Raw genomic sequence first — 57,671 nt, forward strand, 5'->3', positions numbered from 1 at the left:
ATGGCACAACTGGTCGATGGGCATATCACCTTAATGGATACAATGAAAAATGAGATCACCGATCGCGAGAAAGTCATTGCTAAATTTGGGGTTACACCTGAGCAAATTATTGATTACTTGGCATTGATGGGTGATACATCAGATAATATCCCCGGTGTACCAAAGGTGGGGCCAAAAACAGCAGTAAAGTGGCTAGCTGAATATCAAAGCTTACAAGGTGTTATGGCAAATGCCGATAAAATATCGGGTAAAGTTGGTGAGAATCTAAGAGAGAGTATTGACTTTCTGCCACTGTCTTATCAACTAGCTACCATTAAATGTGACCTAGATCTACCGTACACAGTTCAAGATATGCTCTGTGTTAAGCCGGATATTGATTATCTCAAGAAGGCTTTCACACAATATGAATTCAAAGGCTGGTTGCGTGAGCTTGAGCATGAAGCAAATATTGTATCTGATGCGCAAAGTGATTCAGAGGGGCCTGTTGATGTTCAATCAACTTTAAACTATCAGATTATTTTGACGGAAGAAGACTTCAATACCTTTTATGCTGAGCTAGTAAAAGCGAAAGTCTTTGCTTTTGATACTGAAACAGACTCATTAGATACTTTTAATGTGCGTCTTGTTGGCATGTCATTTGCCTTAAGGCCACATCACGCGGTCTATATTCCGCTGCAACATGATTATGACGATGCACCAACACAATTAGCACTAGATTGGGTTGTTAATAAAGTAAAACCAATTTTAGAAGATGATCAAGTGGCTAAAATTGCACAAAATGCCAAGTTTGATCTAAAAGTTCTAAGCACCGTTGGTATTAATGTCAAAGGTGTTAAGTATGATACGATGCTTGAGTCATATGTGTTAAATAGTTCAGCAACACGCCATGATATGGATTCACTGGCTAATCATTATTTAAATGTTAAAACAGTGAGCTTTGAGGAGCTCGCAGGTAAGGGTAAAAATCAACTTACGTTTAATCAGATTGATATAGCTAAGGCTGGGTTTTATGCTGCAGAGGATGCGGATATTACCTATCGTTTGCATGAGCGTATTTGGGATGAGTTAAAGGCTATAGACAGTTTACGTGAGTTATATATCAAAGAAGAATTGCCGGTGAGCTTTGTTATTGATCGCATGGAGCGTATCGGTGTTAAAGTTGATGCCGATTTATTAAAAGCGCAAAGTGCTTCACTCACGGCAAAAATAGCTCAGTTAGAAAAAGAGTGTATTCAATTGGCAGGGGAAGAGTTTAACCTGTCATCTCCCAAGCAATTGCGTGAGATCCTCTATGATAAGATGGGTTTGCCCATTTTGAAAAAAACACAAGGGGGACAAGCCTCAACGGCTGAAGATGCACTTCAGGAGTTGGCAGAGATTTATGACTTACCTAAGCTTATTATCGAGCATCGCCATCTAGTGAAATTAAAAACAACCTATACCGATAAGCTGCCATTGATGATCAATAGTAAAACATCACGAGTGCATACATCCTACCAGCAAGCTGTGACAAGCACAGGGCGATTGTCATCAACTGAGCCTAATCTGCAAAATATCCCGATTCGCTCAAGTGTGGGACGTGAGATCAGAAAAGCATTTATTGCTAAGAAGGGTTATAAGATTTTAGCGGCGGATTACTCGCAAGTGGAGTTAAGAATCATGGCGCATTTATCGCAAGATCCTAATTTACTTCACGCTTTTCAGCAAGGCTTAGATGTGCATCGGGCAACAGCTGCTGAGACATTAGGCATTAAAGCGGATGACGTAACACCCGAGCAACGTCGTCAAGCCAAGGCAGTTAACTTTGGCTTAATCTATGGTATGGGTGCATTCGGTTTGGCAAAGCAATTAGGCATTCCGCGTGGTGAAGCACAAGAGTATATTGATATCTATTTTGCGCGTTACCCTGGGGTTAAGCGCTATATGGAAGATGCCAAAGCCTATGCTATGCAGCATGGTTTTGTTGAGACCATTTTTGGCAGACGTTTACATTTGCCAGAGATTAATTCGCGTAATATGGCAAAAAAACGTGCAGCGGAACGTGTGGCAATTAATGCGCCGATGCAAGGATCAGCCGCTGATATTATTAAGCGTGCGATGATTCTAATTGATGAGTGGATTATCAAAGAAAATATTGATGCCAGAATGATTATGCAGGTGCATGATGAGCTGGTATTTGAAGTCAAAGATGATCAGGTCGAAAAAATCAGTAAAGAAATTAAACAATTTATGGAATCAGCCGCTTTATTACAAGTGCCACTAATTGTTGATGTTGGCGTTGGCGATAATTGGGATGAGGCGCATTAAGTAATGATGTATAAATAAGTTACATGAGCTAGCACCTCTCCCCTTGCGGGATTGCTCGTGCAGCTTAAGCTGCGCGGGTGAGGGGAGTAATTAAAACTCAACTATTCTTTTATCATTACTAATGGTATTAAGCTAAAAATTGCTCAAAAAGCTCACAGGTATACCACACCCCAACACCACTAACCTCAGTAGGTATTGGTGCTAGCCCATCCTTATGACGGCACGAAGCCAAATCCATATGTAACCAGCGAATGTCTTTACCAACAAATTGTTGTAAGAATTTAGCTGCTAAAATATGATCGGCATTACCGGTGACATAACATTGTTTTAAATCAGCAATATCAGAGTCCAGCGCTTTAAGATAATGCTTATCCATTGGAAATGGCCAAACTTTCTCAGCACACTTAGCACCATATTTGACTAAACTTGATTGCCAGTCATAATTATTACTGAAAATTGCAGAGTATTCAGTGCCCAATGCGCGCACCGCAGCACCTGTTAATGTCGCATAATCAATAATCATTTCAGGTTTATCTTGGCTTGCCAAGCACAATGTATCAGATAAAGCCATGCGCCCTTCAGCATCGGTATCAACGACTTCAATGGTTTTACCATTTAATGCGGTGACCACTTCATTGGGCAGAAAGGCACGCTCACCAATGTTATTGTTGGTAATTGCAAGGTAACAATGTACTTGATAAGGGACTTGCAAAAGGCTTAATGACAGTAAGCTACCAACAGCAACTGCACTACCCATCATGTCGTCATTCATGCCATACATATATTGTGGCTGTTTTAAGCTAACACCTCCGGTATCAAAACAAATCCCTTTGCCAACAAGTGCGATTGTTTTGCTATAGTCTTTAGGTGTATACGTTAACTTCACAATGCCTGCAACTTCAGAGGCACGTGCCACCGCATTAAATGCGCCAGCACCCATTTCAGTCAAGCTTTCTTTGTCATAAAGTGTATATTGCCAATCCTCGCGTTTGGCAATATCTTCCAGTAGATTGATATAGATCTGTGGGGTTAAGTAATTGGTTGGAAAAATAGTCAGGCGACGCGCCAGTGCATTACCTTTGTGTTTCGCAAGTACATCAAGAAAATCACTTTCGCTATAATCGCCAATGATCTTGATGCTAACCTCTTGCGCCTTATGTTCGCGCTTATAATTAGGCATCTCTTCAGTATGTGCTAATAGTGTGCGCATACAAGCATCAGCAGTTGATTCGCTAGCATTCTCAGCAAGGAAAACAATATTCTTAGCCTTGGTGATATTTGCATTCTTAACTAGCTCAGATAAATCTTTAAGCCATAAATAGAGCTCGCATTCACCAACATTCTCTTTGATGATAATGTGTGTGCCTTTAGCATTAGGTAGCTGTGTGTGGTAGCCTTTTTTATATTTTGGCGCTTGAGATTGCTTGCGGGAGTAAATGAGTTCTCCTGAAGGTAAGCTTTGCCATTGTGTTTTATTATCAGCAATTGCAATAATAAGATCTGCATTATGATGGTTTTCATCAAAGTGAGCAGAAAAATGTAAGCGTGCTGATGTTAATGTATGTAATGAATGCATTGATTTAACCTTGTTGAGAAATCGTGTTAGGAAACAGTATAAACACACTTTTAGGCAGTATGAACCAGAATTACTTATTTTTCGTCACAACAGCATGGGAAACAGCAGAATTATGCTTGCAAAACTAAGATGATGGGCTAAAATAGCCGGAAGTTTAAGGGCTCTTAGCTCAGTTGGTTAGAGCAGCGGACTCATAATCCGTTGGTCGCAGGTTCGAGTCCTGCAGGGCCCACCATCTTCAAATCCTTTTCCATAAGAAAAAATCTGTAACAATTCGTCTAGATAGCGATATTATTGATTATTTTAAATCAATGGGAAAAGGCTACCAAACAAAAATTAATTCTGTCCTTAGAGAATACAAGCGCTGCCATTAAGAAAATCATCCTCGATAGTTTCCCAGTCGTTACTGCAATATCCTTGATATCCTGCATTTTGATGTTATCATATAAGATAACATTGTAAGAGGATGATCATGATGTCTTGGGTTGTGGAATTTTATTCTGGAGTTGAAAGAAATGTTTTAGAACTTCCGGATAAGCTGCAAGCAAAAATGTTAAGATTATTTGATTTAGTGGAAGAACATGGGGCGCAGTTAGGTGAGCCTCATACTAAGGCGTTAAGCAATGGTTTGTTTGAGCTGAGAGCCAAAGCATTGGAAGGTATTGCTAGAAGCATATTTTGTTATGTTGATGGTAAAAAGATAATAGTTTTGCATGTTTTTGCAAAGAAAACCCAGAAAACGCCAAAGAAAGAACTTGAGTTAGCTATAAGCCGAATGAAGGAGGTTAAAAGTGAACCTTAAACAGCTAAAAGAGCAAGCTTTTAAAAATGATAATGTCAAGCACGAATACAATAAGCTTGGTGCAGAGTTTGAGTTGATTAATGAGTTAATACATCTGCGTAAAAAATCAGGTCTTACTCAAGAGCAAATAGCTTTGAAGATGGGCACCACAAGAAGTAATGTGTGTCGGCTAGAGAAGCTTGGAACTCACCCAAAAGTCAGTACTTTAGAAAGTTATGCCAGAGCCTGTGGATTTAAGCTTGGATTCAAATTTAGCCACTTATAATTTGGTGACCAAACAAATTATCCTCAACAGTTGCCTTATCGTAACTTTTAACCTTTGACATAGCTCAATGCGTTTTTAAAGGTATGAATACCTGCTTCAGGGCGAGTTGCATGCTCACTTAGAAATCGGCGATATAGGCGTGCGTTAGGGTAACCATTAAATAAATTAAGCGTATGACGCGTAATATGATTAAGCTTGCGATCAGGTGCTTTTAGCTCTTCTTCAATATAGGGAATTAAACGCTCAGCAACTTCAAAAGGGGTAAAATCATGACTTTTCTCATTATAAAAGAGATGGTCAACGTCTTTAAATAACATCGGGTTGTGGTAAGCTTCGCGCCCAATCATCACACTATCAACATATTGTAAATGCTGATTGATATTATCTAAGGTTGTTATACCACCGTTAATGCCAATTAACTGTTTGGGGAATAGTTTTTTAATTTGATAAACCGTGTCATATTGTAAGGGCGGGATTGTACGATTCTCTTTGGGGCTTAAGCCATTTAGCCAGCCTTTTCGTGCATGAATACAAATAAAATCGGCCTTAGCATCGACAATGCCTTGGATAAAGTACACAAGCTCTTCAAAGCTATCTTTATCGTCAACGCCAATGCGACATTTCACTGAAACAGGGATGTTAACCGCTTGTTTTAAGGCATTAACACATTCAGCAACGAGCTCAGGCTTATACATCAATGATAGTCCAAAATCGCCACGTGAGACGCGATCACTCGGACAGCCAACATTCAAATTGATCTCGTTATAACCTAAGTCTTCAGCAAGTTTAGCGCAAAAGATGAGATCATTTGGGCTGTTGCCACCCAATTGTAATGTCAATGGATTCTCCTCTGGTGAGTACTGCAATAAGCGCGTACGTGGCCCATGAATAATCGCATTGGCTGTAATCATCTCCGTGTAAAGCATGGTTCTTTTGGTGATTAGGCGCATTAAATAACGATAATGCCTATCTGTCCAATCGATCATTGGTGCGATACAAAGGGTGCGATTGAGTTGTTCTATCATTGGTGTTCTATTTATTCAAAACTTAAGGGGGCTATGGTAAAACATTCCCTGTAATTGTAAATGGAATAGGTGATTTATTTGCCATAAAGACTAGTTTTATCAAATTGTATTTTATATGCTCGATGCGTTTTGGGAAAAATGAGAAATGATAAAGGGGGGCGATATGCTACTACAAGTCAATAACTTATTAACCGTTGCCATTGCTATTTTAGTACTATTGGTTGGAATTTTTATTCAAAAGCGTGTGAGTATATTAAGTCGTTTTTTTATACCTGCCCCCGTTGTCGGTGGATTGCTTTTTTCTATATTGCTTGCTGTACTTAGTTATTTTGATTATATACATATTAATTTTGATGCATCAGCTCAGAAATATTTTATGTTGATATTCTTTTCAACGATTGGCTTTGCCGCGAGTTTGCGTTTTTTGTTTATTGGTGGCAAGGCCGTATTGATCCTATTTGCCTGTATGTGCGTGCTGGTTGTTTTACAAAATAGCTTAGGTGTATCATTGGCGATGTTGCTTGATATGCCGACAGCTTTTGGTTTGGCTAATAGCTCGATTACGATGATCGGAGGGCATGGCACGGGATTGGCATTTGCTGAGACATTGCAAAGTGACTTTGGATTGCAAAATGCAGCAACGATTACAGCAGCGGCAGCAACGGTAGGGTTGATTGCAGGAAGTCTTTCAGGAGGGCCAGTTGCAAAGTTTCTCATGCGTAAATATAAGCCAGAAGTCACTGGCGAAAAAATGGATGCGGAAAGTCTTAAGAAACTACAACTACATAAACCAAGTAAGATTTCTCAAGAGGGTGTCTTTAATGCAGTGATTATGATTGCGTTAGCAATTGGTTTTGGCAGTATTTTTTCGGCATGGTTTAAGTCACTTAATATTATTTTACCGGATTATATTGGTGCAATGTTGGCAGCGGCAATTTTGCGTAATTGCTCAGATATTACTGATTGGTATGAGGTCAAGCACACTGAGTTGCAAGTCTTAGGTGCTATTTCACTTTCTATTTTTTTATCGATGGCGCTGATGCAAATGAAGTTGTTGGCACTCGTGAACTTAGCGATTCCAATGCTAGTGATCTTATTTGCACAAGTGGTATTAATGGTGCTATTTGCCATTTTTGTGATTTATAAATTATTAGGTAAGAGCTATGACGCGGTTGTCATGACTTGCGGTACAGTAGGATTGGGTATGGGAGCAACACCAAATGCGATTGCCAATATGGATGCTTTTGTTGCTAAAAATCGTCCGGCACCACAGGCGTTTTTTGTGGTGCCGATCGTGGGTTCGGTATTGATTGACTTCTTTAATGCCGGAATGATTACGGCATTTTTAAATATCTTTTAAAGGTTATTGTAAAATACTTTGATAATACCATCTTCAAGCATGCGCGCTTTAATGCGTTGTGAACGTGTCAGATCATTTAGCATAATGGAAAAACTCAATAGATGATTGCGCTTTGTTAACAGATAACCTGAAAGTGTTGAGACACCGGCTAGTGTACCCGTTTTGGCGTGAACGCGGCCTTGTAATTTTCCACCCATGCGATAAGCCAATGTGCCATCTTCACCAGAGCTAGGCAATGCACTATATAGGCGTTTGCCAATGCTGCTTTTATAAACATTGGTTAATAAGCTTACCATAAACTGAGGGGTTACCGAATCAAGCTTGGAAAGGCCAGAACCATCTTCCATATGTAGCTCTCCAGTATGCACTTTATACGTTTTGCGGATAAGGGACTCAACGGCTTTGGTGCCAACTTCATTGCTACCTTGACCTGCTTGCGTATAACCTACAGTGCGCATAAAACTCTCGGCATATAGGTTGTCAGATTTCAACAACATATGTGTAAGCAAAGCATCAATAGAGTCAGATGAAGTGCTAGCGACTTCAATTAAGCTTGATTTTCTAGGTAAGTTGCCAAATAAAGTATTGCCACGGTGTTTGATACCAACCTGTGAGATAAAATCATCAATTGTTTGTTTGGTTTTTAAGGCGGGGTTAGCAATCGCAAGATTAAGGTAAGTCTCAGCTTTCGCCGGAATGCAGCCCGAAAGATTAAGGACATTATTTCGAGTCATCTCCATATCAAACTTGCATTTGCCACGATTTTTAGCTGTTGCTAATCGAGTTGTATTGTTAATCGTAATATTGCTAGTATTCGCAATTTTTTTGACTTTGGTATTTGTGCCACTTGTGTTAACAAGCTTAATCACAAAACAATTTTTATTCATATTTAAGCTGGAAGCTGGGGCTGCAAAGCAGTAAGGTGTGTCGTTTTTTGACCAGCCGTTAGGTGTGTAATCACCGGTGAAATGATTGGCTATTAATACAACATCGCCATTAATGCGCTTGATACCATGTTGTTTGGTTTGTGAAATTAAATTATACAATGTCGCACCAGTTAGGCTTGGGTCACCGGTAAACTCAATGTAGAGATTCCCGTTTAAGGTGCCGTTTTTATATTGTGCTTTTTTATAAAAAACAGAAGTGGTGAATTTGAAATTTCTTGGCAGTGCTGTGAAGGCAGCAATTGCCGTGAAAACTTTGTTGTTACTTGCAGGTGTGAAGGGTCGGTCTTTAGCATATTGATAGAGTGGTTTCCCTGAGTTAACACGCTCAACGGCAATGCCAATAGAGGCATCAGATAAGCGATACATCTTAACAAGTGATTGAATCTCACTGCGCACGGAAGCATGCGCAAACATAATGGTGCTTATTGAAGCTAAAATAAGTAAAATAAATTTTTTCACAGTGAACGCTATTTAAAACTATCGATTTTTAACGATGTCGTCGATAATACCAACTTTTGGAAGCGAATGTCATTACTGAATTGGCATATACCGCGTGTAAATTATTTTGAGGTGTTACGTGTCAAAGAAATTTTTAATGTTTTTTGGATGGTGTATATGTATAAGCTGAAACTCACTGAGGTCATCTTGGATGTTTATCTTGGTGTCTATGACTTTGAGCAAGCGCAATTGCAACAGGTTAAGCTGGATCTAATCATTAGCTATCACAAAGTGCCAAGAGGATGTATCAGTGATGATCTTAACGAGACGATTTGCTATGCAAGTATCAATGAATTATTGCTAAAAACCGCACGGCACAAGCGTTATCAATTAATCGAGCATCTAGCACAATCATTGCTTGATGCGCTAAAAGAGATGCTCGAAGCATGTAAAGTAGATATTTACCTTGAACTGCATAAAAAACCACCGCTAGATAATGTGGCATTGGCAAGCTTTTGTGTGGAACATGTATGTCCGAGATAGTCTTGGGGCTAGGCAGTAATGTTGGTCGTAAGTTATCAAACTTGCGTCAAGCAGTTGATTTGATTGCAAAGCGTATTGGTCAGGTGCAAAGAGTCTCACCCATCTATCAAACCAAAGCGCTTTTGCCAGTTAATGCGCCACCAAGTTGGGATATCGATTACTATAATTTAGCTGTTTTGGTACAGACGGATTTAGAACCTGATGTGCTATTAAGTGAAATAAAAAGGATTGAAACAACGCTAGGGCGCGATCCAGAGCATGCTTTTTGGTCGCCACGTGAAATCGATATCGATATTTTGTGCTATGAAGATTTAAGCTATCAAAGTGAGTATTTAACGATTCCGCATAAGGAATTGTTGAAGCGTAACTTTGCATTAAAATCTTTGTTGGATGTTTACCCTTGTTGGTGTCATCCTCAGTATTCGGGTGATCTGTATCAATATATAAAAAATATAAAAAAAATGCCAATGCTTGAGTTGGCACCCTTTACCTTAGCAGGTAGTCAAATTATGGCGATTGTCAATTTATCGAATGATTCTTTCTCGCAACAAAGTGAAGAGATAGTACCACTTGAGGAGTTTGAGCAGTATATTATTGAGCTTGTTAACGAAGGTGCCGAAGTGATTGATTTAGGCGCTGAGAGCACTAAGCCGGATGTAAAGCCAATAACTGCAGAGGTGTATTGGCAAAGATTAAAGCCTTATCTAGAGATTGTCGAGTCATTGGTGAATGCGCACGTGTTACCTGTAGATCTTAAGGTCAGTATTGATACTTATCATGCTGAAGTAGTGGAGAAAACGCTGAATTACAGTTGTGTCAACATCATTAATGATATTTATGGTATTGAAGCAAATCTCATTGCTGCCTTAATCAAAGACAAAAATATTGATTATGTTTTTATGCATCAATTAGGTGTTGCCGGTGGTAAATATTTGGCAGTTGATTGTGATCCAGTATCTGAGGTTATTGCTTTTGCGAAAGAAAAAATACAAATACTTTTAGATGCGGGTATGTGCAAAGAAAGGCTTATTTTCGATATCGGCATTGGTTTTGGTAAAACAGCCTATCAAGCACAATGCTTACTTGATGCCGTTACTGAGATAAAAGAAGCGCTTGGCATTAAAATACTCGTCGGGCATTCACGTAAATCATCTGTCATGCCATATGTTGCAACTAAAGACAATGCCAAAAAGGATCTCTCTACAGCAATGATTTCGCGTGATTTGATGAAAAAAGATGTTGATTATCTGCGCGTGCATAATGTTCGATTAACTGCGATAGCGAAGCATATTTAATGGCGGAAGGTCACTGCATTTAGCAAATAGTTATGTTACACTTTTGCCCGCAAACATTATTAACTTTTGGAAGGCAGATGAATTCAAACATAACTCTTGCAAATGCTATTCGTTTTCTCTCAATGGACGCTGTACAGAAAGCAAAATCAGGACACCCAGGTATGCCGATGGGCATGGCAGATATCGCGACAGTACTGTGGCGTAAATATCTAAAACATAATCCTAAAAACCCACATTGGCTTAATCGTGACCGCTTTGTGTTATCAAATGGTCATGGCTCAATGTTATTATATTCTTTATTGCATTTGACAGGTTATGATTTATCAGTTGATGACTTAAAGAATTTCAGACAACTGCATTCAAAAACACCAGGGCATCCTGAATATGGTTACGCGCCAGGTATTGAGACAACAACCGGCCCTTTGGGACAAGGTATTGCAAATGCCGTTGGTATGGCGCTGGCAGAAAAGCTATTAGCCGATAGCTATAATCAACCGGCACATGAGATTATTAATCACTTTACCTATGTATTTATGGGTGATGGTTGTTTAATGGAAGGCGTGTCACATGAAGTAAGTTCTTTAGCAGGCACGTTGAAGTTAGGCAAATTAATCGCTTTTTGGGATGATAATAGTATTTCGATCGATGGAGATGTAAAGGGTTGGTTTACCGAAGATGTTGCTAAGCGCTATGAAGCTTATGGTTGGCAGGTTATTACGCATGTCGATGGCCATGATTTTGACGCCATTGATGCAGCTATTGCTAAGGCGCAAGCGGAAAGCTCAAAACCAACATTGATTTGTTGCAAAACCAAGATTGGTCAAGGCTCACCAAATAAAGCAGGTAGCCATAGTGTGCACGGTGCACCTTTGGGTGATGAGGAGATTATCAATACTCGTAAGGCGCTTGATTGGCATCATGCGCCTTTTGAAATTCCAAGTGATATTTATGCAGATTGGTCAGATGTTGAAAAAGGTTCAACATCAGAGCAGAACTGGAATGAACAGTTTGCTGAATATCAAAAAGCGTATCCTAATGAGTTTAATGAATTAAATGCGCGTTTAAGCAAAAGTTTACCGCAAGACTTTGGTGGATTGATAAATGACTATATCAATAAGCTGCTGAATGACAAGCCAACGGTAGCAACGCGCAAAGCATCACAGATGGCATTAGAGGAAATCTGTAAAATATTACCGGATATGTTTGGTGGTTCAGCAGATTTAACAGGTTCTAACTTAACCAACTGGTCAGGCAGCAAGTGGCTTAATAATCATGAAAAACATGCGAATTACCTGTCTTATGGTGTGCGTGAGTTTGGCATGGCAGCGATGATGAATGGCATGTCGCTTTATGGTGGCTTTAGACCTTATGGTGGTACTTTCTTGGTGTTTAGTGATTATGCGCGAAACGCCATTCGTATGAGTGCGATTATGAAGCAACCAGTGGTTTATGTAATGACGCATGACTCAATTGGTTTAGGCGAAGATGGTCCAACACATCAGCCAATTGAACATGTACCAAGTCTGCGTGTGATGCCAAATTTAAATGTGTGGCGCCCAGCAGATGTTGTTGAAACAGCGGTTGCATGGCAGTGTGCTGTTGAAGAGCAAAGCACACCATCATTGTTGGCACTTTCTCGTCAGAATCTACCAACTTTAGTGACAAGCAATACGCAAGCACAGTTGGTTAAAAAGGGTGGTTACTTATTAAGAGAAACACAAAATGCTGAGATTACATTGATTGCTACAGGCTCTGAAGTGAGTATCATGTGTGATGCAGCGGAGACATTAACCAAAGAAGGTATAGCAGTTAATGTTGTGTCTATGCCTTGCGTTGAGAAATTCATGCAACAAGATGATGGTTATCAACAATCCGTGATAAAACAAAGTATTCCTGCAGTAGTCATGGAAGCGGCACAAGGTGATTTATGGTATCGTTTATTGCCAAAGACAGGTGGAGATGTGATTGGCTTAAATCACTTTGGTGAATCAGCGCCGGCTGAAAAATTATATGAAGCATTTGGCTTAACAGCGCAAAATGCTGTGACTAAAGCCAAAGCGCTTCTAGCTAAAACAACGGTTGAAAGTTTATAAGTCATATATGGTATGACTAGTTTAAAAAAGGAGAAATGAAAGATGGCAATTAAAATTGCAATTAATGGTTATGGTCGCATCGGTCGTTGTGTATTACGTGCGATTTATGAAGCAGGTTTAACAAACGAGTTTAAAATCGTTGCCATTAATGATTTGGGTAGCCCTGAAGTCAATGTTCATTTGACAAAATATGACACAACACACGGGCGTTTCAACGCAGATGTTTCTTTACAAAACAACGAAATGGTAATCAATAACGATCGCATTAAAATCTTAGCTGAGCGTAACCCAGCTGATTTGCCATGGAAAGATTTGGATATTGATGTGGTCTTTGAATGTACTGGTTTATTCACTTCAAAAGAGAAGTGTAGCGCGCATATTCAAGCGGGTGCTAAAAAGGTTGTTATCTCAGCTCCTGGTGGCAATGATGTTGATGCAACGATTGTTTATGGTGTGAATCATGATGTATTAACTTCTGATATGACGGTTATTTCTAATGCGTCATGCACAACAAACTGTTTGGCACCTGTAGCCAAAGTATTAAACGATAGCATTGGTATTCAAGAAGGTTTAATGACAACGATTCATGCTTATACCAATGATCAAAAAATTGTTGACAGTTATCATAAAGACTTACATCGCGCACGCGCTGCCGCACACAATATGATCCCAACTAAAACAGGAGCCGCTGCCGCAGTAGGTCTAGTCCTTCCTGACCTTAAAGGGCGTTTAGATGGTTTTGCAATGCGTGTACCAACGATTAACGTATCAGTAGTTGATTTGACATTCACTGCTAAAAAGCACACTTCTGTAGAAGAAGTTAATGGTTTGTTAAAAGCCGCTTCTGAAGCAGGTAATTTAAAAGGGGTATTGGGCTATAATGTTGAGCCATTGGTATCTATGGACTTTAACCATAACCCACATCCATCAATCTTTGATGCCACACAAACGCGTGTGATTGGTAATCTTGTTAAAGTGCTTTCTTGGTATGACAATGAATGGGGCTTCTCAAACCAGATGCTAAGAACGACAAAAGCGTGGTTTGCAGCTAAGTAAAAGAAGTAAAAAAGTATTTAAGGCGTGAAGACGCCTTTTTTGTTTTTAAGGATTAATAATGAACTTTTTATCAATAACGGATGTGCCATTAAAGGGCAAAAAAGTCCTGATGCGCGTTGATTTCAATGTGCCAGTCAAAGATGGCAAAGTGACCAGTTTCGTACGCATTGATGCTGCATTACCAACCATTAAATATGCATTAGACCAAGGTGCCAGTGTGATATTAATGTCACACTTAGGGCGTCCAGAGGAAGGTCAGTATAATGAGGCGTATTCACTTAAACCTGTGGCAGAATGCTTAACACAAAAGCTAGGTCAGTCGGTAAATCTTATCAAAGACTATCTTTCTGGTGTGAACGTCAATGCCGGTGATGTCGTAATCTGTGAAAATGTGCGCTTTAACAAAGGTGAGAAAAAATCAGATGATGCATTATCACAGAGGCTTGCGAGTTTATGTGATGTCTTTGTAATGGATGCCTTTGCAACAGCGCACAGAGCGCAAGCCTCGACTTATGGTGTTGCTAAATATGCACCAGTTGCTTGTGCGGGACTTCTACTAACTGAAGAGTTAAACGCACTTAAAGCGGTGTTGAAAAGTCCACAAAAGCCATTAGCAGCGATTGTTGGTGGTTCAAAAGTATCAACCAAATTAACCGTGCTTGAGAACTTAATCGATCAAGTCGACCAATTAATTGTTGGTGGTGGTATTGCTAATACGTTTTTAGTTGCGGCAGGCTTTAATGTCGGCAAATCATTGATAGAAGCAGACCTTGTTGACACGGCGCGTGCCTTGATCGATAAAGCGCGCGCAAAGGGTGCTGATATTCCATTACCTCTTGATGTCCGTGTTGCCAAAAGCTTTAGCGAAGAGGCTAAAGCTGAGATTAAAACCATCGAATCAATTGAACCGGATGATATGATTTTAGATATTGGTCCTTTGACAGAGGTAAAACTTGCAACAACAATTGCTAAAGCCAAAACCATTTTATGGAATGGTCCAGTAGGTGTATTTGAGTTTTCAGAGTTTGAGCTAGGGACCAAAGCGATTGCCAAGGCAATTGCTGATTCAGATGCTTTTTCAGTTGCAGGTGGTGGCGATACCATTGCTGCTATTGAGAAGTTTAATATCAAAGATAAAGTATCGTATATTTCAACGGCAGGGGGTGCCTTTTTAGAGTTTATTGAAGGCAAAACATTACCTGGTGTTGAAGTGTTATGTGAACGTGCGCAAGAGGTGAAAGCATGAGAAGAACGAAAATCTTAGCAACCATAGGACCTGCAAGCGAGTCCAAAGAAGTGCTAAGTAAAATGGTCGATGCCGGATTGAATGCGGTGCGTTGCAATTTCTCGCATGGTACGGCAGATGATCACCGTAAACGTGTACAACTGATTCGTGAAGTTGCCAAAGAAAAGGGTGTTTATATTGGTGTATTAGCTGATTTACAAGGTCCTAAAATCCGAGTGGCTAAATTCAAAGATGGCAAAGTGATCTTGAAAAATGGCGATACATTTATTCTAGATGCTGAAATGGATAAGGCAGCTGGCAATGAAAAGTCAGTAGGTATTGATTACAAAGAGTTACCAAATGATGTTAAAAAAGGTGATGTCTTACTGCTAGATGATGGCAAAGTTGTACTAACAGTTGCCAAAGTTGAAGGTGCTAAAGTGCATTGTAAAATCACTGTGGGTGGCAAGCTTTCTAACAATAAAGGTATTAACAAAAAAGGGGGTGGCTTAACAGCGCCTGCCTTAACAGAAAAAGACAAAGAAGATATTAAAACAGCTGCTGCACTTGAAGTGGATTATGTGGCGGTTTCTTTCCCGCGCGATGCTAAAGATATGGAGTATGCGCGCAAGTTATTGCTAGAATCAGGCTCAGAAGCAGGCGTTGTTGCTAAGATTGAGCGCACTGAAGCTGTAGCAAATATAAAAGAGATTATTAAAGCATCCGATGCAATTATGGTTGCGCGTGGTGATTTAGCGGTTGAGATAGGCGATGAGAATGTCCCCGCAGCTCAGAAGATGATTATTCGCTTGACGCGTGAGCTTGATAAAGTCGTTATTACCGCAACGCAAATGATGGAGTCAATGATTACAAGCTCAACACCAACACGTGCTGAAGTGTCCGATGTTGCCAATGCGGTATTAGATGGTACTGATGTGGTTATGTTGTCAGCTGAATCTGCAGCAGGCGACTATCCTGTTGAAACGGTCTCTGCAATGTCACGTGTGTGTGAGGCAGCTGAGAATAGCAACTTGGTGCATATCGTCTCTAAAGATAATGTGACGCGCCACCATGATCGTGTTGATGAAGCCGTAGCGAGTGCTGCTGTTTATTTAGCAAATCATGTTGATGCTAAAGCGATTATCTCATTAACTGAATCAGGCTCTACTGCATTATGGATGTCACGTATTAATACTCATTTGCCAATTTATGCATTATCACGTAATCGTATGACTTTGGGTAAAATGACACTTTATCGTGGTGTTGTACCGATTGAGTTTGACTCAACGCGCATGGCACGCTTTTATGTGAATCGTGAGGCATCGCTTGAGCTTGAGAAGCGTGGCATTGTTAAGCCGGGTGAATGGATGGTCTTAACCAGTGGTGATCATATGGGTGTTAATGGTGGTACCAATAAGATTAAGGTTATTCAAGCCGGTAATGTGGTTTAAATAAAAAATAAGGATAAGAAAATGGCATTAGTATCATTACGTCAATTATTGGATCATGCAGCAGAACATCGTTATGGTATTCCTGCATTTAATGTGAATAATTTAGAGCAAATCCGTGCGGTAATGGAAGCCGCAAGCAAAGTTAAAGCACCGGTTATCTTGCAAGCTTCAGCAGGTGCTAGAAAATATGCAGGAGCACCTTTTATTCGTCACCTTGTATTAGCTGCGATTGAAGAATATCCAGATATTCCAGTATGTATGCATCAAGATCACGGGACATCACCAGATGTTTGCCAACGTTCTATTCAATTAGGCTTTTCATCAGTAATGATGGATGGTTCATTAAAAGCAGATGGCAAAACACCTGCAGATTATGATTATAACGTTGAGGTTACTAAGCGTACTGCTGAAATGGCGCATGCTTGTGGTGTATCCGTTGAAGGTGAGCTTGGTTGTTTAGGTTCACTTGAAACAGGGCAAGCCGGTGAAGAAGATGGCGTGGGTGCTGTTGGCACTTTGTCACATGATCAGATGTTAACTGATCCGGAAGAAGCAGCACAATTTGTCAAAGAAACAAAAGTGGATGCTTTAGCCATTGCAATTGGCACAAGTCACGGTGCGTATAAATTTACCAAACCACCTACAGGTGATGTTTTAGCGATCTCACGTGTTAAAGAGATTCATGCACGTATTCCAGATACGCATTTGGTAATGCATGGTTCATCTTCAGTGCCACAAGATTGGCTTAAAGTCATCAATGAGTACGGTGGTGATATGGGTGAGACCTACGGTGTACCTGTTGCTGAAATCGTTGAAGCAATCAAATACGGTGTCAGAAAAGTCAATATTGATACCGATCTACGTATGGCAGCTACTGGAGCGATTCGCAAATTTATGGCAACACATCGCGCGGAATTTGATCCACGTAAGTATAACGTTGTAGCCAAGGATGCGATGCGTGATATCTGTCAGGCGCGTTATGAAGCTTTTGGTGCGGCGGGTATGGCAGATAAAATCAAGCCAATCTCTTTAGAGAAAATGTATCAAATGTACCAAACGGGTGAATTAGACCCTCGCGTTAAATAACTGAAGTTACGCACTTTAAAAAAATATGATTTTATAAACACCCCGTCAGCCTACGGCTGCCACCCCTCTTGGAAAGAGGGGAATCGGGTGACGGTGATTTTAATTCCCCTCTTTCCAAGAGGGGTGCCGAGCTTGCGAGGCGGGGTGTTGAAATAGCAAAAGTTCGTAACTCCAGTTAAATAATAGGGTTATGCACTTTTGCTCAACTACCCCATCTGCTTTTTGTTGACTAAGGATAACGTTTTAGCGAAGTCTTTGGTCAATGTCTCTATATTTTGATATTTGTCATTACTGAACTTAGACTTTTTAGAAAATACCGTGTAATACGTTTTACTAAAAATCGGTGTCGGATGAATAACAATCCCTTCAAGTTTAATATCTTGATCTAAATGTTCTACAACCTCTGGAATGGCGGGGATTAGTTGAACTTTGTTCATAATTAACATTCTTAATGCTTGCTCAAGTGTGTTATATGTTTGGATGTGCTTAGCATTATATGATTTGGCGAGACAGCTTAATAATTGACTTGAGTAGCTATTATCTTTGACAAGCCCAATCGTAAGATTAAGTGTGCTGAGATTTGGACATAGATCAAAATATTGTTTTTGATGGTTTTGGTTGGTAATCCAAGTGTAGTTGACATGTGCTGTTGGTGTGTCTGGATAATAGACATAAGGTTCACGAGCTTTCTTTTTAGAAACCATCAAAGCGCCATCCATTTTGCCATATTTAACAAGCTTCCAACATTGCTTCCATGGCATGATATAGATTTGGGTTGTTACATTAAGTCGCTTTAGTACTTGTTTGTTCAACGTCACATCAGAGCCAAGTACAGTATTGTTATGTTTGTAGTCATAAGGTGGCCAAGGTTCAGCGCAAAGTTTCAGTGTTGAGTGACTTTCTTGTGCTTGGCTTAGCGCTGGCATAGCACAGATAGCAAGCGCGATGATTTTGGTTATTTGTAGATAGTGTTGAAAGAGCCCTTTACCTTCCATGTTGTGTTTCCTTCCTGTTGATGTAATTACCGCTTCAACATTAGCACTTATCGTGTTAGAAATCATCCATGATCACAGTTTGCTTTTCACAATTTAATTTTGCACGCCATCACAATTGTTGGCAAAGATCGCATTAACGAACTTGTAACCATTTTTAGCATCTTGATTAATACTCCAACTCATTGCACCACCAAATTGTGGGTCATTAAAGACACTTGGCGTTTGGTATGCTTTGCATAGCTCACTATAAGCACGATCTTTGTAAACACCATTGTAAACAGTAGCAAGTCCTGCTGCGGTTTTATCCGAAGGTTGGCCTGGGACAATTTTAGTATTCTCTGGAATGATTTGCTTTAAGCGCACAAAGCTATTAACGACAAATTGAGGGTGCATTTGGTTAATATTTGTTGCACTTGCACCATTGCATATCGAGCCAATGCCAAATTGATCAATGCAGTAGTGTCCTGTGTTGTACTCTTGAACAAAGATATAGTCAAACAATCCAGCAGCGACAGATTTTTCATAAATACGCTGAGTTCCGGTGTTTACAAGATGTACTTCACCATTGTCAATTAGATTAAACTGAGGTGCAGCAGTAATGACAAAATCAGCATCAATTTGTTTAATCGCTTGAATTATTGCATAGATATCGGCTTCCATTTTCTTTTCATCAATGCCGCCTAAATTTTCAAGATCAAAATCAATACCATCAGCACCTAGGGATTTGGCATAGTTAACGATGTTTTGTGCAACAATTGCTGGATCAGCATCATTCGGTGCAAAGGTATTATGCTCACCACCAACCGATAAGATCACATGCTTTAATTTGCCGCTTTGCTTAGCAAGCTCAATATCTTTTTGCATATTATCTTGCCAGTTGCCATCATTTTGCCAATCAGCATAGATATTCCATGGTGAGTGCATGTCAACATTAGTGCCATCAACCACGGCAAAGGCCAATACAATTGTGTTATAACCACGCTCAATTGCCTCGCTAATTTTTAGTTGTTGGTTCCAGTTGGTTAGATAACCAACCATTAATGGTTCATCTGCTTTTGCTTGATATTGTAATTTGGCATCTCCTTGGATAATACCATCAATAATGCTAATAGGCATTGCACTGTATTTTAGACCATCCATAGTGAAGCTTTCACCTTTGATTTGATAGCTACCAATGCTTGGTACTTTAAATGCATTACTGCCTACTTGTAAGTACTGTGCATCTGATTGGTATTGATTGCCACTAGTGCCTGCTATTGATGCCTTTGGATATGCTATTGGTACTGCACCATTAAAATCAACATCGATATTAACTGTGCTGTAAGGTATTTCTTGAACATCAAAGTGAATATCAAGTGCGTAGTGCTCTTTGTCTTTGGCATCAATGCTTGATGTACTTAATTGCGCAACGTAGATATGTCCATCTTCAAAGTCAATGATATCATTAACACTAAAGCTATGTTCGCCTTTGCTTAAGCCAATGGTTGTGCCTGAAAGTGGGATCATATGCAACTTATCACCGATCATTAAAGCAATTTGATGATCATCGGCAATGCCGTGAGTGTCTCCACTTATCGTCACTTTAAGATCAGCAACAGTGTGACCCGCGCATACTTGCCAAGCACTTGAGGTGCCAGGGACATCATTTGTCCACCAAGTGTTACCAACTTGCCATATTTGATCTTCGTATAGGACAAAGTCACCTTTGCTATATCCGCCCCAATACCCATCGTCAGCACCCTTGTATGCTTGTGGGTTGGTTGGAATGTCTCCCGTACACTGCTCAGGCACTGGTGTTGGTTCAGGTTGTGGGTCAGGCGTTGGTTCAGGATCTGGTGTTGGCTCAGGATCAGGACTTGGTGTGCCGGTTTCTTGCCAAGCAGATTGCCACCAATGTTCAAATCCGGCAACTCCTGGTTCATTATGTGATTGTGTACACCAAGATCCACCAATACATTCATAGGTTTTACCATTATTTGTTACGGTATCCCCTGTTTGATAACTTGCAATATTTTCAGGGTAAGTAAAATGTGCACTATGAGCAATACCACTTAATCCGGTACTTATAATGCTAGCAATAATGACTTTCGATAAGATTTTCTTATTTTTCATACTTTTCTCCATAGATGGTTAAACTGTTTTGTTTTCGACAGGGAAAGCATAAGTTAAAAGATGTATTTAGGCGACAAAATGAGCATCAAGCGTTGTTATAAGCATATAAGATATGCTAATGAGAGCTGTGCTGTTGACCAATGATAGGTTAAGCATAATTAGGCTATGACTATATTTTTGCCCCTTTGATTGTGCAAGCGTTGGCTGAGCGTAAGTCGAAGCCTCTATGAAGTGTGATTTTCCCAAGTTTCCCTTCGACTTACGCTCAGAGAACGGTGGGCGCTTGTGGGTGAATATTTAGTCTTAGCTCATACTATGACAAGAGACATTCTATGCATAAACGTTAGGAAATCGATGGCTTTTTTGATACTCTTTTTAAGGAGTTAAATTGGAAGGCTAAGGAATCACAGGTCATGTCAAAAGGTTGGTTGACAGAATACGCACAAAGTATCGAACAAACGCAAAATTTCTGGGCGAAGAAAAGTCAGATTATCGATTGGATAAGTCCGTGGCAAACCGTTAATAGTGGTAGTTTCAAAGAAGGAAATATCAAATGGTTTGAAGAAGGTGAGTTAAACGCCTGTTATAACTGTGTTGATCGCCATCTTGAAAAGCATGCCGATAAAGTTGCTTTTTATTGGGAAGGTGATAACCCTGAACATAGTAAATCTATAAGCTATCAAACGCTTTATGAAGAGGTGAATCGTTTTGCCAATGTCTTAAAGTCGATTGGTGTTAAAAAAGGTGATGTGGTCTGTATTTATTTACCGATGATTGTTGAGGCCCCTATTGCCATGTTGGCATGTGCACGTATTGGTGCCATACATTCCGTTATCTTTGGTGGTTTCTCACCAGTAGCTATTGCTGATAGAGTTAATGATGCTCAATCAAAATTTATCATTACTGCTGATGGTGGTTTTAGAGGTGGCAAAGCCGTGGCACTTAAAGCCAATGTCGATGAAGCATTAAAGCAGTGTCCAAGTGTAAAAAAAATATTAGTCGTTAAATATGCCAATAATCCAATCAACTGGAATGATACGCTTGATGTTGATTACAAAGTGCTTGTTGATACTGTGCCTGCCATCTGCCGTGTTGAAGTAATGAAGGCTGAAGATCCATTGTTTATCCTGTACACCTCAGGCTCAACAGGTAAACCTAAAGGTGTGGTGCATACTACCGCTGGCTACTTGGTTTATGCAGCGACAACGCACAAACATATTTTTGATATTCAGAGTGATGATGTTTATTGGTGTACCGCAGATGTTGGCTGGATTACAGGGCATTCCTATGTGGTGTATGGCCCACTTGTTAATGCGACTACGAGCGTGTTATTTGAAGGCGTACCAAGTTATCCGCAAAAATCACGTTTCTTTGATGTGGTTGATAAGTATAAAGTCAGTATTTTTTATACAGCACCAACGGCAATTCGTGCGCTACAAGCCGAAGGTGATGATGCCGTTTTAGCTCAAACCATGCGTGATTCATTACGTATTTTAGGCAGTGTTGGTGAGCCGATTAATCGCGAAGCGTGGCATTGGTATCATGAACAAGTTGGCAAAGAACAATGTGCTATTGTTGATACGTGGTGGCAAACTGAAACCGGTGGCATTATGATAAGTCCTGATTTTAGTCACAAGCAGAAACCAGGCTCAGCAATGACGCCATTTTGGGGTGTTGATGTGGCTATTTTAGATAAAACTTCAGCTAAAGAAGTCGAAGGTGCATTAGAAGCACATGATTATGGCGCATTGGTAATCAAACAACCATGGCCTGGGATGATGCGTAGCTTATGGGGAGATCATGAGCGCTATATGCAAAGCTATTTTAATGTTTATCCGGGATATTATTTCCCAGGTGACGGTGCTTATCGTGATCAAGATAGCCATTATTGGATCTCTGGGCGTTTAGATGATGTAATTAGTATTGCCGGACATAGAATTGGTACGGCTGAGATTGAAAGTGTCATCGACTCACACCCAGCGGTTGCTGAAACTGCGGTTGTTGGTATTCCTGATAGTATCAAAGGTGAGGTGATCTATGCATATATCACCCTAGAAAAGGGTATTAATCCAGATGACTCACTTAAAAAAGAGATTATTCAATGGGTTAGGAAAACCTATGGACCAATTGCCAGTATTAAGGTAATCCAATGGGCGGCGATGCTGCCAAAAACAAGATCGGGTAAGATTATGCGCCGCATTTTAAGAAAGATCGCTCATTTTGAAGAGCAACAAATCGGTGATACCTCGACGTTGGCAGATGAAAGTTGTGTTAAAGATTTAGTGCTACATCGTGTAGACTATCGAAAAACAGAGAATATCTATTAAGAATTTATGACAAGCTTTACTTTTAACCTGCGCCATTTTAGTGGTATGGCACCGACACTTAACACGGTAGATGAATGGCAGAAATGGCATGCGTGTAAACAAGACCTGCCAAACTCAGGTGATATTGCAACGACGCACGTACCTGCTAGCTTAAAGCGTCGCTCAAGCTTAGGTGTTAAGCAAGCACTAGAGGTGGCTTTGGATTGTTTTGCGCAATCTGAAGAAAATCTTGCGATTGATTATACGGTGTTTGCCTCACAGCATGGTGAGGGTAGTCGCCTGCAGTCGCTACTTAGGCAGATTGCCCAAAAAGAGCTGTTATCACCCATGGATTTTTCACAATCGGTGCATAATACCGCATCTGGTCTTTTGTCATTATCTCAGGGGATTAAAACCAATATCAACTCAATTGCTGGCGGCAAAGATACATTTTTTATGGCTGTGATTGAAGCGCTAACTTATTTACAGCTTAATCCGCATTCACAAGTATTACTGGTAATCTATGATGAGCCATTAGCAGAGAGCTACAAATCCTATCACTGTGATTATGATCAGCAATATGCCTGTGCTTTTATTATCGATAATTATGTACATACAACAAAAGAGGGTTTTACCTGTCGCTTGAACTTATCACCAAGCACTAAAGGCGAAACAAGAAAAGACATATCAACAGAAACTGCTGTGTTTCCACCTGCTCTTGTATTTTTAGCTTGGGTGTGTGATCAATTTGATAACAGACTTAAACAAGACGGTGCATTTTGGCAGTTTAATTGGTATAAAAACAATGGTGAGTAGCATGCAGAAGCAAGCGCTTAAGCAATATTTATTGGTAATCATGGATATTCAAGCCGAACCCGAATATGACGATTCACCGTCATTCTCGAACTTGATTCGGGAATCCAAAAAATACCTGATAATATTTGCATAGTTACTTAAAATAAAGTTGGTGAAAGAAATATGATTAAAAAACAAATGAAGAACGTTGGCTTTATTGGTTGGCGCGGTATGGTTGGGTCAGTGTTGCTTGAACGAATGCATCAAAATAATGACTTTGCGTCATTAAATCCTATCTTCTTTAGCACATCACAAAAAGGGCAACAAGTCGATATCCTTGGTGTTGGTGCTCAATTATTACAAGACGCATATGATATAGATAACTTGATGCAAATGCAGATTATTGTCACCTGCCAAGGCAGTGATTATACTGCTGAGATGCTACCTAAATTGAGAGGCAATGGTTGGCAAGGTTATTGGATTGATGCAGCTTCTCATCTACGCATGGATGAGGATAGTGTGATTGTGTTGGATCCTATCAATCGTGATGTTATTGATCGCGCTTTAGCAAGTGGAGTTAAAAACTTTGTCGGTGGCAACTGCACCGTGAGTTTGATGATGTTAGCGATTCAAGGTTTACTTCAAGAGGACCTCATTAATTGGATTTCTGTCATGAGCTATCAGGCGGTTTCTGGCGCCGGTGCTAAGGCAATGATTGAGCTTGTTAAGCAAATGTCTTTGGCCAATGATGTTGATATGGCAGATAGTTTGAAGCTTGAGCGTGATATTCATAGCAAAGTGACTGCAAGCAATTTTCCATGTGTGGAGTTTGCAGCACCGATGGCATATAATATTCTGCCCTTTATTGATGCACCATTAGCAAATGGGCAAAGCAAAGAAGAATGGAAAGCGCAAGCAGAAATGAATAAGATTCTACAACGATCATCTACCTTGCCAATTGATGGCATTTGTGCGCGTGTCCCTGTGTTAAGAGCGCATAGTCAGGCGCTGACGATTGAACTTAAACAATCGGTTGATTTAAAGGAAATAGAGCAAAAAATAAAAAGTGCAAATGAATGGGTGCGTTTTGTTGACAATGATCCCAAACAAACCGCTCAGCATTTAACGCCGATGGCAGTGAGTAATACCTTGGATATTGCGGTTGGGCGCTTGAAAAAGACGAATCTTTCAGATCGACATATTCAGCTCTTTACCGTGGGTGATCAACTATTGTGGGGGGCAGCTGAGCCCTTAAGAAGAATGTTAAATATTTGTCTTACTCACATTTAAATTAGCTGAAGTTGATAACTCAAACAACGCTTGAATAAATTCACGCATTACCTTATTGATCGGTTTATCTAAGTGATAGGCTAAGTAGGCAGTAAATCCTTTCATGGTGACTTTTTGTAGATCATTGGCAGAGGCACCCTTGGCTTTTAATGCATCAACAATACGAATCAAGCGGCCATCTTTAATTTCCTTTTGCAAAATAAAGTCAGGCAACCAGCCGATACCTAAATTAGCAACAATGGCCTTTTTGGCAACTTGCGCATTTGAAAAGATTGAGATGTCTGTGTTTTTCGGTACGGATTTGATGGTTTGTTCATAAAGTAATGATTGCAGCTTAAGGGTGATAAAGGTTTGTTTGAAGATATTATCAATGTTTAAGTTATTTAATAATTCATGATTATCGCTTGAGCAAACGAGAGAATTTTCTAAATTGCAGACCTTTTCGTTATAATATTTTTTATCCATAATATCACGAGAGGCGATAATTAAATCGCCATCGTAACGTTCATATAATGCCGTGTAATCAAGTGTTGTAAAGTTAATATTATAATTTAGTTTAGGGTGTGACTTTTTCACTTGCTTTAATATCTGAATAATCCACTCATCATAAATAGGTGAGACAACAAGGTTTAATTTGTAGTCTTTATTTTCATGCGATAAATGATATAGCAGTTTTTTAAATGAAGCTTGAATTTCGCGCGCATAGGGCAGAAAGTTTTCCCCCTCAGCGGTTAAGAGTGATTTGCGCCCATTAAAATAAAAAAGCTTTTTGCCAACGTCCATTTCCAAACTTTTGATTTGTTTAGTAACGGCAGGTTGCGTTAAGTGAAGTAAGTTGGCTGCCTCAGTTAAGTTTTCTGTTTCAACCACTTGTAAAAATATTTGAATTTGTTTGTAGGTTAAGTTATATGCCATTTTGATTGATTCATACTTAGCTAAACTTGTGATGTAAACGTATTATAAATAGCTTTTAGAGTAATGTCATTGGCTGTTTTTATTGCTGAGTGTAGGTGCAGCAAGTCAGAAAACATCCGTGTGAATCACGCTAGGGGGAGTGCGCTACTGCTTGTTTTTCCTGTCACCTACGGTAGCTAATACTATAGTGTTTAAATGCTTAATGCAAGCCGTTGATTTCTGATTAAGCATGAGACATTAACACATGATTTACAGATATATAAGGTAAATTTATAAGCTCTTGGCTTAAAGTTCCTTTTTAAGTGATGTGTGAAAAATGAAAATAACAATAGAAAAGCCAAGTGCTACCAAAAGATATGATTTGTCGATCACAATGTCTATGCCTACGGCCATTAATATCAAGCCTATAAAAATAAGTGAAGCTAAAGCAATTAATTTAAGTTGTAGTGAATGTGTTAATCTCATTAAAAATCGTGAAGCTAATAACATAATTGCACATGAGGCAAGAATAGATGCTGCGATCACAAAAATGTTGTTACTTAAGCCAATCGCAGTGATCACGCTATCAATTGAAAAAACGGCATCGATTAAAATAATCTGTGCAATTGCGCTTAGCATGTTTTTGGCAACTTGTGTTGAGATGGTTTTAGGACGGTATAACAGATAGATTTCATGTAGTGCTTTACACAATAAAAATAATCCACCGATGATTAGGATCATGTCTTTAATGCTAATGCCATTACCAAAAATGGAGAAAAGTGGTATTGTCCACTGCATGATTAAACTAATGAATAGTAATGATACGATACGCATTACTGCCGCTAATGAAATGGCAGTTATTTGCGCCTTGCGTTGTTGGTTAGTGGGAAGTTTGGCAGTCACAAGATAAATAAACAATAAATTATCAATCGCTAAGATAGTCTCAAGCGCAGTGATGGTTAAAAAGCTTGTAATAAGTTCCAGCGGAACGTCCAATCTAGGTATCCTCTTAAGTGTATATAATGACGGCATAAATGATAAACGGATACAAAGGTACATGTAAACTTGCTACGGCAATTATTTTTAAGTTATTTTAACTTGTTTTTAGCAGTTCGCTTGTGGCAGACTTTGAAAGCGCAAGAATACCAATTCAATATACAGGAGAAATACAATGGAATTAGTTGCTGCAAAAAAGGATAAAATTTTTCATGCCTTAAACGCAATCCTTGAGCATGAGATGGCAGGTGTTGTTCGTTATACGCATTACTCATTAATGATCATTGGTCACGGTAGAATCCCAATTGTCAGCTGGATGCGTGCGCAAGCGCAAGAGAGTCTAACGCATGCAACGCAAGCCGGTGAGATGATTACTCATTTTGGTGAACATCCATCACTTAGAATTGCGCCTTTAACTGAAACACATAAGCATAATATTGATGAAATTTTAACGGAAAGTTTAGAGCACGAGCATGGTGCATTAAAACTATATCGTGAGCTTTTAGCATTAGCAGAAGAAGCAAACTCGATTATTTTGGAAGAATATGCGCGTGGTCTTATCGTTGAAGAAGAAACGCATATTGGTGAAGTTGAAAAGATGCTTAAAAAACCATTTTAGAAGATAACTTAAGATAAGTGATTGCTGTCCTTATTTAAATTGTTACAATAGTTTCACGCATTACGTGTGGAACCATTTATGTCTGAAACCATTATGTATCAAGAGGCGTTATCAGCGCCTACTAAAGTTGCCGAACAATTACAAAACAATACAAAGATTTGGCAAGAGGTTTGTACCTATCTTAAGGCGCATCAGCCGGCATTTGCAGCAACCGTTGCTCGCGGTAGTTCCGATCATGCAGCCACCTATGCCAAGTATTTATTAGAAAGTAAAATAGGTCTGGTTACGGCATCAATTGCACCATCTATTTATACAATTTATCAAAGTCAAACTTTGGTAGCAAACAGCCTGTTTTTAGGTATTTCACAATCAGGCAAAAGCCCTGATTTAGTGCAATCATTCTTAAGTGTGAAAGATCAAGCAACTACCGTTGCCTTAGTTAATGTCGAGGGTTCACCATTGGCAGATGCTGCAAGATTTGTCGTACCACTTTTAGCAGGGGAAGAAAAAGCGGTTGCTGCAACCAAAAGTTATATTTGTGCGTTGACCGCGTTGGCACAGTTTATTGCTATTTATACGGAAGATAAGGTATTGCAAGAAGCACTTAATGCATTGCCTGAGTATTTGTCCTTAGCGGCGAACCTTGATTGGCAGGTGGTGATTGATGCATTAAAAGATGAACAAGATGCCTATATTATTGGTCGTGGCTATGGTTATGCAATTGCTCAAGAAGCAGCTTTGAAGCTTAAAGAAACAGCATGTATACATTCAGAGCCGTTTAGTTCAGCTGAAGTATTGCATGGTCCATTTGCTTTGATTAAAAAAGCATTCCCAACGTTGGTTTTTGCACAAAATGATGCATCAGCTAAGGGCACAATTGAGTTGGCGCAAAAAATGCATCAAATGGGTGCGAATGTGATGTTTGCGATGCCTGGATCACAGCATGTTGACACCACGCATAATCTTAAGACAACCAAAAGCTTGCACCCATTATTAGACCCGATTTTGTTGATTCAAAGCTTTTACACCATGGCAGCAAGGCTTGCTACAGCACGCGGATTAAATCCAGATCAGCCAGAGAATCTCAATAAAGTGACACAAACGGTGTAAAGTGATGCAAAGTTATCGAATAACAGGCGCCGAAATCATCACTAAAGATGCTGTTTTAGAAGGTGAAATTGCCGTTGAGTGCGGCAAAATTATGGCAGTTGGTGAGCCACTCCCAGATTTTTCACATTTGCCTGTAGTGGAATATCATCAAAGTGATAAGGTGATTCCAGGATTTATTGATACCCATATTCATGGCAGTTGTGGTTGTGATGTAATGGATGGTGAGATTGAATCCTTAAAAGTGATTACATCATCCTTGTATCGTCAAGGGGTTACTTCGTTTTTAGCAACGACAATGACCCAAACTGAAGCGGCAATTAGCAAAGCACTTAATAATGTCGCTGACTTTAATAAGGCGCATGCTTATGGGCAACATTTTGCCAATATCTTAGGTGTGCATTTAGAAGGTCCCTTTATTTCACCGGATAAAATTGGTGCACAAAACCCTGAGTTTTTGCAGGAGTCTTCGATTGCTAAGCTTAAAAGCTGGCAAGATAAGGCAAATAACCTAGTTAAGAAAATCACATTTGCGCCAGAGATGTTAGGTGTTAATCAGGTGATTGATTGGTGTGTTAATGAGCAAGTGATTGCTTCGATTGGACACACCAATTGCACAGCAAAAGAAGCGCTAGAAGCTATTGATCGAGGTTGTTCTCAAGCGACGCATTTATTTAATGCGATGAGTGGCATTGATCACCGTAAACCTGGAGCGGCAACCGCTTTACTAATGTCAGAGAAGGTTGTTGCTGAGTTGATCGTTGATGGTGTGCATCTGGCACCTGAAATCGTTGATATGGTTTATCGCGTTAAAGGAGCTGATGGTATTCTGTTGGTCACTGATGCGATGTCAGCACAAGCTCATGGCGAGGGTGTGTTTGATCTTGGTGGACAGAAAGTAATTGTCAAAGATAATGAAGCACGACTAGAAAATGGTGTATTAGCTGGTAGTGTGCTGACGATGAATAATGCATTAAAAAACATGCTCACATATAGTGATTGCAGTTTGTCGGAGATTGTTAAGATGACGAGCTATAATGCCGCGAAGAGTCTTAATATGCATCATTATAAAGGGGACATCAAAAAAGGGGCTGATGCTGATTTGGTCGTTGTTGATAAGCATTTCCAGATCAAGCAAGTATTTAAAGCGTTATAATGAAAGTCGATGTTATTGTTATTGGGGCGGGTGCCTCAGGACTTATGTGTGCCATTGAGGCGGCGAAAAGAGGGCGCAAAGTATTGGTTCTTGATCATGCTAATAAAGTGGGTAAAAAGATACTTATGTCAGGTGGCGGACGCTGTAATTTCACAAATTACTATGTTGAGCCGGCGCGCTTTTTATCACAAAATCCGCATTTTTGTAAGTCTGCCTTAACGCGTTATACGCAATGGGATTTTATCGCATTGGTTGACAGCTATCAGCTTAATTACCATGAGAAAACATTGGGACAGCTTTTCTGTGATGGTAAGTCACATGAGATCGTTGATATTCTACTGAATGAATGCCGTAAATATCAGGTTGAAATTAAACTTAATACGACAGTTAATCAGATGCGCCAATGTGATCAAGCGGCATCAGCTGAGCTTGGGTTTTATGTTAAAACAACCGCCGGTGATTATCATGCCGAGTCTGTTGTTATTGCTACAGGTGGGCTCTCAATCCCAACAATGGGAGCCACAGGCTTTGGTTATGAGATCGCACGTCAGTTTGGTCTTCAAGTGTTGCCAACCTCAGCGGCATTGGTGCCCTTCGTTCTTGGCGAGCATGATAAATTAAAATATGCTGAGCTTTCGGGCGTTTCGGTATTTACTGAGGTCAGTTGTAATAATCAGAGCTTTCGCGAGAATTTGCTATTTACACATCGCGGTTTAAGTGGACCTGTGATGCTACAGATCTCATCTTATTGGCAGCTGGGAGATTATTTGCATATCAACTTATTGCCAGAAATAGCCTCATTAAGTGAATTGCTTCATGTGCACAAAAAATCACAAGGTGACACACTCTTAAAGTCACTGTTAGAAAATTACTTACCTAAAAGGCTATTGCCTTTATTTGTGGATGAATTATTACTTAATAAAAAGCTAGCAGATTTTTCTAATAGTGAGATCGAGCAGATGATGCAATGCTTACAATCATGGCAGATAAAACCCTGTGGTACGGAAGGATATCGCACGGCCGAGGTCACCAAAGGTGGGGTTAGTTGTGATGAAATTTCTTCAAAAACAATGGAAAGTCACAAGATTAAAGGGCTTTATTTCATTGGTGAGGTCGTTGATGTCACTGGATGGCTTGGTGGATATAACTTTCAATGGGCGTGGGCTTCAGGGTGGGCTGCGGGTCAATTTGTATGAAGTTGATCTGTTAGTAATCAAGTTAATTTAAGAGTAATCATTGTATAATAATTTATTTACCGTATGCATATTGTTATGTATTTACAAGCTTTAAAAATGCCGCTATAGTCTGTCCCCTTGGGTGGCATGTATTTGAAAAAATAATGCTTTATTTTTAAACGGCGGATTCGTATAAAAAGTAATGTAAATAATAGAATTAAAAGAGGGAAGAGGAATATGGGTGCAGAGTTCACACCAAAAAAATCAGGCGTATCACTATTAAGTGCAACCTTGTTAAGTGCCACTTGTATGGTTGGTTCAGGTTGGCTTTTCAGTGCTCAATTAACCGCAAAAATCGCAGGAAACTGGGCGTTTCTTGCATGGGTTCTAGCCGCTATTTTAGTTTTATTAGTTGGTTTATGTTTAGCTAAGGTTGTTGCGGTTTACCCAGTGCGTGGAGCAACAACACGATCAAGTGCGTTATCACACAATGGTATCTTTGGTATGCCATTTGCATTTGCTAATTGGTTTGGCATTATGGTGGTGATTGCCACTGAGGCACAAGCAACAACACAGTACTTGTCAGCAGCGATTGGATCTGATGCATTGATGCAGAATCATGTTCTCACTTATGGTGGTAAATTTCTAGCGTTAGGCATTTTATTGGTCTACTTGATCGTGAACTTTTATGGCATTAAGTTGTTAACACGAGTAAACAATGTGGTCACCGTGCTTAAGGTTTTTACACCATTATTTGCAATCGCTGTTTTTTTGATTGCTGCATTTGATCACTCAGGCTTGAGTAACAACTTTAATTTACCAACCAATGGTGACTATGGCTTTAGCAGTGCGGTGATGGCAATTATTGGTGCAGGATTGATTTACTCATTTAATGGCTTTCAGATCAGTGTCTCGTTTGCCAGTGAGATTAAAAATCCAAAACGTAATGTGCCATTGTCCATTATCTTATCGATCTTTATTATTTTGATTGTTTATATGGGTTTGCAGTATGCATTTATGGCGGCCGTTCCACATGAGCTTTTAGTTAAAAATGGTGGTTGGCAAGGCATGAATTTCTCATCACCATTATTGAATTTAGCGATGTTGTTAGGTTTGAATTTCTTAGCTATTTTGTTGTTAGCTGACAGTGTGGTCAGTCCATCTGGCACCGGATATACCTATCTTGGTGCTTCATCACGCATGCTTTACGCAATGTCAGCAGAAGGGCAAATGCCACGTTGGATTGCCAAGCTTGATCCAGTATATAATTTCTCAAAGCGCTCAATGATGATTAACTGGATATTAGCAGCAATTGTCTTATTTAATGCCGAGAGCTGGGCAGCGTTGATGGTTGTGGTAACTGGTTATCATGTTGTTGGCTATATGGCAGCACCGATTAGTATGGGTGCAATTGCGCCTAAAACACGTTGGTTAGGGTTGGTCGTTTTTGTTATTTTAGGACTTATCATGCTTACGATTCCAAGCCATGATTTGATGTTGGTCAATAGTTCATTAACGATTTTATTGCTCATTTATGCGTTCATTCAGCACAAAGTTGGCGTGCAAAAGCTATTATTGTTTATTCTGCCATTTATTGCTTACTTATGGTTATTATATATCGTGCCAAATATCTGGTTTGTTGCAGTCATATCTGTCATTTTTTATATTTTAATTACAACCAAATCGTATGTCGCAATGTGTAAAGAGCATGGTGATTTAAATCGAGTGATTGAAGATTAATAGTGCTAATCTCATCGTAAGTCATTTTGCGGTGTTGGCTTAGAGCTCTACCATATGGCTTATCCCTTTTGCAATACAAATAAGTACTTCATCTTCTTTAATAAAAGCCAGTGGCTCTTTGGTATATTCAATGTTTCCTGAGATTAGTTGGCAGCGACAGGTGCCACATACACCATCGCGGCACTGAAAGTTGGCAGTAATACCTTGCTGTTCAAGCCATTCAAGTATCGTTAATTCATTATTATCAATCGTTATAATTTGATCATTAAGCTTAATACGAACCATTGTTATAGTTCAAAACCACTAAAGGCATTATCGGCAACATTACTATCAATCTGTCCAACAAGATACGAGCTAATCTCGGTTTCTTGGGGGGCGACTTGGACGTTATCTGAGTTAAGATAATGATTAATCCATGGTATCGGGTTGCCTTTGGGCGCGATAATATCATCGGTATTTAGTCCCACAGCTTGCATCCGCTCTTTGGCTAAGTAGTCAATGTATTGACAAAGAATCTGTTCATTCAATCCCAATATAGATCCTTGTGAGAATAGATACTTTGCCCATGCTTTTTCTTGTGCAATGGCTTCTTTGAAAATGGCTTGCGCCTCATTATGTAAACTGTGCGCAATCTCGGTTAATTCAGGATCTCCATCTTTACCCGAGAGAATGATATTAATCATATGTTGAGTGCTGGTTAAATGCACGGATTCATCACGCGCAATCAGCTTCATAATTTTGCCACAGCCTTCAAGTTTCTTCTGCTCTGAAAAGGCAAACGTGCAGGCAAAGCTGACATAAAAGCGGATGGCTTCAAGGGCGTTAACAGCATGAAGAGCCAAGTAAAGTGCTTTTTTAATGCTGTGTTGACTTACTTCAATGGTTTTACCATCAATGCTATAGCTTCCAGTACCTTGTGTTTGTAAAAGCTGTGTTTGCATAATCAGCTGATCATAATAATAGGTGATGTTTTGCGCACGTTTTCTGATCTCAGGGTTATCAACAATTGCATTAAATACAGGGCTTGGATCATCCATAAGAGAGCGCACCATATGTGTGTATGAGCGGCTATGAATTGTCTCAAAAAAGCTCCAGGTTTCAATCCACGTTTCAAGTTCAGGTAGCGAGACAAGCGGTAAAAACGCAATATTTGGACTGCGTCCTTGCACTGAGTCTAACAAGGTTTGGTACTGTAGGTTAGATAAGAAAATATGCTTTTCAATGGCGTTGAATTTCTGGAAATCAACGCGGTCGCGACTTAAGTCAATCTCCTCTGGGCGCCAGAAAAAAGACAGCTGCTTTTCAATTAAGCGTTCAAAAATAGGGTGCTTTTGTTGATCAAAGCGTGAAATATTAACTGATGTGCCAAAAAACATCGGTTCATGCAGTTGGTTATTTGATGTTGTTTGAAAGGTCGAGTAATGGTAACTTTGTGTCATATTTTACATGCTCCTGATTCGCATTCGTCGATATCTGCTATCTCTATCGTATGATTAGTTGGCTCTTTACTTTCTTTGGCGTGATCACGCGTATTGTGATAATAAAGCGTTTTTAAGCCATACTTGTAAGCGATTAATAAATCAGACATCAATGTTTGCATTGGCACTTTATGATCATTAAATTTAAGCGGATCATAGTTAGTGTTGGCTGAAATTGACTGGTCGATAAATTTTTGGATAATCGCACAAAGTTGCAAATAACCGGTATTATTAGGCATTTGCCATAATAACTCATAGTGAGATTTTAGGCGTTGAATTTCAGGGACGACCTGTTTTAATACCCCATCTTTGCTTTGTTTGATCGAAACCAAACCGCGCGGTGGCTCGATGCCATTGGTGGCATTGGATATTTGTGATGAGGTTTCTGATGGCATGATCGCACTTAAGGTGGAATTGCGTAAACCATGTTGTTGAATGTCTTGGCGTAAGGCTTCCCAGTCATATTGCAGTGGAAAATCAGCAAATTCATCGATACTTTTTTTGTAGTGATCGATGGGGAGCAATCCTTGGGCATAGCTTGTGTCGTTGAAGTATGCACAAGCACCTTTTGCTTGAGCTAACTGATTCGATGCTTTCAGTAGATAATATTGAATAGCCTCAAAAGTTTGATGTGTCAGCTTATTTGCACTGCCATCACTGTATTTAACATGATTTTTAGCTAAGTAATAAGCAAAGTTAATAACGCCAACCCCTAAGCTGCGGCGCGCTTTTGCGGGAATTTCAGCTGACGCTAACGGATAGTTTTGATAATCCAATAAATGATCTAAAGCCGTGACAATTAACGTGGCTAAAGACGCTAGCTCATCAAGAGAATCAATAGCACCTAAATTAAATGCGGATAAAGTACATAGTGCAATCTCACCATTTTCATCAAAAATATGCTCAAGTGGTTTGGTGGGTAAGGTGATCTCCATACATAGATTAGATTGTTTAATCGGGGCAAGTTGCGCATTAAATGCTGAATGCGTATTGCAATGATCAACGTTTTGGATGTAAATACGCCCAGTTTGCGCACGCTCCTGCATTAAAAGAGCGAAAAGCTCGCTTGCCTTGAGCGTTTTTTTGCGGATATCAGGCGTGTTTTCTGCAGCAATATAAAGCCTCTCAAACTCACTCTGATCAGCAAAAAAAGCATCATATAATCCAGGCACATCACTGGGGCTAAACAATGTGATATCCTTTTGTTCGATTAAGCGCTGGTACATTAAGCGATTGATTTGCACACCATAATCTAAGTGGCGGATGCGGTTATCCTCGACCCCACGGTTATTTTTAAGCACCAAGAGAGATTCAACCTCTAAATGCCACAGTGGGTAAAACAAGGTAGCCGCTCCACCACGCACACCCCCTTGTGAACATGATTTAACTGCTGTTTGGAAATGTTTATAAAATGGAATGCAGCCAGTATGTAGTGCTTCGCCTTGACGAATCTCACTACCTAATGCGCGGATTTTGCCAGCATTAATGCCAATGCCTGCACGCTGTGAGACGTACTTGACAATCGCCGATGCGGAAGCATTGATTGAATCTAAACTATCATCGGTATCAATAAGTACACATGAGCTAAATTGTCGTGTTGGTGTGCGTACACCTGCCATAATTGGAGTGGGTAGAGACAATTTGAATTGACTAATCGCATCATAGAAATCAAGTACATATTGCATACGTGTTGCTTTGTTATGCTTTGAAAATAAACAAGCACTCACTAACATATAAAGCATTTGTGGGGTTTCGTAGATCTTGCCGGTAACGCGATTTTGCACGAGATACTTGCCTTGCATTTGATTCACCGCAGCATAGGTGAAGTTCATATCACGCCAATGATCAATATGCGTATTCATTTGCTCGAACTCAGCACGAGTGTAGTCATCAAGCAAATGTCCGTCATATTTTTTTGCTTTGACCAGTGCTTGCACATGATCATATAAATGCGGCGGTTCAAATTCGCCATAGGCTAATTTGCGCAAGTGAAAGATCGCTAAGCGCGCGGCCATATATTGATAATCAGGTGTCTCTTCAGAGATTAAATCAGCAGCGGTTTTAATGATAATCGCTTGAATATCCGCTGTTTTCATACCTTCATACAGTTGAATGTGCGATTGCAACTCAACTTGCGAAACAGAGACATTCTCTAAACCTTCAGCAGCCCAAGTAATGACGCGATGGATTTTATCCAGATTAACAGGCTCTAAACGTCCTGAGCGTTTGGTGACATTTACATTCATTTTTTATCCTCTATCCGCGATTAATTTAAACTAAGCAATCGGGAAAAGGACATAAGTTAGCAAGAAGTTTTTTGATAATAATTTATTAATTAATTAATACCAATTATCTCTACCATATGTGTACTTTGTTCCACGAAAGCTTTTTAACATAAAATCAATTAACTAATGGCAGATATTCGGGCTTATGGACGCGTTTAAACACCTACTAGATACTGCTTCCCAATTGTGTCAACCAGTGCATTTCATTGAGTCTTAAACGCAAGAGTCAAAGTGTATCGTTCGTTTCCAATTACCGCTGCGGGCCAGCTCTGGAGTTACACCAGATTCCCTCTTGCGTTGCGCAAATTCGCGCAAACCATTAGCGATGTGTATACCGCCCATAAACCATTTTACAGCATTTCTGTCGTTGAATTTCTCGCGTCTTTGAGCGATTGAATTTTGCCAATAGCGAATGCGTTAAGAAACAATGAATAGTTTCATTGTTTTAGCAAATGAGCGCCCAAAGACTCTGTCAAGGGCAGCTATTACCTGCAATTCAACCGCTCAAAGACGTCAAAAACTTCTTTGACACTGAACATCGCAAAATGATTTACGCGCGGTATAAGATCGGATTTTATAGTTATTAGTAGCAAAAAGCGAAGGCTTTATTTAGTGATTTGCTATCAATAATCTGATGGTGTGATTTTATAGCGTGTTATGACCACTAGAAATTCTAAATGTTAGATAATGCTTGGGACGATTACATAGCAAAGAAATGGACCTTTAGTTTATCTCATATAAATTTTTATTATTTTTTAAATTCTTATTTGCTATGATAGTGCCTGATGTAATCAATATATCTAAAGTGTATAGAAGAGGGAGTTTTAAATTGAAAAAATATTTATTTAGTATTGTGTTGTGTGTAACTATGTTTCTAATTACTACTCCATTAATAGCATCTCAAAGCCAATACTACTTGCCTTATAATCCTAATTACACGGATAATCTTCAAAGCAAGGTAGCTAATGTTGATTCTTATTCGGGGAAAGTTAATTTAAGGATTCCTATTATAAATAAGCCTATTAACAATAGCTTATCTTTAATGGTGAATGTAACAAATAAGAGGATGGCACAAACAACCTATTTGAATCCTTGCTTTTCTGCTTGGTGCAATGGCAATAGCTATATAAATCAGATAATGGGTAGTGGTGGAGGACTAGGAGATCAAGATGGAGTAATGTCTGGTTTATCAAGTTTTAATACAGATGTAGATGAAAATCATTTTTATGCAAATAAATTTTTACCATTATTTTCTGATCCTCAAGGTGAATCCCATCTCTTTTACCCCGCATCACAATCAGGAAATTACTATTCAAGAGATGGTTGGAAAGCTGAGCTATCATCAAAAATAGTTGATATAGGTAATCAAACTTACATTACTGTTTACTCTGGTAAATTATACTCGCCTAATGGTTTGATATATCAAACGTTAAACTCATCATTTAATATTATGTCCCCGCTTTCAGAAATTACGGTTAGAGGTTCTCCTGATTGGATTAAATATAATTATACGGCAAATGATACAGAAATAAGCAATATAACGACGAGTGATGGCTATCAGGTTAATTTCAGTTATAGCACCATACAGATTTTTAGTGGTGACCCTGATATATATCGTCGTTATATTACGTCAATAACAACAAGTGATGGTAAGATATTTAACTTCAGTTATAGTGGGGGATTCCTCGGTTATAAAAATTCTTATCTTAATCAAATAACCTTGCCTGATCAAACTAAGTGGGTTCTTACTCCTGCTTTTATTGATAACTTCCACTTTGGTTATTTATCAACGTTAACCTACCCAAATGGGGCATCTCAGTCATTTACATACGGTCTAAGTAGCAGCCTTCATTTGGGGGTATATGTTACCAGTGAAACAAGTCTTAAGTTATTTCCCTATGGTAAAACTACATATAGTTATTTGGATAATGGAAATATATCCACCACGACGGCAATTTTGGGGAATAAACAAATACAATATACTTTCGAAAATCCTGCATTGGTTACTCATCAATTTCCATGGAACTCAGGATTATTAGATAGTGAGAAAATCATTGATCTATCAACGAAAAAAACAGTTAAATCAATCACAAACACATGGTCATCACGCAAGCTCTCTGATCAGGTTGGTGGTTCACAGCCATTGTTAACCAAAAAAGTAATTGCACAAGATGGTGCGACCTATACGACAGAAAATAAAAACTTTGATAATTATGGTTATCCGCTGCAAACGGTCGAGACAGGCAGCGATACAAGAATTATTAATCGCACGTATTATCAAGATGTAACAAATTGGATATTTAAGCTTAAAACTGAGCAGATAACCAATGCCAGTGGTGTTGCTGCAAATACTCATAGCAATAAATATAACGCATTGGGTCAGCTAACTTCATCTGCTACCAATGGGGTGGCAACCACTTATACTTATGATGCCAATGGCAATATTGCTACTAAAACTGATGCTTTAGGTCATGTTACCACGTATAAAAATTATGTTGCTGGACATCCAACGGAAGTTATCGGCCCTAAAATTACAGACACAGGAAAGCCCGCCTTTGATGATAAATATACGGTAAACCCAAGTGGCACCATTGCCAGTTATACAGATTCATGGGGTAATCAAACGGTTTATAGCTATGATTTGTTAGATAGGTTAACTTCTATCACAAAGTATAAAGGCTTAGCCAGTGGTGGTGTGCAGGCAGAGCTGCCAACGACAATACAGTGGGATATTCCTAAGCTTGGTGATCAGACGGTAACAATAGGTAATCAGGTTCATCAAAATCTATATAGAATTGAGAAAGATGGTACTCTAGTAAAGATTGAAACGGATTTTGACAAGAGTGTCTTTACAAACCCAAGTACGGATCCGCATGAAGCAGACACTATGATCCCTGCATATGAAAAATTTGTAGAAATAACTTATGATGCTTACGGTGATCAGATGACTACTGATCAATTCTATGATCATATGTCTTCACCAGTTGCGCCACCTGAGGATTGGTATTGGTACTTAAACCACAGACTTAGCTATGACATTTTAGGAAGAATACTAACAGATACAACTGCTGAAAAAGTGATTGATCGAAAGATATATGATGAAGAAACGGTGAGTTATTTAACTCCGCAGCAGCGTACCTATAGTTATGGGGCAAATAGTCAGACGACAACAGATCCAAATAGTCACTCGACAATGTACACATACCAAAACTTTTCGACACCTGCTAACAGTAATGTAATTTCCGTTAAAAATGCATTAGGTAATATTACAACGACACAACGTGATGTTGTAGGACGCGCTTTGAGTGTTACTCAAGGCAAATTAGTGCACACTTACACATATGACCCGACCCAACACTTTTACCTTACTTCATCAACAGCACCTGAAATTGGGACAGTCAGTTATGGCAGAAATATTTTAGGAGAGATGACCTCAAAAACCATAAATAACCAAGCAACTAACTATGTTTATGATGAGGTAGGCAATTTAACTCATGTGAATTATCCGGATAATGATAGCGCAAAAGACAATATTTCATTAACGTATAATTATGGTCGCTTGCAGTCAAAAAGTAATATAAATGGCTCGTGGAGCTATGGCTATGATGCGCTTGGTAATATGGCTTCAGCAGTCTATCAAAATCAAAGTAAGAAATATTCATTTGTCTTTAGTTATGATAATTATAATCACTTATCATCTATGACTTATCCTGATGGTAAAGTTTATCAATATAATCCAAATGATTATACTGGTAAACCAACGCAAATTGGCGATGCTATTAAAGTTAATTATAATAAAAACGGTCAATATGGTGGTTATGGGGTTAATTCAACTGCTGTCATGATAGGTAATGGAATTACATATGACTATCTTGGTAGAGTGATTGGGGCTGGTGGAAGTGCGATAAAAGTGCCATCTAAAAAACTTGATGGCAAACATTTTAATAACTTCCAAGATTTATTAAAGCTAGCAAAAAATAATCCTTCATTACCAATATTTTTATATTCAACAAAGTTAGACCATGATCTAGCAGGAAATATAATTAAGATCACAGATGGCACCAAATTCATGGGTGACCTAAAAGTTGAAAACATTAGTTATGATGCATCCAACCAACTGCTTTCTGCCTCAGGTGACTTATTTAATACAAGCTATCAATATGATCAAAATGGGAATATTACTAAGCTAATACGTAATGGTGCGACACTTGATTATCATTATAACGCTTCTAATTTATTAACAAGCATTTCAGGAAGTGAGGCACAAGCTTATCATTACGATAGCTATGGCAATATATCTGGGATCAATAATAATGTTTTAACCTTTAATGCAGCGAATCAATTAATTGAAGCAAAAGCTGCGGGCAAAACAATTAATTATACCTATGATGCTAATGGTAATCGTATTGGCATGGATGATGGCACTCATCAGCTGTTTAGTTTGTACCTTAACAATCATTTGATTTATAGTGAATCCGGTAGTGATAAAACAAATTACCTATATGCAGGTCATTGGTTAGTAGCTAAGTCCACTAATGGTGTTAATCACTATATAATTAGTGATTATTTGGGCTCACCTGTACGTGAGGTTGATAATACAAATATAAATTTTAAATGGTCACAGCAATATACACCTTATGGTAAGGAATTAAATCAAAATACCGAGCAATCAACACATCATATAGGATTTACAGGCAAAGTCTTTGATAATGACATTGGTCTTAACTATATGAATGCTAGATACTACGACCCTGAGATTGGGCGTTTTATTTCTTATGACCCTGCAGGTATTGACCCTAGTAGTCCGTTGACGTTTAATCGCTATGCGTATGCAGCGAATAATCCTTATACTTATATTGACCCAACAGGGATGTTTTCGTGGGGTGGGTTATGGAACGGTATTGTTCACAATTTTGAGAATATAGGTATTGGCTTTAGTTATGGTGCATCCGGTGGCATGATTGGTGCTGGCATGCAAGGTCAAAATGGCTTTGATTACGTTTGGTATTACGGAGGGATGGCTGCGGGCACTGCTGTTGGAATGACAGGTGGTTCTGCAGAAGAAGGAATGGCTGTTAGGGGTGCTACTTATATTGGCGAAAATACAGGTATGATTTCTAATGATGTAGCATCTACTTTTATGGGAAATAAATATAAAACATATCTGTTAAATGAAGATACTCAATTATATAGAGCTGGAGTTCAAGGAAAGCCATTTGGTCAATTTTTTTCTAAAGACGCTCCTATTAGTGAAATTCAAACAAGAATTGATAAAGCAATTCTACCCAAATGGCCAAATGGTGCGGAATCTCCTATTAATACCGCTTATAAATTAAGTATCCCTAAAGGAACGTATATTCACGTTGGTGAAGTCGGATATCAAGGAAATGCTTTTGTTGGAGCAAGTGAACAAATATATGTACATGAGCCTTGGAATATCAATGGTGTTAAAGTCTTAGATTCATACCCACTAGGTTAAGGTTAATAAAATGAAATTAAACATTGAACAAATATCTATATTAGAGTCATATATTCACGAGATAATAAAACTATTAAAAAAATATAATGAATATAATTACCTTATTGTCTTTGACAAAGCTATTCAATCCGAAATTAATATAGATACAATATCAAATATACTTTCATTATACTGGGGTGGAATGGCTAGCTTTAATGATCTTATTTTACAGAATAATTATTCAATGGATAAAGAAGATAATAATAAACTATCTTCATTAAGGTCATCTATATATAATATATGCTGTACTTTAATATCTAAGAGTTAAATAATATAAAACTACTACAACTTACGTCTACTATTGCAACGACTCTGATACCAACCAATCATACGCCCCTTTCTTAATCATATAATAAGTACGCCTTGAAGTGTCAAACTCCTTTACGATATCATAAACAGGCAACTCTATTGCCTATCGCCATAATAAATTTTAGCTATTTTAAATATAAATTGCGAAACCTTGTTTGAGTTTACGAGTTGGTGGAGCATTCTTTAAAATTGCGTCAAGAAATTTATGAGGATAGCGTTTTTGCTGACTTTTGGGGCAATGCCAAAAGACAGGCATATCAGCTTTGAAAAAGCGATGCGTTAAGAGATAATATTTAAATAATTTAAAGGCTATGTATCAGAGTTTTAAGATTATTACGTCTAACGACAAAATAGATTCTTTACCCTGCTAGGGGCGAACTCAGTTAATAGTTTCCTCGATCAGCTGTAATTGTAGCTTTATCACCGTTTTGGCAATCGTTTGCTTATTGCGAATATTTTTAAGTGCTAAACCATAGTTATATTCCGTTAACTCTTTTTGAATTTTGTCACTCAAAGAGATATTAAATATGGCATGCGCTGAATTTTGATAAAGATGTCTTAGTGCTATTTGAAAATCATTAAACGTGGACTTGTTGCGTAATGCATCAATTGCCTTGAGTGTTTGCAAAATATCCTTTTCTGATTGCTGTTGCAATGTACTGAAAAACCAATGGTGGCGATAGAGTCTAAGGCTAAGTTTTTGCGTACTTTTCGGCGGTTTAAGCTCATTTAATACCTCTATAAGTGCTTGTTCGCCGTCTAAATGCACCAACAATAGAGCAAATAAAATATCATGATTTTCACATTGCCATTCAACTGCATCTAATAATGGTTTAATTCTTGTTATAGTTAAGGTTTGTAAGGGCTTAAGAATATGTTCAAAGGCACCTAGTTGTTGTAATGTCGATAAGAAAACCTCGAAGTTTGCCGTGCTTAATGCGCGTATAAACTCCTGCAAAATACGCTCGTGGGATAATGCTTCAAGCTCGTTATTGGCAATAATGGTTTGCATAAGTTTTAGCGTTTCATCAGCAATGGTAAATCCAAGGTGATGAAGCTTGGCAGCAAAGCGTGCGACACGCAGCACGCGCAAAGGATCTTCACAAAAAGCATCACTAACATGGCGAAGTTTTTTGTTTTTGATATCGTCTTGACCATTAAAAGGGTCGTGTAGTTGCCCATCTTCATCAATTGCCATGGCATTAATCGTGAGATCTCGTCGCTTTAAATCTTCCATTAATGACACTTCATTCGTGTTAAATGTAAAGGCTTGATAGCCACGACCTGTTTTTACTTCCGTGCGCGCTAGTGCGTATTCCTCGTGTGTTTCAGGATGTAGAAACACGGGGAAATGCTTACCTACTTGAATAAATCCAAGCTTTAGCATATCCAATGGTTTTGCATTAACCACAAGCCAGTCATGATCTTTAACTGGCAGGTTTAATAATTGATCGCGGACAGCGCCGCCGACTAAATATGTTTGCATGTTTATTGTAGCTTAATCGAGCTTATTCTTTATGTTATCAATAAATTTAGGTAAACTCTGTCACAATTTCTGCTTCTAACGTAAAAATAAAGATAAAAATATGCAAGATATGCAAGTTTCTGAAAATGCGAATAAGAAAACCTATAGTCTGTATAAAAGATTACTATGGGAGGTCAGATCGCTATGGCCACTTTTATTAATCTCTGTCATCGGTAGCATTATCTATTCGGCGTGTGATGCCTATGCGATGTATTTGATTAAACCGTTATTAAATAAAGGATTTACGCCAACTGGGGGTGAGTTTTTAAAGGGCATCGCTTTGGTGTTTTTGCTTTTGTTTACTTTGCGTGGTGTTGGCTCTTTCTTATCATCATTTTTTATGGGTAAGCTTGGCGCTCAAGTTGTTTATCGTTTTCGCAAACGAATGTTTGGTAAGTTTTTAGATCTGCCCGCGCATTATTATGATAAAACATCATCAGGTAAATTACTCTCTAAGCTTTTATATAACGTCGATCAGGTGACCAGTGCAACAGGTTCTGCGATTATCACTGTCGTGCAAGATGGCACCTTTGTCATTGGATTGATTATTGTAATGGTCGTAACCAGTTGGCAGTTATCAATTACAGTGATTGTGGTTGCCCCTTTCCTTGCGGTTTTTATCACTTGGATCAGTAAGAAATTTCGCCATTATAGCCGTAATACCCAGTCAGCAATGGGTTCAGTAACACACTTTGCCGAAGAAGCATTGATTAATTACAAAGAAATCCGTGTCTTTGGTGGGCAAAAATATCAACTGCAAAAGTTTGATCACAACCTAAGCTATACCTATCGCCAGCAAATCAAAACGTTGATGCTCGATGGATTATCTTCACCAATCATTCAATTTATTGGTGCGATTGTGATTGCGGTGATTTTGTTTATCGTGGCAACCTATGGTTTAAAAGAAGGCGGTTGGCTTGATGCCGGTGGCTTTGTTGCTTTTTTTGCATCAATGATGGCGATTTTAAAGCCGATTAAAAATTTAACCAATGTTAACTCAACCATTCAAAAAGCGATTGCGGCAACTGAGGATATCTTTGAGATCTTGGATGCTAAATCTGAAGAAGATAAGGGTACTAAGCAATTATCACATGTCAAAGGGCAAGTTGAATTTAAAGATTTAAGCTTCTCTTATCCGGAGTCTCAGCAAGTGGTATTAAAACATATCAGTTTAATCGCAAAACCTGGGCAAACGATTGCTTTGGTTGGGCGATCAGGTGGTGGTAAAACCACGATGGTGAATTTGTTGGCACGCTTCTATCAACCAACAAAGGGGCAGATCCTTCTAGATAATGAGGATATGCAATCACTGACTTTGGCAAACTTGCGTAGTCATATTTCATTGGTTTCGCAGCATGTTAATCTGTTTGATGACACGCTCCTTCATAATATCGCTTATGGTCGTGATGGTGAGGTCAGTGAGGAAGAAGTGATTCAAGCGGCAAAAGCTGCCAATGCCTGGGATTTTATTGAGAAGCTGCCTAAAGGCTTATATACGGAAGTTGGACAAAATGGTCTAAGTCTATCTGGTGGACAACGTCAACGTGTTGCAATTGCTCGAGCCCTTTTGAAAAATGCGCCAGTATTAATTCTAGATGAAGCAACCAGTGCATTGGATAATGAATCTGAGCGTATAGTGCAGCAGGCATTAGAGCGCTTAATGAAAGATCGCACGACGTTTGTTGTTGCTCATAGGCTATCAACGGTTGAACACGCTGATCAGATCGTGGTGATGGATGGCGGTGAGATTGTTGAGATGGGTAGTCACAAAGCATTATTGCAAAATGAAAATGGCTTATATTATCAGCTTTATCATCAATCGCTGCATTAAAGAGCCATAAGTGATGCAAAAGGATTGGTACACAGCGCATAAGACTTGGCGCGCAATAATCTTGACACCTTTGTCATGGCTTTTCTCATACATTGCTAAGAAACGCAGAGTCAAGCTACAACAAAAGGCATATCACAGTAAATTGCCGTTGATTGTCGTTGGTAATATTGCTGTTGGTGGCACGGGTAAAACCCCTGTGGTTGAAGCCATTTGCCAACATTTAAAAGAGCAGGGCTATCATCTAGCGATTATTACTCGTGGTTATGGTGGCAAAGCGACACACTATCCTTTTATGATAGATCAAACAACGACAGCAAATATCTGTGGTGATGAGCCTTTTATGCTGCATCAATTATTACAAGATATTCCAATTATTATTTCGCCTAAGCGTGTTGAAGCGATTCAATATATCGAAAAGAAGCTTAAAACGGTTGATGTCATTGTCAGTGATGATGGTTTGCAGCATTATGCGATGCATCGAGACATAGAAATTGCGGTGATTGATGGTCAGCGTCAATTTGGTAATGGTCTGTGTTTGCCAGCAGGCCCTTTGCGTGAGCCGATTACACGCTTAAAAGAAGTTGATATGATGATTGTCAACGGTGGTGGTAGGGCGAGCGTAAGCAACAAAGCACAATATGATATGCAATTGCTGCCACAAAACTTAGTGAGTTTAGCAACAGGTCAAAAGTTTGCTATTGATCAATTACTGCAGTCCATGGGTAGTACATGCTATGCTGTAGCAGGCATTGGTAATCCAAAGCGCTTTTTTAATACCTTAAAGAATCTGGGCTTTATGGTTGAAGCATATCCCTTTAAAGATCATCACAGCTTTACACTTGATGATTTTAAATCGATGGATGATGAAAAGCCTGTGATTATGACGTACAAAGATGCGGTAAAATGCCAAAGCTTTGCCAAAGATAATTGGTATTATTTGGCGATATCACCTGAAATTGAAAAAGAATTCTTTAAGACATTAGATGATAAACTCTCTCTGCTAGAGAGGGGAAAGGAGGGAGGAAAACTCTAACAGAGAAACTTGTTTGATCAGTTATTTTGGCTTTATAAATAAAACCTACTTGATCATAAAAATTTGTGGTTGATCTTTTTCGTTGTTAATCTTGCTTTGACGAACGTAGTCGATATATAAGTCAAATAATTTCATAATATTCACCTCTTGGGTTGTGGTTTACTGGGGGTATCTACGCTCAAGAATAGCAGAAAAAAAATAATTTGCTGTTTCAATGGGGTATTGTTGTGTATCAAAACTGTTACAGCGTTGAGGCAGTAAACGCTGTAAAATGAGTTACGGTGAGTATAGAATACAAAAAACTTGAATTGATGGAGTATGGTTTTGCAAGTTATCGATACACATGTGCACTTTTGGGACTTAAAACAAAAGATAAATAGTTGGGTATTAAATCAATCAAATGAAGCATTGAAGCATGATTTCTTGCCTCAGACGCTACAGCAGAAAATGCAGGATAAACTCTATGGTGCTTTACATATTGAGGCGCATGATAGTCGTATTGACACAGAGATTGAAATCAAGTGGTTGATGGCAGTGGCGCAAAAATGCCCTAATTTGCAAATCAAACATATTGCTTATGTTGATATGACATTGCCAAAAGTACCGTTTATTGCCAAGCTAGACAAGCTTAAGCAATATCCGCAAGTTGTCGGTATTCGTCATATTCTAGCCTATGAACAAGGTGTTGATTACTGCCCTGAATCGCAGGATTTATCAACGCATCCCAATGTATTAGCCAATTTGCAAATATTAGCGGATTATGATCTTATTTTTGACTGTCAAGCCTACCCGCGACAGTTATTAAATCTTGCACCACACCTTAAAGCATCACGTGTTAAAACGGTGATTGAGCATTGTGGTTTGCCATTATGGGATAATCATGAGCAGTGTCAGCTATGGCAGCAAAGTATGCGAGTCTTATCCGAGGTTGAGAACGTTTCACTGAAATTATCAGGACTGCAAATGTTAGGACAGCTTGCGCATAGCAAAGCGATTGTTGACTATGCGATTGATTGTTTTGGTTACCAGAGACTCATGTATGCCTCAAATAATCCCGTGTGTTTTCGTGATAACCCACTTGAGTGGTTTAAAGCACTGGATCAACTATGCGCAGGTAAAGGTGAGGTTTTTTATGATAATGCATTAATTTTCTATCAATTTTAATTCCTTGCAGAAGACTAATGCTTAGCATATACCGCTCGTAAATCATTTTGCGGTATTCGATGTCAAAGAATTTTTTGATGATTTTGAGTGATTGTATTGCAGGTAATAGCTAGGGCTATTGGCAACATACAATCACTCAAAGGTGCAGGAAATTCGACGGCAGAAATATTGTAAAATGGTTTGTGAGCGGTATGTTGCTCTGGTCATTACGATTAAACTCTTTATTTGATGTTTGTCAAAATGTAGTCCATAATTTCAGACATCAATGAGTATATGGAGTTTTTATGCAGTCAAAACATATTGATTTAATCACTCAGAAGCTAAACCATTTACCCGCGAAGTATTTTGCAGAAGTGGAGGATTTTATTGATTTTTTGCATCAAAAAGATAGTTTGCAAAAAGTGCGTCAAGATTTCACAATGATGTCACAGTCAAGCTTTCAAGCAGTGTGGGATAATGATGAGGACGAAATCTATAATGACCTATGATGTTGGTGATATTGTTTTAGTCCCATTCCCTTTTACGAACTTACTATCTTCAAAAAAACGCCCAGCGGTGGTGATAAGTCAGAAAACTTACCAATATAAAAGACCAGACATTATTTTGATGGCGATTACAAGTCAGATTAAAATGCCGCTTGGATATGGTGAGTGCATATTATCCCAATGGCAACAAGCAGGGTTGCCTAAATTATCAATGCTTAAACCGTTGATTGCGACTATCGATCAAAAAAACATTTTAAAGAAACTTGGTGCTTTGACAGCGTTAGATCAAAAAAGTCTTTTTGAAGTTATGTCAAATTTATTTGATTCAACAAGTGGTGGTAAATAATGACGAGAAAACAAAAAACACTTGTTCTTGGTATTGGCTCGCCTTTTGGCGATGATCAATTCGGTTGGTTAGTAGCAAAAGAAATCAAAGAGATGCTCAAGAGTGGCCAACGTTTACATATCGATATTGAGATTGCCGATCGACCAGGTTTGAATTTATTACGTTTCTTAGAAAAAGACTATGCTCAAATCATTCTAATCGATGCAGTTAATGCGGGCGTTAAACCCGGTATGCAATTCACTCTACAGTCTCATGAGATTCTTGAGTTTAGTGGGTTCCTATCTTCACATAATATTGGTGTTGCACCTTCTTTGGCATTGGCCAATGCGCTTAATATGCAGATAGATCATGTACTGTTTTACGGTGTGCAAGGAAAGCATTTATTTGTGAAGGATGATGTCTTATCGGATGCTGTTAAGAAGTCAGTGGGTAATATGGCGCAGATGATAACTCTCCAGTTGATTAAATCGTAGGGGCGTATTGCATACGCCCGAGAATGGCATGCGTATACCGCTCACAAACCATTTTACAATATTTCTGCCGTCGAATTTCCTGCACTTTTGAGTGATTGTTTTTTACTAATAGTCCTAGCTATTACCTGCAATACAATCACTCAAAATCATCACAAACTTCTTTGACATCGAACACCGTAAAATGATTTACGAGCGGTATATAAAGGCTTCGACTTACGCTCAGCCAACGTTTACTCAGTGACGTGTGATTGAATCGCAGTAATTGCAATGGTGTAAATAATATCATCAACTGTCGCCCCACGTGACAGATCATTAACTGGCTTGTTTAGCCCTTGTAATACAGGACCTATACTTAAGACATCGGCACTTCTCTGCACGGCTTTATAGGTTGTATTGCCGGTGTTTAAATCTGGAAAAATCAATACATTGGCATATCCGGCAACGGCACTATTAGGTGCCTTTTTTTGAGCAACTGAAAGCGTTGTGGCAGCATCATATTGCAAGGGACCATCAACGATCAGATCAGGGCGTTTTGTTTTAACCAATTCAGTCGCAGATTTGACTTTATCAACATCGGCACCATGACCTGAGTCTCCTGTGCTATAACTGATCATGGCAATTTTAGGATCAATACCAAATGCTGTGGCAGACTCAGCGCTTTGAATAGCGATTTCAGCTAATTGCTCGGTTGTGGGATCAGGGTTAACTGCACAATCGCCATAAACTAGTACTTGATCTTCAAGGCACATGAAAAATACCGACGAGACAATCGAGCAGTTAGGTTTTGTTTTAATGATTTTAAGTGCGGGGGAAATGGTATGTGCGGTGGTATTTAAAGCACCTGCAACTAAGCCATCAACATCTGACATATATAACATCATGGTTGCAAGGGTTACATTATCTTCAAGGGCATCACTCGCCATAATTTCGGTCATGCCTTTGTGTTTGCGCGCATTGATAAGCGGCTTGAGATACTGAGCTTTGATGCTATCGGGATCAATTGTGATGACTTTATCCGATAAGTGTAAGCCTTGCTTTTTGGCAATCTCGATTACATCGTCACGTTTCGCTAATAAGATGCAAGTAGCAACCTTGCGTTCACTACAGAAAATAGCAGCTTCAATCGTGCGCGGTTCTAAACCCTCGGGTAGGATGATACGTTTGGTGACTTCAGTTGCACGCTTGATTAGATAATGACGAAACGCCGGTGGCGATAGTTTGGTTGGTGCGGGTGTTGCCGTAAGCTTGCGTGTAACCATATCGACATCAATGCATTCAGCAATGGATGATCGTAAGAGATTTAAACGTGTTATATCATCTTTAGGAATGCTGCTGTAATCAATATCAGCTAATTTTAAAATGGTGCTAATGCTCTTATTGTAAGTTACAAAGATAGGTAAAGACATGCGTTTAGCCGCATCAAGACAGAAATCAAGCACGGCACGATTGGCAAGGGAGAAGGCAGTTAATATTAATCCTGCGATTTTAATGCCTTTTTGTGCGGCAACTGTCGCTGCGAGAATAATATCACTGCGATCAGCAGCTGTGATGATTAATGTGCCTGGTTTGATTTCGTCTAAGGTGTGATCGACGGTACGCGAACACATGGTGACGACATGCACACGGCGCTCAAGATCAAAGCCCTCAAAAAGTGCAGTTAAATTTAAACGATTGGCGATATCAATAACACGTGGATAGGTAAGATTATTTTGCCAATGTGTTATCCCGAGTAAATTCAGATGATTACTGTTAAAGATAGTTAATGCCTTAATATCTGATTTTGTAAGGCTTGGCGTGCTACTGTTAATATCTTCATCTAACAAGCTAAAACGATTTTTGCCATCACCATCAATTGGCGCGTTAAGTTTAGTAACAATGGCGCCTAAGAGCGCATCTTGGGGAATTTGCTGTTGATATAGCTTCAGTTGAATCTCAAGGTCTTTTAGCGTCTTATATCCTTGGCGTGCAATGAGGATAACATTAGCATTAAACGCGCGAATAAGTGTTTTATTAAAGAGATTGATATAAGCGTTTAGCCATTCAAATTGATTATGATTATGTTCTTTGATAAACACGCCATCAATTAAGGTAATATCACTGTTTTGACTAACTTTATCGTAGATATTAAGCAAGTATTCAAAGAAGTCTTTCATTTTATTTTGTTGAAAATAATGCTCAATTTCAGAAGACGAGATTTCCGCATCAAATAACGGATTAAACAGCTTAACGCGATAACCACGCTGTTCAAAGGCATATCTTAAGCCTTGTTTTAACGAGAACAAGCCAACACCTTGACCGGTAGGTAGTAGTATGATTGGTAGACTCATGCTTGATCCTTAACACTTAATAATATTTGACAACTTTGTGCAATCATTCGCTCTTCATCGGTTTTGAGTACCATAATGCGTTTGCTGCCTTTAGCGTGAACTTCAATTGCTTGTGCGGCATTTTCATTGCGCGCAGTATCAATGGCAAAGCCGCTGAACTTAAGTCGATTGATGATTTGTTGACGTACTAAGGAGCTGTTTTGACCAATGCCTGCGGTAAAAATAAGCCCATCAAGTTGATCAAAATACATAAGATAGCTCGCAATGAAGCCCGCGACACGGTGACTAAATATATCCAGTGCTAATCTCGCTTGCTTTACTTCCTTTAATTCGATATCAGGATTGTCAATAAGATATTCAATTTCACGCATATCACTTAACCCACATAAGCCAAGCAAGCCACTTTGCTTGTTTAATAGCTGATTAATCTCATTGATATCCATATTAAGCATCTGTTGCAGATAGCTAAAAATACCAGGGTCAATAGTGCCAGAGCGCGTACCCATGACCAGTCCATCCAACGGCGTAAACCCCATGCTGGTATTGATGCTTTTACCATTTTTGATTGCGGTAATACTGCAGCCATTGCCTAGATGCGCGCAGATGAAATTGCCTTGTGTAAGAGATAGATGTTGAGCGGCAGCTTGTGCAATATACTGGTGACTTATTCCATGAAAGCCATATTTTCTAATATGTAGATCTTCATAAAGCGTATTGGGGATGGCATAGCGATAGATTTCCTCAGGTATACTCTGGTGGAAAGCCGTATCAAAGACAGCAATCTGAGGTGTCGATTCAAAATGCTGCTGACAAAACTCAATACCTTCGAGGTTGGCAGGGTTATGCAAGGGAGCTAAAGGGATAAGCGCACGAATTTTAGCAATAACATCATCTATTACAATAACAGCACGATCGAAATGATGCCCACCATGCACCACGCGATGCCCTATAGCAATAATTTGACTGAAATAGTCTTGCTGCTTTAAAAAACCAATAATTTTGGCAAATGCTTGATGGTAATTAAGTGATGAAGTTTCTGTCTTAGTTTGCCCATTAATGGAAATGCTTAACGTTGTTTCTTTGGTATTAATTTTATCAACCAGTCCAACGAGCTTCTGTAGCAATGTATTGTGATCATAAAGTGAGAATTTAATTGAGGAGCTGCCACAATTAAAAACAAGAAAGTACTGTGCCATAGGCTAAAAACTCTTGAGACTTAAGTGCTACTCACTATAGCCTAAGACAGTAGTTTATTGGAAATCTAAACACAAACTAAGATCACAAAAATAAACAAAACTTGCGTTATGTCATTATTTGCGACTTTAGTGCATTAAATAATACAGTCATACTGTTTTCACTTATTTATTGTGTGCTAATCTAACCTACAGTGATATATCGGTCGATAAGTTATGCATGAATTTTCATTGTGCCAAAGTGTGATTACGATTGTGCTTGATAAAGCAAAAAGCATGGGATATGAGGCACAAGCCGTGCGACAAATTGAACTATGTGTTGGGCAATTGGCTGGTGTTGATACTGAGTCCATGCGCTTTTGGTTCCCAGTTGCTGCTAAAGATACACCATTAGCGCAGAGTATCTTAAATATTACGGTCAAACCGGCATGGGCACATTGCTTAACATGTACCCATGATTATCAATTATCAAAGTTTTATGATGCATGTCCTAAATGTCAAAGTCATGATAAAAAAATACTGATAGGTCAAGATATGTTGGTGGAAAAAATTGAGTTTGTAACGTCAGAAGAAAATAATAAGAGTTAAGAGTTAAGAGTTAAGAGTTAAGAGTTAAGAGTTAAGAGTTAAGAGTTAAGAGTTAAGAGTTAAGGAGTAAGTTATGTGTACAACTTGTGGTTGTAGCGATTCTGAGCATACGCATCAACATGTGCATGACCATCATCAGCATGATCATGGGGTTGATAGTGTCAAATTAGAAAAGGCAATTTTGGCAGCAAATGATCAATATGCACAAGCCAATCGTGAGATTTTGAGCGCTAAAAATGCGCTAGCATTTAATTTTGTATCTAGTCCAGGTTCGGGCAAAACCTCATTGCTTGAAAAGACGATTGCTAAGCTTCATGCTGAGCACCCAATCGTTGTGGTTGAAGGTGATCAACAAACTGAAATCGATGCTAATCGAATCCGTAAAGCAGGGGCGAAAGCCTATCAGATCAATACTGGCAAAGCATGTCACTTGGATGCGCATATGGTTGGACATGCGTATGAACATTTAGACATTCAAGAAAACAGTTTTGTCTTTATTGAGAATGTCGGTAATTTGATTTGTCCGGCAATGTTCGATTTAGGTGAAAAGCATCGCATTGCTGTGATTTCAGTGACAGAAGGTGATGATAAACCATTGAAATATCCGGATATGTTTTATCATGCGGATACCGTGATTATTAATAAAACGGATCTACTGCCGTATGTTGATTTCAGTGTTGAGCGTTGCATTGAAAATATTCGTAAAATTCGTCGTGATATTCGATTTTTTGAGCTTTCGGTTAAAACGGAAGAGGGGTTTGATAACTGGTTAAACTGGCTATCTTCTTTAATAAATTTGAAAGAAAGGGTATAGCTTAAGGTCGTTTTTCTTTTGTCTTTAGCTGGGTGTGGCAAATTTTTTGAATTGGTTAGGTAATAAATGGGTATAACAGCAGTCAGAATCACAGTTAATGGCATTGTCCAAGGTGTGGGCTTTAGACCATTTATTTATGTATTGGCGGTAAAAAACGATTTATTTGGCAGCGTGCAAAATACGCTTCACGGTGTTGAGATTATTCTGCAAACGACACATCAGGAAGCTAAGAAGTTTTGCACATTGATGAGGCAACAATTACCTAAGCTTGCACAAATTGAACATATCAAAATGACTGAAATCACTGTTGTTAAAGCATTTGATCATTTTAGTATTTTAGCCAGTAGTGAAGGGAAGTCCGAGACCAAAATTCCAGCCGATAGTGTTATTTGTGACGACTGCCTGAGTGAGCTATTTGATCCAAATAGTCGCTATTATCTTTATCCTTTCACGAGTTGTACTTATTGTGGTCCGCGCTTTAGTGTTACCGAGTCTTTGTCTTATGATCGAGAAACGACGACGTTTTCCAAGTTTCCATTATGTGATGATTGCTCGAGTGTTTATCGCAATCCTTTAGATCGACGTTATCACGCGCAAACAACGGCTTGTTATGCGTGTGGCCCCAAATTATCTCATGCTTTTTCTGATATGGTGCAAATACTGAAACAAGGTGACATTTTAGCGTTGAAAATACATAGCGGGTTTAAACTGGTTGTCGATGCTAAAAATGAAGTAGCGATTACGCGCTTAAGACAACGCAAAAAAAGACCGTCTAAACCTTTCGCATTAATGGCATTAAATCAAGCTAGCATTGAGCAATATGTACAGTGTAATCAAGAAGAAAGTACGCTATTAAACTCGTCAGCTCGTCCAATTGTATTGTTAGAAAAGAAAACAACGACTCAGCTGCCGAAAATGCTCGCACCTGATCTTAATGAGCTTGGTGTGATGTTACCAAGTTCAGCCGTTGATTATTTGCTTTTTTATTATCTCTTAGGTCAACCTAAAGATCGTGATTGGTTGCATCAAGCAAATGATCTATTACTGGTAGTGACAAGTGCTAATTTATCTGGTGGCAGTATTATTGCAGACAATGATCAAGCTTATCAATTGCTAGCACCCATTGCCGATATGATCGTGAGTGATGATAGACAAATTGCGATGCAAAGTGACGATAGCGTGATGCGCGTGGTTTTAGATAAATCAATAATGATCCGTCGCGCGCGTGGTTTTGTGCCATTAACGATTAAGCTTAATCATGAATTACCTTGTGTCTTTGCGACGGGGGCTTTGTTGAAAAACACCTTTTGTTTTGTCAGCCACAATGAAGCCTATCTTTCACAATATATTGGTGATATGGATAGTGTCGATAGTATTGAATACTTTGAAAAAGCATTTCATCACTATCAACATTTATTTGGCGTGAGTTTCAATGCAGTGGCGTGTGACTTGCATCCGGATCTGTATACGACTGAGTTTGCTGAGCGCTTAAAATTACCGCTTATTCGTGTGCAACATCATGAGGCGCATATTGCTGCAGCTATGGCGGAGTATGCGTTACAAGGTCAAGTATTAGCGATTGTGCTTGATGGTTTTGGCTTGGGTGATGATGGTGTGGCGCGAGGTGGTGAGCTTTATCATTGTGATATTGAAGTACTTAAATTTACACGAATATCAGCGCTTCAATCTATGCCTTATTTAGGTGGTGATCGTGTGCAAAAAGAGCCATGGCGTATGGCGCTTAGCTTGTGTGTTGACTTGGGATTAAAAGTACCAAAGCATCTATTGGCAAATGAAAAAGCGCCAAGTTTTTTGCAATTACTTGAGAAAAACAAAGAAAACCTAGCATATACGACAAGTATGGGTCGCCTATTTGATGGTGTAGCAAGTTTGTTAGATATTTGTCACGACAACACCTTTGAAGCAGAAGCTGCAATGAAACTTGAAGCATTGGTTAACGTACCTAGGGTTGATAAAAGCTTGATTGATATAAACAATAATCAACTGGATGTATCACAATTAGTCGCAAGAATAATAGGTATGCCAAAAGACAAAGGCAGTGAGCTATTTCATGGAACCCTAGCTTATGCTTTAGCCTTATGGGCGCATGAGAGTGCAGTCAACAAAGGTATTACTCAAGTGATATTAACCGGTGGTTGTTTTCAAAACAAAGTACTGTTAACTCAAGTTGTACAGTACCTAGAAACATTTGGCTTAGAGGCGATTGTGTCACAAAAAATCCCAGTCAATGATGGTGGAATCAGTTTAGGGCAAGCATGGCTTGCTGCGAATAAATTAAACAAGGAGAAAAAGCATGTGCTTAGCGATTCCTGCGCAAATTATAGCGCTTAATGGCGATGACCAAGCGCTGGTTAATATTGGTGGTGTGCGCAAAGAGATTTCCTTGGCATTATTAAAAGATCAGGTTGATATCAATGATTATGTGATTGTGCATGTTGGCTTTGCGCTTAGTAAACTAGATGAAGCTCAAGCCAAACAAACGTTAAAAGATTTCGCTGACATGTTACAACAAGATCGAGGTGATCTATGAACTATATTGAGGTTTTTCGCGATCCAAAAGTCGCCAAAGGACTTATTGCTGAGATTAACAATAGTGTGCAAAGTGGGCGAAAATATCACCTGATGGAGTTTTGTGGCGGTCACACGCATGCGATTCATCGTTATGGTATCACAGGACTGTTGCCAGCTGAGATTAAGATGATTCACGGTCCAGGTTGTCCTGTATGTGTGCTACCGGTTGCACGCGTTGATCAGGCGATTTTTCTTTCTTTACAGCCTAATGTGATTTTTTGCAGTTATGCCGATATGTTGCGAGTGCCTGGCACAAACCAAGATAGTCTACTCAAAGCCAAAGCGCGCGGTGCGGATGTACGTATGATTTACTCAAGTGAAGATGCGTTAAAGTTGGCACAAGAGAATCCAGATAAAAAAGTGATCTTTTTTGCGATTGGCTTTGAAACGACAACACCACCGACAGCTGTTGTATTGGATAAAGCATTAAAGTTAGGCTTGAATAACTTCTTTGTGTTTTGCAATCATGTGCTAACACCGATTGCGATGGAAGCCATCTTATCCGATGAAGTCAAAATTGATGGCTTTGTCGGCCCTTCACATGTCAGTATTGTTATTGGCAGTGATGCGTATCATGATGTAGCAACGCGCTTTGCCAAACCTGTGGTGATCGCGGGATTTGAACCTTTGGATGTATTGCAATCTATTGTGATGCTGATTCAGATGATTAATCGTGATGAGGTGGGTGTCAAAAACCAATACACACGTGCGGTAACACACCAAGGCAACACCCTTGCACAGCAATTAATTGCTGAGTATTTAGAGTTACGAGATAGCTTTGAATGGCGTGGGTTAGGATTCATCCCCAAAAGTGCATTAAAGATTAATGGTAAATATGCACAGTTTGATGCTGAAGTGGTTTTTGATATACCAACCGTGAAAGGGCAAGAGCATAAGGCATGTGCATGTCCTGATATCTTGCGAGGGGTCAAAGAGCCTAAAGACTGTAAGCTCTTTGGCGTTGCCTGCACACCAGAGCAGCCGATGGGAGCATGTATGGTTTCCTCTGAAGGAGCGTGTGCGGCACATTATCAATACCAAGGAGTGCCGGCATGA

Annotated in this window: 47 protein-coding genes, 1 tRNA gene and 1 riboswitch (2 of these 49 cut by a window edge); of the genes, 35 read left to right on the forward strand and 13 right to left on the reverse strand. The window is 39.2% G+C overall.

All coding sequences use genetic code 11. The features are described from left to right. Positions 1-2,307, forward strand: the 3' portion of a protein-coding gene (gene polA, locus IE867_RS02835) for a DNA polymerase I (RefSeq protein WP_192483272.1). It extends 414 nt beyond the left edge of the window; the window shows 2,307 of its 2,721 coding nt (coding positions 415-2,721); its start codon lies off the left edge, out of view; the stop codon is at positions 2,305-2,307. 127 nt (positions 2,308-2,434) lie between these two features. On the opposite strand, the gene IE867_RS02840 is transcribed toward polA, so the two are convergent. Then, positions 2,435-3,883 carry a M17 family metallopeptidase gene (locus IE867_RS02840; protein WP_192483273.1) on the reverse strand — a complete coding sequence of 483 codons (1,449 nt, stop codon included), beginning with the start codon at positions 3,881-3,883 and terminating at the stop codon, positions 2,435-2,437. Positions 3,884-4,041: 158 nt separating this feature from the next. Between IE867_RS02840 and IE867_RS02845 the strand changes: the two genes are divergently transcribed. The 4 genes from IE867_RS02845 to IE867_RS02860 all read left to right on the forward strand — a co-directional run bounded on the left by IE867_RS02845 (position 4,042) and on the right by IE867_RS02860 (position 4,950). After that, positions 4,042-4,118, forward strand: a tRNA-Ile gene (locus tag IE867_RS02845). Between the two features lie 7 nt (positions 4,119-4,125). Further along, positions 4,126-4,257 (forward strand): BrnA antitoxin family protein, encoded by a 132-nt coding sequence (locus IE867_RS02850; protein WP_192483363.1) that lies wholly within the window; start codon positions 4,126-4,128, stop codon positions 4,255-4,257. A gap of 98 nt (positions 4,258-4,355) precedes the next feature. Continuing rightward, positions 4,356-4,685 carry a type II toxin-antitoxin system RelE/ParE family toxin gene (locus IE867_RS02855; RefSeq protein ID WP_225629939.1) on the forward strand — a complete coding sequence of 110 codons (330 nt, stop codon included), beginning with the start codon at positions 4,356-4,358 and terminating at the stop codon, positions 4,683-4,685. Continuing rightward, on the forward strand, positions 4,675-4,950 hold the full coding sequence (locus IE867_RS02860) for a helix-turn-helix domain-containing protein (protein ID WP_192483274.1): 276 nt from the start codon (positions 4,675-4,677) through the stop codon (positions 4,948-4,950). Before IE867_RS02855 ends, IE867_RS02860 begins: the two co-directional genes overlap by 11 nt. A gap of 47 nt (positions 4,951-4,997) precedes the next feature. On the opposite strand, the gene dusA is transcribed toward IE867_RS02860, so the two are convergent. After that, a complete protein-coding gene (dusA, locus tag IE867_RS02865) occupies positions 4,998-5,972 on the reverse strand; it encodes a tRNA dihydrouridine(20/20a) synthase DusA (RefSeq protein WP_404826248.1) in 975 nt (324 codons plus the stop codon). Between the two features lie 166 nt (positions 5,973-6,138). Here dusA and gltS point away from each other — a divergent pair, with 166 nt between their 5' ends. Next, positions 6,139-7,335 (forward strand): sodium/glutamate symporter, encoded by a 1,197-nt coding sequence (gene gltS / locus IE867_RS02870; RefSeq protein WP_192483276.1) that lies wholly within the window; start codon positions 6,139-6,141, stop codon positions 7,333-7,335. Here the strand turns inward: gltS and dacB are convergent. Then, the gene (gene dacB, locus IE867_RS02875; RefSeq protein WP_192483365.1) at positions 7,332-8,696 is read right to left on the reverse strand and encodes a D-alanyl-D-alanine carboxypeptidase/D-alanyl-D-alanine endopeptidase; all 1,365 of its coding nucleotides are present in this window, start codon (positions 8,694-8,696) and stop codon (positions 7,332-7,334) included. The two genes, gltS and dacB, sit on opposite strands and share 4 nt — an antisense overlap. A 201-nt stretch (positions 8,697-8,897) precedes the next feature. On the opposite strand from dacB, the gene IE867_RS02880 reads away from it, so the two are divergent. The 7 genes from IE867_RS02880 to fba all read left to right on the forward strand — a co-directional run bounded on the left by IE867_RS02880 (position 8,898) and on the right by fba (position 17,469). Beyond that, positions 8,898-9,263, forward strand: coding sequence for a dihydroneopterin aldolase (locus IE867_RS02880; RefSeq protein WP_192483277.1), 366 nt, complete (start codon positions 8,898-8,900; stop codon positions 9,261-9,263). Further along, the gene (gene folP, locus IE867_RS02885) at positions 9,251-10,558 is read left to right on the forward strand and encodes a dihydropteroate synthase (protein WP_192483278.1); all 1,308 of its coding nucleotides are present in this window, start codon (positions 9,251-9,253) and stop codon (positions 10,556-10,558) included. The genes IE867_RS02880 and folP overlap by 13 nt, the downstream gene beginning before the upstream one ends. Before the next feature lie 77 nt (positions 10,559-10,635). After that, complete coding sequence (gene tkt / locus IE867_RS02890; protein ID WP_192483279.1) at positions 10,636-12,651, forward strand: transketolase; 2,016 nt, start codon at positions 10,636-10,638, stop codon at positions 12,649-12,651. A gap of 42 nt (positions 12,652-12,693) precedes the next feature. After that, positions 12,694-13,707 carry a type I glyceraldehyde-3-phosphate dehydrogenase gene (gene gap, locus IE867_RS02895; protein ID WP_192483280.1) on the forward strand — a complete coding sequence of 338 codons (1,014 nt, stop codon included), beginning with the start codon at positions 12,694-12,696 and terminating at the stop codon, positions 13,705-13,707. A 58-nt stretch (positions 13,708-13,765) separates the two neighbouring features. Continuing rightward, complete coding sequence (locus IE867_RS02900; RefSeq protein WP_192483281.1) at positions 13,766-14,953, forward strand: phosphoglycerate kinase; 1,188 nt, start codon at positions 13,766-13,768, stop codon at positions 14,951-14,953. Beyond that, entirely contained in the window at positions 14,950-16,383 is a 1,434-nt protein-coding gene (gene pyk, locus IE867_RS02905) for a pyruvate kinase (protein ID WP_192483282.1), read from the forward strand. Before IE867_RS02900 ends, pyk begins: the two co-directional genes overlap by 4 nt. 21 nt (positions 16,384-16,404) lie before the next feature. After that, on the forward strand, positions 16,405-17,469 hold the full coding sequence (gene fba, locus IE867_RS02910; RefSeq protein WP_192483283.1) for a class II fructose-bisphosphate aldolase: 1,065 nt from the start codon (positions 16,405-16,407) through the stop codon (positions 17,467-17,469). Positions 17,470-17,675: 206 nt separating this feature from the next. Here fba and IE867_RS02915 read toward each other — a convergent pair whose 3' ends face one another. Beyond that, complete coding sequence (locus tag IE867_RS02915) at positions 17,676-18,530, reverse strand: substrate-binding periplasmic protein (RefSeq protein ID WP_192483284.1); 855 nt, start codon at positions 18,528-18,530, stop codon at positions 17,676-17,678. A gap of 27 nt (positions 18,531-18,557) precedes the next feature. After that, positions 18,558-20,576, reverse strand: coding sequence for a glycosyl hydrolase family 18 protein (locus IE867_RS02920; RefSeq protein WP_192483285.1), 2,019 nt, complete (start codon positions 20,574-20,576; stop codon positions 18,558-18,560). Positions 20,577-20,989: 413 nt separating this feature from the next. On the opposite strand from IE867_RS02920, the gene acs reads away from it, so the two are divergent. The 3 genes from acs (at position 20,990) to asd (ending at position 24,967) form a co-directional block, all read left to right on the forward strand. Continuing rightward, positions 20,990-22,903 (forward strand): acetate--CoA ligase, encoded by a 1,914-nt coding sequence (acs, locus tag IE867_RS02925; RefSeq protein ID WP_192483286.1) that lies wholly within the window; start codon positions 20,990-20,992, stop codon positions 22,901-22,903. 6 nt (positions 22,904-22,909) lie between these two features. Next, positions 22,910-23,698: a beta-ketoacyl synthase chain length factor gene (locus tag IE867_RS02930; protein ID WP_192483287.1), complete on the forward strand. Its 789-nt coding sequence runs from the start codon at positions 22,910-22,912 to the stop codon at positions 23,696-23,698. Positions 23,699-23,875: 177 nt separating this feature from the next. Beyond that, positions 23,876-24,967, forward strand: coding sequence for an aspartate-semialdehyde dehydrogenase (asd, locus tag IE867_RS02935; RefSeq protein ID WP_192483366.1), 1,092 nt, complete (start codon positions 23,876-23,878; stop codon positions 24,965-24,967). Here the strand turns inward: asd and IE867_RS02940 are convergent. Both IE867_RS02940 and IE867_RS02945 read right to left on the reverse strand, forming a co-directional pair. Further along, entirely contained in the window at positions 24,941-25,882 is a 942-nt protein-coding gene (locus IE867_RS02940) for a LysR family transcriptional regulator (protein WP_192483288.1), read from the reverse strand. The genes asd and IE867_RS02940 overlap by 27 nt on opposite strands. Before the next feature lie 285 nt (positions 25,883-26,167). Next, positions 26,168-26,857, reverse strand: a complete 690-nt coding sequence (locus tag IE867_RS02945; protein WP_192483289.1) for a TerC family protein — start codon at positions 26,855-26,857, stop codon at positions 26,168-26,170. 175 nt (positions 26,858-27,032) lie between these two features. Between IE867_RS02945 and IE867_RS02950 the strand changes: the two genes are divergently transcribed. The 5 genes from IE867_RS02950 to IE867_RS02970 all read left to right on the forward strand — a co-directional run bounded on the left by IE867_RS02950 (position 27,033) and on the right by IE867_RS02970 (position 32,654). After that, positions 27,033-27,476, forward strand: a complete 444-nt coding sequence (locus tag IE867_RS02950) for a ferritin-like domain-containing protein (protein WP_192483290.1) — start codon at positions 27,033-27,035, stop codon at positions 27,474-27,476. Positions 27,477-27,554: 78 nt separating this feature from the next. Then, positions 27,555-28,586, forward strand: a complete 1,032-nt coding sequence (locus IE867_RS02955; RefSeq protein WP_225629940.1) for an SIS domain-containing protein — start codon at positions 27,555-27,557, stop codon at positions 28,584-28,586. A 4-nt stretch (positions 28,587-28,590) separates the two neighbouring features. Beyond that, on the forward strand, positions 28,591-29,739 hold the full coding sequence (nagA, locus tag IE867_RS02960; protein ID WP_192483291.1) for an N-acetylglucosamine-6-phosphate deacetylase: 1,149 nt from the start codon (positions 28,591-28,593) through the stop codon (positions 29,737-29,739). Beyond that, positions 29,739-30,935 carry a BaiN/RdsA family NAD(P)/FAD-dependent oxidoreductase gene (locus IE867_RS02965; protein WP_203249625.1) on the forward strand — a complete coding sequence of 399 codons (1,197 nt, stop codon included), beginning with the start codon at positions 29,739-29,741 and terminating at the stop codon, positions 30,933-30,935. The genes nagA and IE867_RS02965 overlap by 1 nt, the downstream gene beginning before the upstream one ends. Positions 30,936-31,151: 216 nt before the next feature. Further along, entirely contained in the window at positions 31,152-32,654 is a 1,503-nt protein-coding gene (locus IE867_RS02970) for an APC family permease (protein ID WP_192483292.1), read from the forward strand. Between the two features lie 39 nt (positions 32,655-32,693). Here the strand turns inward: IE867_RS02970 and yfaE are convergent, their stop codons facing one another. Genes yfaE through nrdA form a run of 3 tightly spaced genes read right to left on the reverse strand, consistent with a single transcriptional unit; the run spans position 32,694 to position 36,378 of the window. Then, positions 32,694-32,939 (reverse strand): class I ribonucleotide reductase maintenance protein YfaE, encoded by a 246-nt coding sequence (gene yfaE, locus IE867_RS02975; RefSeq protein WP_192483293.1) that lies wholly within the window; start codon positions 32,937-32,939, stop codon positions 32,694-32,696. A 2-nt stretch (positions 32,940-32,941) separates the two neighbouring features. Next, positions 32,942-34,093, reverse strand: a complete 1,152-nt coding sequence (nrdB, locus tag IE867_RS02980) for a class Ia ribonucleoside-diphosphate reductase subunit beta (RefSeq protein ID WP_192483294.1) — start codon at positions 34,091-34,093, stop codon at positions 32,942-32,944. Then, positions 34,090-36,378 (reverse strand): class 1a ribonucleoside-diphosphate reductase subunit alpha, encoded by a 2,289-nt coding sequence (gene nrdA, locus IE867_RS02985; RefSeq protein WP_192483295.1) that lies wholly within the window; start codon positions 36,376-36,378, stop codon positions 34,090-34,092. Before nrdA ends, nrdB begins: the two co-directional genes overlap by 4 nt. 150 nt (positions 36,379-36,528) lie before the next feature. Next, a riboswitch (cobalamin riboswitch) is annotated at positions 36,529-36,753 on the reverse strand. A gap of 493 nt (positions 36,754-37,246) precedes the next feature. On the opposite strand from nrdA, the gene IE867_RS02990 reads away from it, so the two are divergent. Further along, on the forward strand, positions 37,247-41,896 hold the full coding sequence (locus IE867_RS02990; RefSeq protein ID WP_192483296.1) for an RHS repeat domain-containing protein: 4,650 nt from the start codon (positions 37,247-37,249) through the stop codon (positions 41,894-41,896). A 10-nt stretch (positions 41,897-41,906) separates the two neighbouring features. Beyond that, positions 41,907-42,203, forward strand: a complete 297-nt coding sequence (locus IE867_RS14940; protein WP_203368595.1) for a DUF6966 domain-containing protein — start codon at positions 41,907-41,909, stop codon at positions 42,201-42,203. 420 nt (positions 42,204-42,623) lie between these two features. On the opposite strand, the gene IE867_RS14800 is transcribed toward IE867_RS14940, so the two are convergent. After that, positions 42,624-43,730, reverse strand: a complete 1,107-nt coding sequence (locus IE867_RS14800) for a tRNA nucleotidyltransferase (RefSeq protein WP_192483297.1) — start codon at positions 43,728-43,730, stop codon at positions 42,624-42,626. Positions 43,731-43,830: 100 nt separating this feature from the next. Here IE867_RS14800 and msbA point away from each other — a divergent pair, with 100 nt between their 5' ends. The 6 genes from msbA to IE867_RS03025 all read left to right on the forward strand — a co-directional run bounded on the left by msbA (position 43,831) and on the right by IE867_RS03025 (position 49,101). Beyond that, on the forward strand, positions 43,831-45,600 hold the full coding sequence (gene msbA, locus IE867_RS03000; RefSeq protein WP_192483298.1) for a lipid A export permease/ATP-binding protein MsbA: 1,770 nt from the start codon (positions 43,831-43,833) through the stop codon (positions 45,598-45,600). A 13-nt stretch (positions 45,601-45,613) separates the two neighbouring features. Continuing rightward, the gene (gene lpxK, locus IE867_RS03005) at positions 45,614-46,633 is read left to right on the forward strand and encodes a tetraacyldisaccharide 4'-kinase (protein ID WP_192483299.1); all 1,020 of its coding nucleotides are present in this window, start codon (positions 45,614-45,616) and stop codon (positions 46,631-46,633) included. Positions 46,634-46,957: 324 nt separating this feature from the next. Continuing rightward, positions 46,958-47,797, forward strand: coding sequence for an amidohydrolase family protein (locus IE867_RS03010; RefSeq protein WP_192483300.1), 840 nt, complete (start codon positions 46,958-46,960; stop codon positions 47,795-47,797). A 284-nt stretch (positions 47,798-48,081) separates the two neighbouring features. Continuing rightward, positions 48,082-48,285 (forward strand): DUF2281 domain-containing protein, encoded by a 204-nt coding sequence (locus IE867_RS03015; protein WP_117003475.1) that lies wholly within the window; start codon positions 48,082-48,084, stop codon positions 48,283-48,285. Beyond that, positions 48,254-48,628, forward strand: a complete 375-nt coding sequence (locus IE867_RS03020; protein ID WP_203249626.1) for a type II toxin-antitoxin system PemK/MazF family toxin — start codon at positions 48,254-48,256, stop codon at positions 48,626-48,628. Before IE867_RS03015 ends, IE867_RS03020 begins: the two co-directional genes overlap by 32 nt. Next, entirely contained in the window at positions 48,628-49,101 is a 474-nt protein-coding gene (locus IE867_RS03025; RefSeq protein ID WP_192483301.1) for a hydrogenase maturation protease, read from the forward strand. The genes IE867_RS03020 and IE867_RS03025 overlap by 1 nt, the downstream gene beginning before the upstream one ends. A 230-nt stretch (positions 49,102-49,331) precedes the next feature. On the opposite strand, the gene pta is transcribed toward IE867_RS03025, so the two are convergent. Next, positions 49,332-51,428, reverse strand: coding sequence for a phosphate acetyltransferase (pta, locus tag IE867_RS03030; protein WP_192483302.1), 2,097 nt, complete (start codon positions 51,426-51,428; stop codon positions 49,332-49,334). Beyond that, a complete protein-coding gene (locus tag IE867_RS03035) occupies positions 51,425-52,624 on the reverse strand; it encodes an acetate/propionate family kinase (protein ID WP_192483303.1) in 1,200 nt (399 codons plus the stop codon). The genes pta and IE867_RS03035 overlap by 4 nt, the downstream gene beginning before the upstream one ends. A 213-nt stretch (positions 52,625-52,837) precedes the next feature. On the opposite strand from IE867_RS03035, the gene hypA reads away from it, so the two are divergent. Next, positions 52,838-53,209 carry a hydrogenase maturation nickel metallochaperone HypA gene (gene hypA / locus IE867_RS03040; RefSeq protein WP_192483304.1) on the forward strand — a complete coding sequence of 124 codons (372 nt, stop codon included), beginning with the start codon at positions 52,838-52,840 and terminating at the stop codon, positions 53,207-53,209. 73 nt (positions 53,210-53,282) lie between these two features. Further along, complete coding sequence (gene hypB, locus IE867_RS03045; protein WP_192483305.1) at positions 53,283-54,023, forward strand: hydrogenase nickel incorporation protein HypB; 741 nt, start codon at positions 53,283-53,285, stop codon at positions 54,021-54,023. Between the two features lie 66 nt (positions 54,024-54,089). Continuing rightward, the gene (gene hypF, locus IE867_RS03050; RefSeq protein ID WP_192483306.1) at positions 54,090-56,375 is read left to right on the forward strand and encodes a carbamoyltransferase HypF; all 2,286 of its coding nucleotides are present in this window, start codon (positions 54,090-54,092) and stop codon (positions 56,373-56,375) included. Further along, positions 56,338-56,574 (forward strand): HypC/HybG/HupF family hydrogenase formation chaperone, encoded by a 237-nt coding sequence (locus IE867_RS03055; protein WP_192483307.1) that lies wholly within the window; start codon positions 56,338-56,340, stop codon positions 56,572-56,574. Before hypF ends, IE867_RS03055 begins: the two co-directional genes overlap by 38 nt. Continuing rightward, positions 56,571-57,671: a hydrogenase formation protein HypD gene (gene hypD, locus IE867_RS03060; protein WP_192483308.1), complete on the forward strand. Its 1,101-nt coding sequence runs from the start codon at positions 56,571-56,573 to the stop codon at positions 57,669-57,671. The genes IE867_RS03055 and hypD overlap by 4 nt, the downstream gene beginning before the upstream one ends. Beyond that, positions 57,668-57,671 carry the 5' portion of a hydrogenase expression/formation protein HypE gene (hypE, locus tag IE867_RS03065; protein ID WP_192483309.1) on the forward strand. Its footprint extends 1,022 nt past the window's final position, so 4 of the gene's 1,026 nt are visible here — the first part of the coding sequence; it begins with the start codon at positions 57,668-57,670; its stop codon lies off the right edge, out of view. Before hypD ends, hypE begins: the two co-directional genes overlap by 4 nt.

Source organism: Cysteiniphilum marinum, assembly GCF_014857925.1.
In the GTDB taxonomy this organism is placed as follows: domain Bacteria; phylum Pseudomonadota; class Gammaproteobacteria; order Francisellales; family Francisellaceae; genus Caedibacter; species Caedibacter marinus.

Coding starts and splice junctions, on each gene's coding strand:
- IE867_RS02840 (WP_192483273.1), bottom strand. CDS start 3,883: ATGCATTCATTACATACATTAACATCAGCACGCTTACATTTTTCTGCT.
- IE867_RS02855 (WP_225629939.1), top strand. CDS start 4,356: ATGATGTCTTGGGTTGTGGAATTTTATTCTGGAGTTGAAAGAAATGTT.
- gltS (WP_192483276.1), top strand. CDS start 6,139: ATGCTACTACAAGTCAATAACTTATTAACCGTTGCCATTGCTATTTTA.
- dacB (WP_192483365.1), bottom strand. CDS start 8,696: ATGTTTGCGCATGCTTCCGTGCGCAGTGAGATTCAATCACTTGTTAAG.
- IE867_RS02880 (WP_192483277.1), top strand. CDS start 8,898: ATGTATAAGCTGAAACTCACTGAGGTCATCTTGGATGTTTATCTTGGT.
- folP (WP_192483278.1), top strand. CDS start 9,251: ATGTCCGAGATAGTCTTGGGGCTAGGCAGTAATGTTGGTCGTAAGTTA.
- tkt (WP_192483279.1), top strand. CDS start 10,636: ATGAATTCAAACATAACTCTTGCAAATGCTATTCGTTTTCTCTCAATG.
- gap (WP_192483280.1), top strand. CDS start 12,694: ATGGCAATTAAAATTGCAATTAATGGTTATGGTCGCATCGGTCGTTGT.
- IE867_RS02900 (WP_192483281.1), top strand. CDS start 13,766: ATGAACTTTTTATCAATAACGGATGTGCCATTAAAGGGCAAAAAAGTC.
- pyk (WP_192483282.1), top strand. CDS start 14,950: ATGAGAAGAACGAAAATCTTAGCAACCATAGGACCTGCAAGCGAGTCC.
- fba (WP_192483283.1), top strand. CDS start 16,405: ATGGCATTAGTATCATTACGTCAATTATTGGATCATGCAGCAGAACAT.
- IE867_RS02915 (WP_192483284.1), bottom strand. CDS start 18,530: ATGATTTCTAACACGATAAGTGCTAATGTTGAAGCGGTAATTACATCA.
- IE867_RS02920 (WP_192483285.1), bottom strand. CDS start 20,576: ATGAAAAATAAGAAAATCTTATCGAAAGTCATTATTGCTAGCATTATA.
- acs (WP_192483286.1), top strand. CDS start 20,990: ATGTCAAAAGGTTGGTTGACAGAATACGCACAAAGTATCGAACAAACG.
- IE867_RS02930 (WP_192483287.1), top strand. CDS start 22,910: ATGACAAGCTTTACTTTTAACCTGCGCCATTTTAGTGGTATGGCACCG.
- asd (WP_192483366.1), top strand. CDS start 23,876: ATGAAGAACGTTGGCTTTATTGGTTGGCGCGGTATGGTTGGGTCAGTG.
- IE867_RS02940 (WP_192483288.1), bottom strand. CDS start 25,882: ATGGCATATAACTTAACCTACAAACAAATTCAAATATTTTTACAAGTG.
- IE867_RS02950 (WP_192483290.1), top strand. CDS start 27,033: ATGGAATTAGTTGCTGCAAAAAAGGATAAAATTTTTCATGCCTTAAAC.
- IE867_RS02955 (WP_225629940.1), top strand. CDS start 27,555: ATGTCTGAAACCATTATGTATCAAGAGGCGTTATCAGCGCCTACTAAA.
- nagA (WP_192483291.1), top strand. CDS start 28,591: ATGCAAAGTTATCGAATAACAGGCGCCGAAATCATCACTAAAGATGCT.
- IE867_RS02965 (WP_203249625.1), top strand. CDS start 29,739: ATGAAAGTCGATGTTATTGTTATTGGGGCGGGTGCCTCAGGACTTATG.
- IE867_RS02970 (WP_192483292.1), top strand. CDS start 31,152: ATGGGTGCAGAGTTCACACCAAAAAAATCAGGCGTATCACTATTAAGT.
- yfaE (WP_192483293.1), bottom strand. CDS start 32,939: ATGGTTCGTATTAAGCTTAATGATCAAATTATAACGATTGATAATAAT.
- nrdB (WP_192483294.1), bottom strand. CDS start 34,093: ATGACACAAAGTTACCATTACTCGACCTTTCAAACAACATCAAATAAC.
- nrdA (WP_192483295.1), bottom strand. CDS start 36,378: ATGAATGTAAATGTCACCAAACGCTCAGGACGTTTAGAGCCTGTTAAT.
- IE867_RS14940 (WP_203368595.1), top strand. CDS start 41,907: ATGAAATTAAACATTGAACAAATATCTATATTAGAGTCATATATTCAC.
- IE867_RS14800 (WP_192483297.1), bottom strand. CDS start 43,730: ATGCAAACATATTTAGTCGGCGGCGCTGTCCGCGATCAATTATTAAAC.
- msbA (WP_192483298.1), top strand. CDS start 43,831: ATGCAAGATATGCAAGTTTCTGAAAATGCGAATAAGAAAACCTATAGT.
- lpxK (WP_192483299.1), top strand. CDS start 45,614: ATGCAAAAGGATTGGTACACAGCGCATAAGACTTGGCGCGCAATAATC.
- IE867_RS03015 (WP_117003475.1), top strand. CDS start 48,082: ATGCAGTCAAAACATATTGATTTAATCACTCAGAAGCTAAACCATTTA.
- IE867_RS03020 (WP_203249626.1), top strand. CDS start 48,254: ATGATGAGGACGAAATCTATAATGACCTATGATGTTGGTGATATTGTT.
- IE867_RS03025 (WP_192483301.1), top strand. CDS start 48,628: ATGACGAGAAAACAAAAAACACTTGTTCTTGGTATTGGCTCGCCTTTT.
- pta (WP_192483302.1), bottom strand. CDS start 51,428: ATGAGTCTACCAATCATACTACTACCTACCGGTCAAGGTGTTGGCTTG.
- IE867_RS03035 (WP_192483303.1), bottom strand. CDS start 52,624: ATGGCACAGTACTTTCTTGTTTTTAATTGTGGCAGCTCCTCAATTAAA.
- hypA (WP_192483304.1), top strand. CDS start 52,838: ATGCATGAATTTTCATTGTGCCAAAGTGTGATTACGATTGTGCTTGAT.
- hypB (WP_192483305.1), top strand. CDS start 53,283: ATGTGTACAACTTGTGGTTGTAGCGATTCTGAGCATACGCATCAACAT.
- hypF (WP_192483306.1), top strand. CDS start 54,090: ATGGGTATAACAGCAGTCAGAATCACAGTTAATGGCATTGTCCAAGGT.
- IE867_RS03055 (WP_192483307.1), top strand. CDS start 56,338: ATGTGCTTAGCGATTCCTGCGCAAATTATAGCGCTTAATGGCGATGAC.
- hypD (WP_192483308.1), top strand. CDS start 56,571: ATGAACTATATTGAGGTTTTTCGCGATCCAAAAGTCGCCAAAGGACTT.